This is a genomic window from Salegentibacter sediminis (genome assembly GCF_002078605.1).
Lineage (GTDB): Bacteria > Bacteroidota > Bacteroidia > Flavobacteriales > Flavobacteriaceae > Salegentibacter > Salegentibacter sediminis.
In genome coordinates, this window is sequence record NZ_MSJR01000006.1 from 173,015 (window position 1) to 214,053 (window position 41,039).

A 41,039-nucleotide genomic window follows, 5' to 3' on the forward strand; every position below is an offset into this window, starting at 1 on the left:
TGATAATTGGTGGTAGCTATGGAAAAATAGGCAGTATTGTACTTTCAGCAACTGCAGCACTTAAAACCGGCGCCGGCTTATGCAGTGTTTTTAGTCCTGAATGTGGTTATGAAATTATTCAAACGGCTTTGCCAGAAGCTATGGTGATTACCGATAAACAGAAAAAACATCTAAGCGAAATAAAAATAGATTTTGAACCTGATGTTCTTTGCTTCGGAATGGGGGCGGGGACTGGCGATGAAGCGAGTAGTGCGTTTCAAAAATTACTTAAAGAGACCAAAAAGCCTATGCTAATTGATGCCGATGGTTTAAATATGCTGGCAAAAAATAAAGAACTTCTGGACCTTGTGCCAGAAAGATCTGTGCTCACCCCACATCCTAAAGAATTAGAACGTCTTATCGGCAAGTGGGATGATGACCTTCATAAAATTAAAAAGGTCCAAAAGTTTATAAAAAAATATAATGTAATTCTTGTTTTAAAGGGAGCTCATAGCTTCTGTTTCAGCAAGGAGGAGATTTTTATAAATAACTCCGGAAATCCAGGAATGGCGACGGCTGGTGCTGGGGATGTACTGTCGGGAGTAATTTCCGGTCTGATGTCGCAAAAATACGATCCTGTTATTGCTGTGGTTCTTGGGGTTTATCTTCATGGCTTAGCGGGCGATCTTGCTGCAGAAAAAATGGGATATGAGGCTATTACTGCCCGGGAGATCATCAATAATTTGGGGGGTGCTTTTTTTGAATTATTCACAGAGGAAGAGGACCTTCATTTTGATTGAAACTTTATGCTTAAATCGTGAAGCAGGTAATTAAATGATAAATTTCAGCTAAGTTTATTTGGAATACTTTAACAGATGTTAGATTTTTGAGCTTTCAATTATAAATTTAAAAATTCATGCAAACTCATCATTATATTAGTTCCGCCGTATTAGACCTTGCCACGATTCAGGATATACTGGAAACTAATAAAAAACTGGTCTTAAGCGATGAGTCTGTTCTAAATATCAAAAAGTCCAGAGCCTATCTCGATAAAAAAATCCAGGAAAGTAATACTCCTGTTTACGGTATTAATACAGGCTTCGGAGCCTTATGTAATGTAAAGATCACTTCTGAAAAACTCACTGAATTACAGGAAAACCTTGTAAAATCTCATGCTTGTGGTACAGGAGAGAGAGTAGGGAAGCCAATTATTAAACTAATGTTACTTCTCAAAATACAGTCTTTAAGTTACGGACATTCAGGGGTAGCACTAGAAACAGTAACGCGCCTTTTGGATTTTTATAATGAGGATATCCTGCCAGTGATTTTCGAACAAGGGTCTTTGGGAGCCTCTGGTGACCTTGCACCCCTGGCACATCTCGCTTTGCCACTAATAGGAGAGGGTGAAGTTTATTATAAGGGGCAGGAAATTACTGCTGCAGAAATGTTGCAGAAAATGGAGTGGAAGCCTTTAAAACTGCAGTCCAAAGAAGGACTTGCTCTTTTAAACGGCACCCAGTTTATGAGCGCCCATGCCGTATATGGCTTACTTCAGGCTTTTAAATTGTCTTACCTGGCAGATAAGGTTAGTGCGGTGTCTATGGACGGTTTCAACTGTAATATGTCGCCTTTTGATGAGCTGGTTCATCTGGTAAGGCCTCATAGAGGACAGGTTAAAACCGCAGAAAGGATAAGATATTTTTTAGAAGGAAGTGAAATTGCCCGAAAAGAAAAAGACAATGTTCAGGATCCTTATTCTTTCAGGTGTGTGCCCCAGGTACATGGCGCTACAAAGGATACCCTGGGTTTTGTTCGGAAGATTGTAAAAACTGAGATTAATTCAGTTACCGATAATCCTAATATTTTTATTGAAGAGGATAAAATAATCTCTGGTGGTAATTTTCATGGACAACCTCTGGCACTTGGCCTGGATTATTTAGCTATTGCCATGGCCGAGTTAGCCAATATTTCTGAAAGAAGAACATATCAGCTGGTGTCTGGGTCACGTGGACTACCTCAATTTCTTGTGGAGAACCCGGGTCTCAATAGCGGTTTTATGATTCCTCAATATACAGCAGCCAGTATTGTGAGCCAGAATAAACAATTTGCAGTTCCTGCTTCGGTAGATTCAATTGTTTCATCAAACGGGCAGGAGGATCACGTTAGTATGGGGGCAAACAGTGCGACAAAAATGATTAGAATCATTGAAAATGTAAATTCGGTTCTCGCCATCGAACTTTTTAATGCTTCACAGGCACTTCATTTCCGGGAACCTGCGCTGACTTCAGAAATTCTCCAGGAATTCATTTCAGAATTCAGAAAAGAAGTGCCCATTGTAAAAGAGGATGTCACTATGGCGCCACATATTAAGAAAGCAAAGGAATTTTTGAATTCTTATAGAATTCTACCTGAAGTTCTTTTCGAATAAGACCTTAGAGTTATAAAAAACAAAAAGCCGCTTGAGAAGTCAAACGGCTTTTTGTTTTTAGCTTGTTTTTGTATTTTAAGATTCGGCTTCTTTAACCGGTTTTTCTACCTTAATGGTGAGTTCATTTTTCTTTTCATCCAGGTCCATAAAGATAATATCTCCTTCGGCTATTTTGGAAGTGATTATCTCTTCGGCAAGGGCATCTTCAATATACTTTTGAATTGCTCTGTTAAGTGGTCTTGCCCCATATTGTTTATCGAAGCCTTTTTCGGCAATAAAGTCTTTCGCTTTATCACTTAATTTAAGGTTATAGCCTAACCCTCCAATTCTGTCATATAATTTCACAAGCTCTATCTCGATGATTTTATGAATATCTTCTCTTTCAAGAGAATTGAAGATCACCACATCATCAATTCTGTTAAGGAATTCTGGCGCGAAGGCTTTTTTAAGGGCATTCTCAATAACACTTTTCGTATTTTCATCTGCCTGAGAACGCTGTGAAGCAGTTCCGAAACCAACTCCCTGACCGAAATCTTTCAATTTCCTTGCTCCAATATTAGAGGTCATTATAATAATGGTGTTTCTGAAATCTATCTTCCGACCTAAACTGTCGGTGAGGTAACCATCATCAAGTACCTGCAATAGCATATTGAAAACATCAGGATGTGCTTTTTCTACCTCATCGAGTAATATTACTGCATAAGGTTTACGTCTTACTTTCTCGGTAAGCTGGCCACCTTCTTCATAACCAACATATCCCGGAGGTGCACCTATCAATCGGGATACAGCGAATTTTTCCATGTACTCGCTCATATCAATTCTGATAAGGGCATCGTCGTTATCAAAAAGCTCCCGGGCAAGGACCTTTGCTAACTGGGTTTTCCCCACCCCGGTTTGCCCAAGAAATATAAATGACCCAATGGGTTTATTGGGATCCTTAAGACCCGCTCGATTACGCTGAATGGCTTTTACAACTTTGGCCACAGCTTCGTCCTGACCAATTACTTTTCCTTTTATCTTTTTAGGTAATTCTACCAGTTTATTACTTTCGGTTTGAGCGATTCTATTAACCGGAACTCCAGTAATCATAGAAACCACATCGGCAACATCATCTTCACTAACTGTCTCCTTGTGTTTTTTAGATTCTTCTTCCCAACGTTCCTGGGCTAGCTGAAGTTCTTTTTCAAGATTTTTTTCATCATCTCTTAATTTGGCAGCTTCTTCATATTTTTGCTTTTTCACTACTGAATTTTTCTTCTCTCTAACTTCTTCCAGCTTTCTCTCGAGGTCAAGAATCTGTTTTGGTACATCGATATTTGTGATATGAACCCGGGAGCCTGCTTCATCTAAAGCATCAATAGCCTTGTCTGGAAGAAACCTATCGGTCATATACCGGTTGGTTAATTTCACACAGGCATCAATAGCTTCTGGAGTATAAACCACATTGTGGTGGTCTTCATATTTATCTTTGATATTATTAAGGATTTCTATTGTTTCTTCTACAGAAGTGGGTTCTACGATCACTTTCTGAAAGCGTCGCTCCAATGCCCCATCTTTTTCGATGTATTGCCTGTACTCGTCTAAAGTGGTTGCACCAATACATTGTATTTCACCACGCGCTAAGGCAGGTTTAAACATATTGCTTGCATCTAGGCTACCTGTAGCTCCACCAGCACCAACAATGGTGTGAATCTCATCTATAAATAGAATGATATCGTCATTCTTTTCCAACTCGTTCATAACCGCCTTCATACGTTCTTCAAACTGACCGCGGTATTTTGTGCCCGCCACCAGGCTGGCAAGATCGAGAGTTACAACCCTTTTGTCGAATAATATTCTTGATACTTTCCTTTGGATAATTCTCAAAGCAAGCCCTTCAGCAATGGCTGATTTACCTACTCCAGGTTCCCCTATTAACAGCGGGTTATTTTTCTTTCTTCTGCTTAGAATTTGCGAAACTCTTTCGATTTCCTTTTCGCGTCCAACAACGGGATCTAATTTATCGGCTTCGGCAAGGGCAGTTAAATCTCTTCCGAAGTTATCAAGAACCGGGGTTTTTGACTTCTTAGAGGTTTTACCCGGCCCACCTGAGCCACTCCCGCTAAACGGATTGTCTTTGGTGGCATCATCGGCACCGCTGTCTTCATCAGAAAAAGCACTTGAAGGGCTATCTGTGAAATCATTTTCGTCACTGGCGATCATGTATTTAAACTGATCCTTCACCCCATCATAATCAATCTTTAATTTATTTAAAAGCTTAGTGGTGGGGTCGTTTTCATTTCTTAAAATGCAAAGTAGCAGGTGTGCTGTATTAATTGAAGAACTCTGGAAAAGTTTTGCCTCCAGAAAAGTTGTCTTCAAGGCTCTTTCTGCCTGTCGGGTTAAATGCAGATTCCGCTTGTCGTTAGATAGACTGCCTATGTTAGGATTGGCCGGACTAAGAATTTCGACTTTTCTTCTCAGGTGGCTAAGGTCTATATCCATCGCATTTAAAATATCTATGGCCTTACCGTCGCCATCACGAAGTAATCCCAGCATAAGATGCTCGGTTCCTATAAAATCATGCCCCAGCCTGAGAGCTTCCTCTTTGCTGTAAGCAATTACGTCTTTTACTCTTGGGGAAAAATTATCATCCATCTTTATCTTCCTTTCTCTCTGTTATTTCAACTAAAACTTTCAAAAATCATACCTTTTGGAGAGTCTTAAGCTAATTGACAAAATAACTTCCAATTATCAAAATGGAAAGTAAGGAACTTATTAACGAAACTCCACTAAAAATTTGTTAATAAAATATGGGTAATATCGGGCTGAAGGAGCCGTTCAACAGAGATAAAATATGTAAATTGGCTCGTTAGATTTTAGAACTAAAATAAACTTAGAATATGGCTGAAGGAGAAAAGTTAATTCCTATCAACATTGAAGACGAAATGAAGTCGGCTTACATTGATTATTCAATGTCGGTCATTGTGTCACGTGCTCTTCCCGATGTACGTGATGGTTTAAAACCGGTACACCGCCGGGTTTTATTCGGGATGCACGAACTTGGTGTACTTTCAAACCGTGCTTATAAAAAATCTGCAAGGATTGTAGGGGAAGTTTTAGGTAAATATCACCCTCACGGAGACTCCTCAGTTTATGATACCATGGTTAGGATGGCTCAGCACTGGAGCATGCGCTATATGTTAGTAGATGGCCAGGGTAACTTTGGTTCGGTAGATGGTGATAGCCCTGCCGCCATGCGTTATACCGAAGCCCGAATGCGGAAGATAAGTGAAGATATGCTTATCGATATTGATAAAAATACGGTTGATACCCAACTGAATTTTGATGATTCTCTTTCCGAGCCAGTAGTTCTTCCTACAAGAATTCCCAATCTTTTAGTCAATGGAGCAAGTGGAATTGCTGTAGGTATGGCGACAAATATGGCTCCACATAATTTATCTGAAGTTATAGATGGTACCATAGCTTATATCGATAACCACGATATAGAAATAGATGAACTAATAGAACATATTAAAGCCCCTGATTTTCCAACAGGAGGAACCATTTATGGTTACGATGGTGTTAGAGAAGCTTTTAAAACAGGAAAGGGACGGGTAGTTCTCCGGGCTAAATCTTCGCTGGAAGAAATTAACGGGAGAGAGTTTATTGTGGTTACCGAAATTCCTTACCAGGTAAACAAGGCGGATATGATCAAGAAAACCGCTGACCTGGTAAATGAAAAGAAAATAGAAGGTATTTCGCTCATAAGAGACGAATCAGACCGTAATGGAATGCGCATAGTATACCAATTAAAAAGAGATGCCATTCCAAATATTGTTTTAAATACCTTATATAAGCATACTGCACTTCAGTCCTCCTTTAGCGTAAATAATATTGCGCTGGTAAATGGCCGTCCTGAGTTGCTTAACTTAAAAGACATTATTTACCATTTTGTGGAGCACCGCCATGTGGTAGTGGTGAGAAGAACTGAATTTGAGCTGAAAAAAGCTGAAGATCGTGCTCACATCCTTGAAGGTCTTATTATAGCTTCAGATAATATTGATGAGGTTATCGCACTTATCAGGGCTTCCGGAAATGCCGAGGAAGCAAGGGAGAAATTAATGGATAAGTTTGAATTAACCGAAATTCAGGCCAGAGCTATCGTAGAAATGCGATTAAGACAACTTACCGGACTCGAGCAAGACAAATTACGTGCAGAATATGAAGAAATCCTTAAAACCATAGAAGATCTTAAAGACATTTTGGCACGTAAAGAACGCAGAATGCAGGTTATTAAGGATGAACTTCTGGAAGTAAAAGAGAAATATGGTGACGAACGTCGTTCTACTATAGAATATTCCGGAGGAGATTTAAGCATAGAAGATATGATTCCGGATGAGCAGGTGGTAATTACCATTTCACACGCCGGTTATATTAAAAGAACTTCTCTTAATGAATATAAAACCCAAAATAGAGGAGGAGTAGGCCAGAAAGGTTCTACCACCCGAAATGAGGATTTTCTGGAATATCTTTTTGCAGGAACCAATCACCAATATATGCTCTTCTTTACTCAAAAAGGAAAATGTTACTGGATGCGGGTTTATGAAATTCCGGAAGGTAGTAAGGCCTCAAAAGGTAGAGCAATTCAAAATTTAATCAATATCGATCCAGATGATAGGGTTAAAGCCTTTATCAATACTCAGGACCTCAAAGATGAGGAATATGTAAACAGCCATTATGTGATTATGGCAACCAAAAAGGGACAGGTGAAAAAAACTTCCCTGGAGCAGTATTCCCGTCCAAGAACTAATGGAATTAATGCCATTACCATTAGAGAAGATGATGAATTGCTGGAGGCTAAACTTACCAATGGCGAAAGTCAGGTAATGCTTGCCATAAAAAGCGGAAAAGCCATAAGGTTTGAAGAAAGCAAAACCCGTCCTATGGGAAGAAACGCATCAGGGGTAAGAGGTATCACACTTGCCGATAAGGATGATGAAGTTGTAGGGATGGTTTCGGTAGAAGACTTTAATTCTGATATCCTGGTAGTTTCCGAAAATGGTTACGGAAAACGTTCAAGTCTTGATGACTATAGAATTACAAATCGTGGAGGGAAAGGAGTAAAGACCATTTCTATTACCGAAAAAACCGGAAATTTAGTCGCGATTAAAAATGTTTCGGATGAAGACGATGTTATGATTATTAATAAATCCGGAATAGTAATAAGAATGGAGGTTGCTAATTTAAGGGTCATGGGACGTGCAACTCAGGGAGTTAGGCTTATCAATTTAAAAGGTAATGATTCTATTGCTGCGGTAGCCAAGGTGCTTCATGATGAAGATGATGTAGAGCATATGGAAGACGCCATAACACCTGAACCTACTAAGCCCGATGCCAATGGCACAACTATTGCTGAGGATAGTGAAGAATAAATTAAATATAAAACCAAATCAAAATGAAAATTAATATTTTAACAGTAGCTCTGTCATTTTTCACCCTGGCAGCAGTTGCTCAAAAAAGTGAAATTAGAAATGCCGGAGACGCGGTGGAAGATGGTAACTACACCGAAGCCAAAGCTGAAATAGAAAAAGCAGAGCCCATGTTAGCCGATGCTAATGATAAATGGAAGGAAAGATTTTACCTTTATAAGGGGCAGGCATATCTTGGAAGTGGCGAAAATGTGACAGTGGAGGATATGCTAACCGCATCTGAAGCTTTCCAAAAAGCGGCTGAGATGGGAAGTACTGAAGCTCAGGATGGATTATTAAATGTAAGAAACAGCCTGGTACAAAGTGCAGTGGATGATCAAAATGCTGAGAATTATAAAAGCGCTTCAGAAAAACTTCTTACAAGTTATAAGTTAAACCCAAAGGATACCCTTTATCTTTATTACGCTGCGGCAAATTCTCTGAATGCTCAGGACTATGATACAGCCCTGGAATATTATAAAGAACTTAGAGATTTAGGTTTTGACGGTGCTGAGATAGAATACCTCGCTACCAATGTCGAGACCGGAGAACAGGAAGCTATGCCAAAGGAACAACGTGACCTTATGGTAAAAACCGATGAGTATACAGATCCTGAAGACAGAAAATCTCCTTCTAAAAAAGGTGAAATCGCTAAGAATATTGCTCTTATATATATCAACCAGGAGAAAATGGATGAGGCTGTTGAAGCCATGGAAGATGCCAAACGCGAGAATCCTGATAATGTGATGCTAATTCAAGCTGAGGCTGATATGTATTACCGAATGGGCGATAAAGAGAAGTATAATGAGTTAATGAAACAGGTTCTTGAGAAAAGCCCTGATGATCCTACTATCTATTACAATCTTGGTGTAACTACAGCCGAATTAGGAGATACCGAAGGAGCTATTGAATACTATGAGAAAGCTTTGGAACTTGACCCTGATATGTCAGAAGCAAGAATGAATATTGTTGTAGCAATTCTTGCTCAAGAAAGAGAGATCATTGATCAAATGAATCAATTGGGAATGAGCAAAGAAGACAATAAGCGTTATGAGGAGCTTGAGGAAGAGCGTTTAGAAGTATATCAAGAAGTAATTCCTTACCTTGAAGATGCTATTGAGCATGATCCTGAGAATGTTGAAATTATCAGGACTGCAATGAATATTTTTAGTGCTCTTGACCAGGAGGAAAAAGCTCAGGTAATGAGAAAGAAATTAGAAGAATTACAACAGTAATTATTCGGGTAAAATTAATATAAAAAAGACCGCTGGAAAACAGCGGTCTTTTTTATATAATCTTTTTAATAACTCTTAATTGGTGGGTATGTCGCCGAAGTTCTGAGTTAAAAATTCCCGAGTGGTCCAGCCGATCTATTCTTACCTTCCCATCGGCGTGAATTATATAATTGTCGGTCATAATAATGCCCACATGATTTATAAGTCCTTCTTTGTCATCAAAAAAGGCAAGGTCTCCAACTTCACTTTCTTCTATAAAGCTTAATGCTTCCCCCTGTTTAGCCTGTTCAGCAGCATCACGGAAAAGTTTATAACCATTTAACCTGTAGACCATTTGGGTAAAACCACTGGAATCTATTCCCAATGGGGATTTTCCGCCCCAGGTATACGGGCTGTTTAGATAGAGAAGTGCAGTCTCGATAAGGTGCGCTTTTGGTTTTTCACCGGTTTCTCTTTGTCCTTCGTAGACGTGTTGAAATAATGTTAGAGAATTTAAAACCGATCCCAATGGGATAGGCATTAAATGTCCTTTCTCATCGGTAATATAATTTATAACATCGGCCGAAAGCTCGGGTTTAGCTTTCTTTAGTTCTAGATACTGTTCCTCCTGGATTTTAAGAAATTGCTTATTGTTTATCCAGGCTTCATAATTATCGAATGCAACACGAATTCTGCTCCATTGGCTTCGTTCTTCTAAAATTTTAAAATATTCTCCATAAAGAATCTGAGATACCATTTCACTTTCATCTGAAGCTGAACTGCGAAGCGGTACTATGCTTAAGTGGCAAACTCCGTATTGCATTCAATATTTTTTTCTAAATCTTATCTTAAGCGTTTCTTTCGATAACCATTGCAGAGGCACCACCGCCACCGTTACAGATTGCTGCTGCACCAATTTTGGCATTATTCTGCTCCAGAACATTTAGTAGTGTAATAAGAATTCTTACACCACTGCAGCCTAATGGATGACCCAGTGAAACCGCCCCACCATTAACATTGGTTTTATCGGCACTAATATCTAAAATTTTCATATTAGCAAGCCCTACCACGGCGAATGCTTCATTGAATTCAAAATAATCAACATCATTTTTAGAAATTCCAGCTTTATCCAGGGCTATTGGTAAAGCTTTAGCTGGCGCGGTCGTAAACCATTTTGGTTCCTGTGCAGCATCAGCAAAAGATTTAATAGTCGCTAATACCTTTAATCCTAACTCCTCAGCTTTTTCACGGCTCATTAGAATCATCGCTCCGGCTCCATCATTAATGGTAGAGGCATTAGCAGCAGTTACAGTACCATCTTTACTAAAGGCGGGTCTAAGAGAGGATAATTTATCCATTCTTACATTCTTAAACTCCTCATCTTCTTTTACTATAATTGGATCTCCTTTGCGTTGTGGCACTTCCACAGGCACTACTTCATTATCAAATTTTCCTTCTGCCCAGGCTTTTGCAGAGCGTTCGTAAGATTGTCTGGCAAAATCATCCTGGTCTTCCCTGGAGAAATTATGTTCCTTAGCACAAAGGTCACCACAAACTCCCATCGCATTTTGATCGTAGGCATCTACCAATCCATCGCGTTGTAATCCGTCTACCATCGTGACAGGCCCGAATTTTTGCCCTTTACGCATAGGTACATAATGTGGAATTAAACTCATATTTTCCATTCCCCCTGCCACAATAATAGAGCTGTCTCCAAGCATAATAGACTGTGCTGCCTGCATTACGGCTTTCATTCCGCTGGCACAAACTTTATTCACTGTGGTGCAGGGTACGGTGTCGGGAATTCCGGCGCCAAGTGCGGCCTGTCTGGCTGGAGCCTGCCCAACATTAGCCTGTACAACATTTCCCATTAAAACCTCTTCCACCAGTTCTGGTTTAAGGTTAATTTTATCCATTGCACCTTTAATGGCAATAGATCCTAATTTGGTGGCCGGAATCGTAGATAGGCTGCCCAGAAAACTACCTATAGGCGTACGTGCGGCACTTACAATAACAACTTCTTTCATATTATGTTTTGTTTTAGTTTTTCCTTCTATGCGAATTTAGTGATTTTAATAGGAACTTGACCAACCACTCACCATTCACGCCTATTTTTTAGTACATTTGGACTATAGTACTTTTTGTATGACTAAATTCGTAAATGGCCTTTATAAAAATCAGGCTTTATTTTACAAAGTATTTTTATTTGCGCTTACCGCAATTTTAATTGTGTACCTCTTACCCAAAGGAGGTAAATTTAAATATGAGATTCCCAAAGGTAAGCCATGGCAATATGAAAATCTCTATGCTCCCTTCGATTTTGCTATTCTGAAGACCGAAGAGGAGATTCAGGCTGAACGCCAGGAAATCACCCGAAATCATACGCCCTATTTTCAGTTGGATGAATCCAAATTACCTGAAATAAAAGCACAGGCCCAGTCAGAAATCGAGCTAATCTTCACTGATAGTATTTTGAATATTTATCAAAATCAGATTGAAGATTTTGTAGATTCCAGTCTCGATGATTTATATGAGAATGGAATCCTACAAGAAAGTAATCGCCTGGATCCCGATCAACTGGTGTATCTACGACGAGGAAATGAAGCCTTTGAAATTCCATATAAAAGGATTCTCAAATTAAACCAGGTTAGAGATGCCCTCGCCATAAAAATTGAAAATTCAAATCTCAATTCCCTCAAAGATGGCCTATTGGAGGTTTTCTTTAACTCGGTTGAGCCTAATGTTGAATTTGATAATGAACTCACACAGCGGGAGCTGGAAAGTAAACTGAACAATATTTCCTACACCCGTGGAAATGTCGAACAGGGGAGTAGGGTTATCGCTAAAGGAGAAGTGGTTGAAGGCAATAAATATCATATTCTAAGATCTCTTAAAACCGAATATGAATCACAGGTATGGAGTGGTAGTAATTACGTCTGGATTATTGTAGGATATAGCACTCTGGTAGCTCTGGCCTTGCTCATGTTGCTACTTTTTATAAGAAAATATCGGTATGATATCTTTGAAAACAATGTGAAAGTCACTTTTATTTTCTTCAATATCCTGTTTATGGTGATGCTCACCACTTTGGTGGTAAGGTTTAATATCGATTACGTGTATGTTGTTCCTCTGGCGGTTTTACCACTTACCTTAAAGGCCTTTTTTGATTCACGGCTGGGACTCTTTACTCATGTGGTAACGGTACTTCTTCTGGGCTTCATCGTGCCGAACAGTTATGAATACATGTTCCTTCAAATTATTGCAGGAATTGTTACAATCCTCACAGTTTCGGAATTGTATAAACGGGCAAACCTGTTTATCTCAGTAGGAGAGATCACCCTGGTTTATATTATAAGTTACTTCGCCTTTACGATAATTCAGGAAGGAAGTATTGCTGAGATAGAAGCCGAAGTTTTTCTCACATTTTTATTGGGTGGGCTGGCTACGCTCTTTGTACAACCGCTAATCTATATTTACGAAAAAATCTTCGGATTGGTTTCCGATATGTCCTTACTGGAACTTTCAGACACCAATTCCAAATTGCTCAAAGAGATGGCAGAAAAAGCCCCGGGAACTTTTCATCATTCGCTTAATGTTGCCAATCTCGCTGAAGCTGCTGCCAATGAGATTAATGCTAATGCCATGCTCGTGCGGGTAGGTGCTCTTTATCACGATATTGGGAAAATGCATAATCCCACCTATTTTTCTGAAAATCAAACCAGTAATGTGAATACCCACGATGATCTTGATCCCCAGGAGAGTGCTCAAATCATAATTGAACACGTGATCAAAGGAATTGAAATAGGTAAAAAGAATAATTTACCAGACCGGGTGATTGACTTTATAAGAACGCATCACGGTACCAGTACCGTTTATTTTTTCTATAAAAAAGCAAAGGAGAAAGACGAAAATGTGCCGGCAGATGCTTTCCGTTATCCCGGGCCGATCCCATTTAGTAAGGAAACAGCAATTTTAATGATGTGTGACGGGGTGGAAGCCGCAAGTAAAAGTCTTAGAGAGCCTACCGCTGGGCTTATAGATAATTTCGTAGAGAAGATCGTGAATAAACAAATGGAAGAAGGGCAGTTCCTCAATGCTAATATTACCTTTAAAGAAATTCAACTTATCAAGAAGATTCTTAAACGAAAGCTTAAAAATATATATCATTTAAGGGTAGAGTACCCCGAATAAAAAAAGGTGCATTTAATGCACCTTTTTAATTTCTCTTTCTTTTTCTTTAAAACTGAACCTGTCTCCGGCTTTTTTGTCTTTCATCAATTCATAAATTGGAGCTTCTGTTGAAATGGAAAAAACTTTGCTGCCATCCTCAAGTTCTATCTCTCCTATGGGAACAGCTACAAAATATAGATCCTTATCGGTTTCTACCACACTGCCAAAATTAACGGTTTCACTATAATGATCCAGATCTATGGCTGCCAGTTTTTCTTTCATTTCCTGGGCCTGATTAAGGTATTCGGCATACTTTTCGAAATCTCCCAGTAACTGCCCCTTATTATCTTCGTCGTAATCGGTTTTTACATCATTGGCCTCCATGGATTCTTTGATCATATCCATTTCCTTTTCATACTTTTCAATTCGCCGGTTTACAGCTTCAAGGCTCTTGTAGTAAATTTCTTTTTTATTAATTGCCATTTTTTACTTTTTTGGTGTTTTTTTAAAATTAAGTATCGGAAATTCCTTAAAAGAACATTTAGCAAAAATTTAATATCAGAAAATCTTTCAAAACTCCTGGCACATAAGTATAATTCCTTAAAACAAAGTATTATAAGTTAATAGACTTATAAATATAAATTATAAGGTTATATGCTAATATTTTGTATATTTGAATTATGATAGCAGTCTTAACAGCAGATCTTATAGATTCTACAAATTATTCGGAAAGCCTTATGAGCCAGGTTATGGCTGTATTAAAGGAGGAGTTTGCCGATATAGAAAAGAAATATCCTTCTTCAGAGTTTAATATCTATCGAGGCGATAGTTTTCAGGGCATTCTAAAAAATCCTGCAGAGGCCCTGCTTGTAATGTTACAAATCAAAACAGCCATCTTAAGCATTTCTACAACAAAAAAAGGAAAATTAAGGGAGGCCGACCTTAGAATAGCTATTGGTGTTGGTAGCCTGGATTACCAGGGCAATAGCGTTGAAGAATCTAATGGGCAGGCTTTTCAGTTTTCAGGCCGATCTCTGGATGAAATGAAAGCTGAAGGCCGTAAAACCCGATTAAAAACTCCAAATGAAACTATAAACGGCGAGTTTGATGCGAGCCTTTTTCTTCTTGATGAAATTACCGATAGATGGAGTACCGCCTCGGCAGAAGTAATATATTTTCTTCTGAAAGGAGCTAAAGAGAAGGAAATTGCTCTGGAATTAGGCATCAGCCAGTCCGCAGTGAATCAACGCAAAAAAGCAGCCGGTTGGGAAGCAGTAAATGCACTTTTGGTACGTTACAATAATATAATTTCCAAAACTTTTATTGAATGAAAGAAGCAATAATTATTTTACTTCAGCTCTTACTGGCCCACGTATTGACAGATTTTGTACTGCAACCCACCAGGTTTATTAAACATAAACGCCGTTGGAAACAAAGGTCCTGGTTTCTGTATGTACATTCACTAATAGCAGGCCTTCTAAGTTTATTATTTCTTCAGGATCCCGGGTTTTGGTTGGTTGCAGTTTTTATTGGAGTCACCCATTTTTTTATTGATCTATGGAAACTTCAGCAGAGGAAGGATAATTTAAGGATCTTCCTCTTCGATCAGTTTCTTCATTTAGTGGTCATATTCCTGGCTTGGTTATATATTGTAAATGGTTTTGTTGAAATTCTTCCGACCTTGCAAAACCTGCTCATAAACACCTATTTTCTTGCCATCTTTATCGGGTATCTCCTTATAATTTTCCCAGCGGGATTTCTTATCGGTAAAGCCACTCAGCGCTGGCAGGAGGAAGTAGAAGTAGCTCATAAAAAGAATAGCCTTGAAGCGGCCGGGCGGTACATAGGTGTTTTTGAAAGAATTCTTGTGCTCACCTTTATTCTTACCGATAATTTTTCGGCTATAGGGTTTTTAATCGCTGCCAAATCAATTCTCCGCTTTAGCGATAAAAGTGAAACAGGGGCCCGTAAACAAACCGAATACGTGCTTATTGGTACGTTGATGAGTTTCGCGATTACGATTGTAATAGGTTTGCTAATACGCCAGTTCGCGCTCTAATAACTGAATTCTTCCCTGGAGGTTTTGTTTTACAATATTCATCATCCGTTTATTCAGCGCAGAAGAATTTAGAATATATTTTCTGTATTCTTCAAGGCTAAACTGGCCTATGATGATCCCCTTTAAACTGTTGCGAAACTTGATGTCTTTGTGAATAGCATTTTCGATATATTCGAATCTCTTTTCCAGGTTTAGTTCATAAAACGAATTTTTATGTTTTTCGATGTAATTTCTAAAAACTTCCAGGATAAGATCTTCCTGGAGTTTAGTAATGGGCCGCAGAGTTTGATTTTGAAAATACTCATCTGAACTCATTTTTTCTGAAACTTTCGCCGAAGGAATATCGGGTCGCATTTCAATCACTTGTAGATCTCGTAGGTTCATAACTAATAGAGTTTCTTAAATTTAAGGAATTAACAGCCAGATTTTTGATGAGCCTTCAAAGACTTGTAAACCACTTATAAACAACAGCATTTCCGTTAAAATCCTCTTAATCGCCCCAGTGGGCCGCTAACTTCTTTTTATCTTTAATTGAATCCATTCTATAATACGAACTATTTAAAATGATAATTTCCAAAAATCCTTACACTGGAGAAGAAATTTCCAGAATAAAGGAATTCACCAAAAACGATATCGAAAATGCCCTGGCTAATGCCGAAAAAAGATTTCATTCCTGGAAATCCACAAGTTTTGATAAGCGGGCAGAATTATTGCTAAATCTGGCTAAGGAACTTAAAGAAAATTCCAAAGAGTATGCTACAGATATTAGCCTGGAGATGGGGAAACCTATTTCCCAGAGTATTGCCGAAATTGAAAAATGTGCCTGGGTTTGTGAGTATTATGCCGAAAATGGTGAAAAACAACTTGCTAACGAGAAAATAAAAACAGATGCGGCCGAATCCTACGTAAGTTTTGAACCTCTCGGCGTAATTCTCGCCGTTATGCCCTGGAATTATCCTTTCTGGCAGGTATTCAGGTTTGCAGCTCCGGCATTAATGGCAGGGAATATAGCGGTACTCAAACATGCCAGCAATGTAATGAAATCTGCTGCGAGCATCCAAAAAGCTTTTGAAAGAGCCGGATTTCCAAAAGAGTGTTTTCAAAGCCTGGCCATAGGAAGTGATAAAGTAGAGGTTATAATCAGAGATCCAAGAGTAAAAGCAGTTACGCTTACCGGTAGTAATCCTGCCGGAAGTGCTGTTGCTTCTGTTGCCGGAGAAGAAATAAAGAAAACAGTTCTGGAATTGGGAGGTAGTAATGCGCTCGTTGTTTTTGAGGATGCTAAGCTTCCCGAGACGGTAAAAACCTGTGTGATGGCAAGATTTCAGAATACGGGACAAAGCTGCATTGCCGGGAAACGTCTTTTGTTACATAAAAACATTGCTGAGGAATTTCTGGAAGAATTCACAAAACAGGTTCGGGAACTTAAAAGTGGAAATCCTATGGATGAAGAAACCTTTATAGGAGTACTTGCACGGGAAGATTTGGCAAAGGACATTGAGGAACAGGTTCAGAAATCATTGAAAATGGGAGCAGAAATTATTTTAGGCGGAAATCGGGATTCGGCCTATTATGAGCCAAGTATTTTAATAAATGTAAAACCCGGTATGCCGGTATTTGATGAAGAAACATTTGGGCCGGTAATAGGAGTAACCATTTTCAAAGATGAAAAGGAAGCTATAGAACTTGCTAACCATTCTAAATTCGGCTTGGGCGTCTCGGTATTTACCGAAGACCTGGATTTCGCCAAAAAAATAATCCCTAAGTTTAATGATGGGGCAGTTTTTATTAATGACCTGGTAAAAAGTGATCCCCGGTTACCTTTTGGAGGTACTAAAAGTTCAGGTTATGGAAGGGAATTGTCAGAACACGGAATTAGAGAATTTGTTAATCGTAAAACAGTATATTTTAAATAAAAATTATGAAACAGGAGATAGCTGTAACAGTAGATATAGTTGCTTTTTGCAATGCAAATAGCAGAATAAATGTATTATTAATCAAACGAAAAAATGAGCCATTTAAAGGGCAATGGGCAATTCCCGGCGGTTTTGTTGATGAAAATGAAGACCTTGAAGATGCCGCCAAACGGGAGCTGGCCGAAGAAACCGGGGTAAAAGCCAAAACCCTTGAGCAGGTAAGAGCCTTTGGAACTCCAGGACGAGACCCGCGGGGACGCATAGTTTCCATAGGTTTTTTAGCCTGGATAGACTGCGAAGAAAATCCGGTAGCAGCTGATGATGCCGCAGAAGCCAAATGGTTTAAACTTGATGAGCTTCCGGAATTGGCCTTTGACCACGCCGAAATAATTAAAGCAGCTGAAAATTATTTGTAATGCGAATCCAAGAGTAAATCTGCGATAAAAATTTATTTTTTTGATTTTGACCCTGGAGAAAGACCGATTTTCGTAAAAATGAAGGCAGGTTTTTTCAGCCAGGGTTTAGTTTATTACTTTTAAAATAAAAAATGAGATTTCATACGAGAAAATGGGTAAAACCTCAGGATTTAAACCCCAACGGAACTCTGTTTGGAGGTAGACTTCTGGAGTGGATTGATGAAGAATGTGCTCTTTATAGTATCATTCAATTGGAAAATCCACGAACGGTGACCAAATATATAAGCGAAATCAATTTTCAGAATTCTGCACATCAAGGCGATATTGTAGAAATAGGCATTGATGTTCTGAAATTTGGAAATACTTCTTTGAATTTGCGCTGCGAGGTAAGAAATAAAATGACCCGGGCCGTCATAATTACCATTGAAAAAATAATTATGGTCACTCTTGATAAAGACGGCAAACCGACACCGCACGGAAAAACAAAAATAGAATATGTAAGAGACAGGCTTAATCAAAACGATTAATCTTCTTCTTCAGCTTCTTTTGCTTTTTCCTGATTTTCTTTTTCCTCTTCCTTTATTTGCTCGTTAGCTCTTTTTAACTGATTTTCATTGGGTTCTTCTGCGGTCTGTTCACTTGCTATTCCTGGTTCCAGACTAAGTATGGCATAGAAAGGAAAATGATCAGACCCGGTTTTCTCACCGGTTTTCACATCTTTTACTCTAAATTCTTCCGAAGTAAAAATATGGTCCAGCGGCCATCTTAGAAGCAGGTTTTCAGCATTAAAAGTGTTGTAGAACCCCCGGCCAACCCTTACATCCAAAAGCTTGCCTACACTCTGAAAAAGGGAGGTAGTTTCAGACCAGGCCACATCGTTAAAATCTCCAATTACAATTACCGGCAGTTCCCGTTCCAGGCTCATTTTTGCAACTTTCATCATTTCAGCATCCCGGTCTGAAGAACTGGGGTTATGTTGTGGCATAGGAGGAGTGGGATGGATGGCATGAAGCTGCACCAAATCTCCCCCAGGAAGTTTTATTCGGGTGTGAATGGATGGAATGCTGTCATCTACAAGATAGCGCACCTGAGGATTATTCAGTTCAAATTTTGAATAAAGCAGCATTCCGTAGGTGTTATCTAAAGGGACTTCAACTTTATAACGGTAGGAGGGATCCAGGTTTTTAGAAATTTCATTTTTCCAAATTGTATTGGTTTCAGTGAAGACCATAACATCGGGATCTATACGAGCCACTTCGCCTATTAATTTCTCGTATTTTTCATTCTTCTGAAGCACATTAGCCGTTAGGAGCTTTATTTGAGGAGCTTCTGGGTTTGTGCTCTCTCCAATTTCATATGTTGAAAAAGGGGTGTATGGATAAATCTTACCAAACTGAAAGGCAAAACATGCCAGAAGAACACCCATAAAAATATAGTCCTGGACCCATTTAATATCGAAGCGTATAAAATAGGCGGCAATGGCCGTGAGGGTTAAAAGAGTTAACTGGATATGCGGAAAATCAAAAATCCGAATCCACCAAAAATCGGCTGCGATTAGGGGAATTAAAGTCAAGACAACGGCAATTGCACCAAAGATTTGTAGAAAGCTTTTTAATTTCATTGGTTGAATTTATTTGCTAAATATAGCAGAATTAATCTTTGGACTCAGAAGCCTGCCGTAAATATTTAGTGATATCGTCCCCCGAGGGAGCTTCAAATAGCTGGAGCCCGAAGTAAGGAACCGCCGCAATTATGTGGTCGAAGATATCGGCAGAAATATATTCAAAATTTTCCCAGCGTTTGTCCCTGCTAAAACAAAGAATTTCTACCGGAATTCCCTGGGAAGTAGGTGCAAGATGTCTCACAATAATATAAAGTTCTTTATGCACCGCAGAATGATTTTGAAGATAGGTGTCTACATATTTTCGAAAAATGCCGAGGTTAGTTTGGTTTCGTCCATTGATGGGTAAGGAGCGGTCAATGTTTTGAGCCTCATTATAGGAATTAATTTCATTTTGACGGTTTTCCAGGTAGGGTTCAATAAGTTGGATCTTTTTGAGTTCTTCCAGGTTGGCATCGGTCATGAATTTAACCGAATTCTGCTTAATAAAAATCGCCCTTTTAATCCTTCTGCCCGGAGATTCCTGCATTCCCCGCCAGTTTTGAAAAGAATCGGAAATTAGGCTGTAAGTTGGAATTGTGGTAAAAGTATTGTCAAAATTCTGCACCCTTACGGTTGAAAGGTTGATCTCGGTAACAGTTCCATCAGCACCATATTTGCTGAAAGTGATCCAGTCACCAATCCTTACAATATCATTTACAGTTACCTGAATAGAAGCCACAAAACCTAAAATGGTATCTTTAAAGACCAATAACAAGATGGCGGAAGCCGCCCCCAGAGAGATTATAAATTTCACTACTGATTCTCCGGTGATTTCTGCAAAAATAAAAAGCAGGGCGATGATCCATACCACGATCATAACCACCTGAATATAACTTTCAACAGGTTTGTCTTTAAAAGATTCCTGGGTTTTGAGAAAAGCTTTCAGGGTTCGCATGAAACTGCGAAAAATCCAAACTACCAGGAAAATAACATAAATATTGAAAACGAATTCAAATACTTTAATTACTAATGGGAAGTCATTAAATATAAAGGGGAATAAATAGTAAAGGATAAAAAGAGGCACTACCCGGCCAATATATTTCGGAAATTTAGTTTTGATAAGAAAATCATCAAAGGTGGTTTTAGTTTTATTAGTGAAGGCTTTAAAACCCTCAATAACAAAAGTTTTGATAAGGTGATTAATCCCCAGAACAAGGAGGATCAGGACCAGGATATTAATCGTTAAATTGATATACTGGGCCGCTATGGGATCCAAACCATTCTCTATAAGCAGGTCTTCAACAAGACATACAAGATTTTTTAACCACCCATCAAATTCCATAGCTATAAATATTTTCTTTCAACATAAAAGGGGCCGAAAGGAACCAGCGAACATGCGAGAATTAGAGATAGTTCTTTGAAGTTCCAATTCATTGGTCTAAAAAGATAAATAGCACCTAAAACATATGCTATAAAAAGTAGCCCGTGAGCCATACCAATATTTTCAACCATTGCAGGTTTATCAAACATATATTTTAGAGGCATTGCTATAAACAACAATAGTAAAAAGGACAAACCTTCTAAAATACTCACCCATTTAAAAATTTTCTTCTTCTTTTCCACAATATTTAATTTAAACAGCGCAAAGATAGTTTTTATACGAGATTTATGCAGAGAGTAGAGCGCTATTTTTAAGAAGCCCGGAGGATAGATTAAATCAAATTAGCGTTTCGTTAACGAGCGCTTGTTTAACATTTTTCTTAATTTGCACAATCAACAAAAAATATTAAATGAATTCTAAAATATTGGTCACCGGTGGCCTCGGTTTTATCGGGTCGCATACCGTGGTGGCCCTGCAGGAAAAAGGTTTTGAAGTAGTAATTATAGATAATTTGTCTAATACCAGTATCGATGTATTGGGCGGGATTACCAAAATAAGTCAGAAAACCCCGGTTTTTGAAAACTTTGATCTAAGAGATAAGGCTAAAGTAAAGGAGTTTTTTGAAAAGCATCCCGACATTGATGGGGTGATACATTTTGCAGCTTCCAAAGCGGTAGGGGAAAGTGTGATAAATCCACTTTTATATTACGAAAATAACCTGGCCAGCCTAATCTATTTGCTTAAAGAACTCAATAAGAAAGAAAATCCAGGTTTTATTTTTAGTTCTTCCTGTACCGTTTATGGGCAGGCCAAAGACTTACCTATTACAGAGGATGCGCCAGTGAAGAAAGCTGAATCGCCTTATGGGAATACCAAACAGATTGGGGAGGAGATAATTGCAGATACCTGTAAGGCCAACCCTGGGTTTAGGGCAATTTCACTTCGCTATTTCAATCCTATTGGAGCCCATCCAAGTGCAGAGATTGGTGAGCTTCCAATAGGGACTCCGCAGAATCTTATTCCCTTTATCACACAAACGGCCATTGGGGAGCGGGAAGAATTATCGGTTTTTGGCGATGATTACCCAACTCCAGATGGGACCTGTATTAGGGATTATATTCACGTAATGGATCTTGCCCGGGCCCATGTGGTGGCTTTAGAACGACTTATGGAGAACAAGGAGGAGACCAATTACGAAGTCTTTAACCTCGGTACGGGGAAAGGGAATTCCGTTTTAGAAGTGATTAAGAGCTTTGAAAAAGTTAGCGGCGTGAAGTTGCCATATAAGATTACCGATAGAAGAGAAGGTGATATCACCGCGGCCTATGCCGATACGACCAAAGCAAATGATGAACTCAACTGGAAAGCAAATCTCAGTTTAGACGAAGCTTTAGATAGTGCCTGGAAATGGCAAAAGGAGGTTAAAAGAAGAACTGAAACCGAAAATTAATAATTTATCATTTATCCCAAAAAGCGCCCCGGTCTTTTAAGACCGGGGCGTTTTATTTTCTGAGAGTTTTACTTTTATCTTGTTCCATTTACCAGAAAAGCATGAATTACACCTGGAATCCATCCCAGGGCTGTAAGTATCAAGCTTATAACAAATGTTCCACTTAAGCCGTGTTTTAAAAAAACAGCGAGGGGTGGTAAAAGAATATTCAATATTACAGTTAATAAAGACATAATTGAAGTTTTAATTGATTAGTAATATGGAAGATAAATAATCTCTTAGGATTAAAATTCTCCTTTAAGATGGATTTCAGATAGTTTAACAGCGACTTAAGTTCTGAATTTTCTGTATTTAACCATCATAAAGACATAGATGGAATAGCAAATCATTCCTGCTGCTACAGTTCCCATCAACCAGGAACCCATGGGAGATTCACGTAAAAAAGCGAACGCATCTGTAGTGCTCTTTATGTCTGTAGTATTATGGGCTACCGCCGCTCGAACAAAGAAATAAGCAAGGATAGCGAAGATAATTCCACGGGCGATTAAACCTAGATATCCCGTATTTTTTATAGTCCTTCTACGCTTTTCTTCTGAAATTGATTTGTAATCAAATTTCTTCAGAAAATCTTTATAAAAGGCCTTTTTAAACTGAAAGAAACTGGTCGCTACAAGGCCTATTCCTATTGCTGTAAAAACATAAACTCCACTATCACCTGTTAAAAATGAGTTTATCATTCCATTTTGACCAGAACCCGACTGAGAAGTTGATCCGGCGTTTAGAAGTTTCATTACAGCATAACCCGCGATACTTAGGTAAAGTAGGCCACTTATGAAAAAGCCAAATCTTTTGGCCTTAGCTTTCATATCCTTTCCAATATTTTCCGGGTCCTTTATAGCTTGAAAAAACCGCCATCCAGAATAACAAAGTAAGCCAAGGGCAATTAAAGCCAATAAAACATTACCAAAAGTTTGTTTTTCCAGAAAGTCGATTACTTTAAGCTTACCCGCTGTTTGGCCTCCCATATTAAAAGCAGCCAATAAAGTTAGGATTCCAATTAATCCGTATACCACTGCTTTAGCGGCGTAACCAGTGCGCGCCACCTTCTTTAATTTAGAATTCATAAAATTGAGTTTTTGGTTGGTTTTTATTAAAACTAATTCAATTCTATGAAAGCGGAAGGACCGTTAGGAAAAATTTAGAATTTAGGAATATGCCAAGAAAGGGATTAAACCATCTCAAAAATGACCAGGGCATAAAGATAAAAACGCACAAACCGCAATAGTCCAAACATCAAAAAGCTAGGGAAGGGGAATTTAATTATTCCTGCTGCGATACTCGTCATTGCAAAAGGAATAGGGAGTAAGGCTCCTACAATAATTAAAAAACCACCCCATTTTCGGGTGTTTTTAATATGATCGGCCATTTTTACTTCAATATCCTCGTGTACCGCAGGAATTTTTGTGATAGCCCTACCTATATGATAAGAGATTACACCTCCAAGGTAAGAAGCAAGAGCGAGTAAAGAGAGATAAAGAATGGGGCTGGAAGATTTTCCAGACCAGGCGATAAACAGTTCGGGGGGAATTAATCCCAATAGAGATTCAGAAAGGAAAAATACCCCTAAAATCCCCAGAGGGGAATAGGTTTCTGTAACGGTAATCAACATCTGGTCGATATCCAGAACATATCGGTCTAATGCAAATATAGCAGCAAGGAATAATACTATTGGTATTATCGCTTTTTTTACGCTGCGCCATACAAATTGATAGAAACCTGTATAGCTATAATACTGGTGCAATAAACGTATGCGCGACTTCTTTTTTTTAGATTTCGCTTCTTTTTTCATTTAGAAAAAGTGTTTTAGCATTTTTGGTGGTAAGGGCACCAATAAAAGCGCAGCAATATCAAATTCCGGACCCAAAGAGAATCTTAACAGAATTAATTTTCTTCTGCATAAATATTTAGAGCATTTACATACTCTCTTAATTCTATTTTATTGACTTTATTCTCAGGGTCTGCCATTAAAGATAAAAGGTAATCAAGGCTTTCCTGTCCGGTTTCAGCGGGGTTTTCAGGCATTTCCTCACCTTCTTCCACCGGTTCGTCATCGGGAATAGCAATTTCAAAGCCTTCAAAATTCTCAATATGTTCATAGGTTAACCTTAATGCTTTTGCAAGCAGCGGGTTTCCCTCTTCGTCAACAATAATGCTTCTTAGTTCTTTGAGATCGTTTACCAGGGTATTGATGATAATGCCATTGCGCATAAGATCGCGTTGAATTTTATTGAGTAACTGCTGTGCCTTTATATTTTTCAAAAGAAAGATTTTATTCTGATTAGACTTTTAATACCCTTCTACGGCTATTATTTTTTGCAAAGTTACTTCTTTCAGTCTTTTCTGAAACATTTTAACACAGAATTATTGTCGCTTTTTAGCTTTAAAATTAACAATATCTTAGTCTCCTAAATTTTAATGAAACTGCGATCTTTAGTAGCTTTAGATTAAAATTTTAATAAAAAATTGAAAATGAAATCATTAGAAAACAAAGTAGCATTTATAACCGGGGGAAGTAAAGGAATAGGTTTTGGCGTGGCTAAATCGCTCCTGGATTTAGGGATGAGGGTGGCCATCACAAGTCGATCTCTTGAAAATGCTAAAAATGCCGCAGATAAGTTAGGTAGCAAAGACAAAGTAATGGCCCTGGAAGCCGATGTACGTGATTATGAAAGTCAACAAAAAGCGGTAGATTCATTGATGAAAGAATGGGGGCAGATGGATGTGCTCATTGCCAATGCAGGTATTGGCCATTTTGGGAATATCGATGAACTTTCAGTCAAACAATGGCAGGAAACTCTTGATACCAATTTGAGTGGGGTGTTTTATAGCATAAAATCTTCTCTGGAAGCTTTGAAAAAGTCTCAAGGTTATGTGATTACCATATCCAGCCTTGCAGGAACTAATTTCTTCTCTGGCGGGGCAGCTTATAATGCGAGTAAATTTGGAGTCACAGGATTTACCCAGGCCGTGATGCTGGATCTTAGAGATAAAGGCATAAAAGTGAGTACTATAATGCCGGGTTCTGTAGCAACTTATTTTAATGACCATACACCTACTGAAGAAGATGCCTGGAAGATACAACCCCAGGATATTGGAGAATTGGTAGTAGATCTATTAAAAATAAACCCAAGAACGCTGCCAAGTAAAATTGAGGTGCGACCTTCCCAACCTCCGAAGAAATAAGGAAACATTCAAAGAGAAAAGTATCTAAAGCAGTTCGTGATTCGGGCTGCTTTTTTCTTAAATTTTATTGAATATTTACATTATTGAGTACCAAATAATTTTACAATAAATTATAATTATAAAATAACATATTTACTTCAATTTCACTAACTTATACTATTAAATGCAGGGGTTATGAAGAAGAAAATTACTTTTATCGTATTTATATTTTTGTTTCCCCTTATTTCTTGCAATAAGCTGTCGGCACCGGGAAAGGATAAGCAATTTGAGGGTAAATCCTATGTAAGGTTATTTTTTAATTCAGAAGAAGAATGTATGGCTGCCCAACCTCCAGACTTTTTCATCAATTGTCATCAACAAATTGATTTTTTAAAAGATAACGAAGTAGAGATTATGCTTTCTGATATCATTTGGAGGGGTACATATAAAGTGATTAATAAGAAGATCATCATTTCTATGGAACCCAATTTTGAAGTCCCATCGGGAGAAATAATCTTCCTGGTGAAAAATAACACTCTTCTTATTAAATCTGACGACAAGACAGAATGGAGAAAGATGAAAGGGAATTCTATCTGGAATTAAACTTCTACGACCATTTTACCCTTGTTCTTTCCTTCAAAAAGATCCAGGAAAGCCTGGGGAGTCTTTTCGAATCCCTTTATTACCGTTTCCTCGTATTTTAATTTTCCTTCTCCCAGCCAGGTTGCGAGTTGATTTATGGCAGGGCCAAAATCCTTTACATGGTTTCTTACCAGAAATCCCTGCATTAATGCACTTTTCTTTATAAGAATACCTTCCACACGCGGGCCGGTGGGCATTTCTTCTTTATTGTAGAGTGAAATTGCTCCACAATTAATAATACGGGCAAAGTCATTTATATTTTGCATTACAGCGTCAAGTATTTCTCCTCCCACATTATCATAGTAAACATCAATGCCCTCAGGACAATTTTCGGCCAGGGCCTCGTTCATATTTGAAGTGGTTTTATAATTTATTCCTGCATCAAAACCAAACTTATCTGTAATTTGTCTGATTTTTTCATCGCTCCCGGCTATTCCTACCACTTTACAGCCTTTGATTTTTCCTATCTGTCCAACCACACTTCCTACAGCACCCGCAGCCCCGGAAACAACCATTGTTTCTCCGGCCTTTAAGTCGGCAATTTTATCCAATGCAATATATGCTGTAAGACCTGTTAGGCCAAGAATCCCCAAATATGCTGAAAGCGGTGCTTTCTCCTTATTTATTTTATTAAGTCCCTTTCCCGGGCTATTTTGAAACTCCTTCCATTGAAGCATTCCGCTTACAAAGTCTCCTTGCTGGAAATTAGCATTATTGGATTTTATAACTTCGGCAACTATCATTGACTCCAGTGGCTTGCCAACCTCAAAAGGAGGAATATACGATTCTTCATCGCGCATTCTTCCTCGTAAATAGGGGTCTACAGAGATATATTTTGATTTAAGCAATAATTCCCCCGGTCCCGGTTCGGGCTTTTGCTCTTCTGTAATCTGAAAATTTTCAAGGCTGGGAGTGCCTTTTGGTCTGGAATTTAAAAGTATAACTCGGTTCATAGGTACTATCAGTTAATCGGTGAAGCCTTAATTTACTACCTCTAAGAAATGTAAGCAAGCTTTATCTGCTAATTTAAACTTAAAAAATTGCTTGAGGAAATCCTGCAAAATCATGCCGCTTAAGTTTTAAATTGCTTGTACTTTTGTATGCTAATCAGCACCAACTTGGATAGAATAAACAACTATTTTGAGGATCTTCTTAAATTTTTCCGCAGTCCGGACTTTTCCAAGGCGGTGATACTTAGTATTGCAATTAGTTTACCTATTGTGATTTTTAGTTATATGGGAAATTATGAGATTGGGGCTGCTCTGGCCATTGGATGCCTCCTGAGTTCTCCAAGTGATATCCAGGGGAGTTTTAGCCATAAAATCATTGGTGTTTTTCTGGCCGCAATTCTGGCTGGCATTGTTTCTCTAATTTTTGGCTATGCCTCAGTGAAAATCTGGATATTGTTGCCGGTTTTGGCTCTTTTGGTTTTTGGAATCGCCTATTTGGCGGTCTTTGGCTTCAGGGCTTCCCTGGTTGCTTTTTCAGGACTGTTTGCTATTGTATTGAGTTTTGCCAATATTTCTACTGTTCTGGAAGTTTGGGAACGCGCGCTGTTAATTGTTTTAGGTGGTTTATGGTATTTATCATTAAGTGTACTCTGGCATTATTTAAATCCAAAAAGAGCTACCGAACAACTCCTGGCTCAGGCGATGGAACTTACTGCCTTGTATTTAAAAACCCGCGCACAATTATTAACTGAAACCGAGGAAAGGGTAAGCCTGCAAAAAGAACTTTTTAGAATACAGGGGGAACTAAATGAAAAACACGAAAGTTTAAGGGATATTCTTATAAGGTCAAGGTTAAATTTTGGAAATTCTAATTATGCTCGAAAAAGGCTGCTCATTTTCATTGAATTAGTAGATATTCTGGAACTGGCGATAGCCAATCCTGTAGATTACGATAAAATGGATGAGGTTTTTGGTAGTAAATCGATAATGCCTCAAAGGTTAAGTTCTCTTGTAGAAAGTCTTGCCCATGAATTAGACGATATCGCTATTTCCCTTCAAAAAACCTCTAATTACAATCAAAAGGAAGTGCGGGAGAATCTGGAGAAAATCCAAACTGCATTTAGTAGTTTTAGAACAAACCTTGATTCAGATGATAAAAAAGAGCATATGTTTTTGCTTCAGAATCTTTTCGATTACCTGGAGCGACAATCTCAAAAGATAAATACAATCATTAGAATCCTGTATAATCTTGAAGACAGAAAACGGGTTTTTCCGAAGAAAAAAGAGGTTCTGAAATTTATTACCCCTCAGGATTACGACCCCAAAATATTGCTTGAAAACCTAAATTTTGATTCCACAATTTTTAGACATTCCTTGCGACTGGCGGTAGTGGTTTTGGTAGGTTTTTCTATTGGAGCTTTTTTTTCACTGGATAATGCTTATTGGATTTTGTTAACTATTATTGTGATCATGAGACCTAATTATGGTCTTACCAAGGAACGTTCAAAACAAAGGATTATCGGCACGCTTATAGGGGGTGTAATTGCCATAGGGATCGTTTTTTTCTTTAAAAGCCAAATCCTTTATGCGATTTTAGGGCTGTTTTCTCTAACCCTTGCTTTTTCGCTGGTGCAAAGAAATTATAAAACCGCTGCGGTATTTATTACTCTAAGTATTGTCTTTATTTATTCCTTATTACAACCCGATGTTTACAATGTAATTCAATACAGAATAATTGATACCCTGGTAGGAGCGGGACTTGCCGCCTTTGGTAACCTGGTCTTATGGCCGGCCTGGGAAGTTAAAGGGATTAAGAATGTAATGCTTAAAAGTATAGAGGCAAATAAGGTTTATCTGGAAGAGATAGCGCTATTTTATAAGGAAAAGGGAAATTTGCCGATTTCTTATAAGCTGGCCAGAAAGAATGCTTTTCTTGAAACCGGAAATCTTAATACAGCCTTCCAACGCATGACCCAGGAGCCCAGGTCGAAACGGAAGGAAATAAGTGGGGTTTACGAAATAGTAGGGCTTAATCAAACTTTTTTGGGAGCTCTGGCTTCCCTGGGAACCTATATTAGAAACCATAAAACCACCAGTGCTTCTAAGCATTTTGAAATTTTGGTACAACACACACTTCAAAATCTAAGAAATACCGAAAATATCCTTTCCGAACAGAAAATTGAAAAACTTCCCAATCAGGAAAATACTCTTAGAGCAGAGAAAGCACTTAACCGGAATTTCAAAGATTTACTTCAGAGAAGCGAAGCAATAAAAGATGAAAATTCTCAAACGGGTGAAAATCTCCAGGCGCAGGTTCGGGAAGCACATTTGGTCATTAATCAGCTAAATTGGCTTTTAGATCTTTCAGAAAAACTGCAAAAGAATATTGCGAAAACACGACTTTACTAAGTATTGTTTTTTGGCCATGAGGAGTATTATAACTTTGCAACGAATGAAAAAATTACTCCTTTTTGTCTTTTTTATAACTACTTCTCAGACCTATTCCCAATTAGGATTCTGTGCAGGTAGTAAAGGTCATCCTATTTTTCATGAAGATTTCGATGGGGGAGGACCCCTGCTACCAGGAACCACCAGTTATACTTTTGTAGCCGGCCAGGATCCCCACGATGGAGAGTATACCGTATCTGATGAAATTGGGAATGATATAGGGGGTTGGTTTTCTTATCTTCCAAATGGTACAATTTCAGATGGGAATGCCCTTATTGTGAATGCCGATTATACTGCCGGACAGTTTTATGAATATAGTGTTTCCGGTCTTTGTGAGAATACCAGTTATGAGTTTTCGGCTTTTCTTTTAAATTAAGCCCGACCAGTTCCTGTCCAGAAGATACATCTCCTATTCCTATAAATGTAAAGTTCCAGATTTGGGATGAAACCAACACCGAATTACTGGCAGAAGGGAGTACCGGAGATATTCATACTAAGAATACCCCACAATGGGAAGAATATGCTCTTACCTTTAGGAGTGAACCGGGACAAGCTTCGGTTATCTTAAGAATGTATAATAATTCAGACGGTGGCTGCGGAAATGATTTGGCCATAGATGACATTATCTTTAGATCTTGTGGTGATTTAACTGAAATCTCTACACCCAGCATAGATGCTTCAGAATTGAACTTATGCGAAGAAAATGCCCCCATTAGTCTGGAGCTGACTGCAACACCCGATTTCTCATCTTATGACGAGCATTATTTTCAGTGGCAGGAAAGCATCGATAAGGAAGACTGGAATGATATTCCCGGCGAGACTACCGATGAATACACGACCCCATCCCTTAGTAGTTCCCGATATTACCGGGTAAAAGTAGCCGAAGATCCGGTGAATCTCGCAAATAATTTATGCAGTACAGTCTCTGAAGCTTTTTCAGTAAATATTATTAAAACCCCTAAAGCTCCGGTTAGCAACGGAGATAAGTCAATATGTGAAGGCGAAGAAATTCCCTCCCTTAGCGTGGAAAAGGAGGAAGATGAAACTGTGAATTGGTATGCATCAGAAACCGGTGCAGATCTATTGCTTAAAAATTCGGAATATTTCATTCCGGAAACACCGGGAGTTTATTATGCCGAGGCCGTTAAAACCGGTTTTGAGTGTGCTGCCAGCGAGCGAACTGCGGTAGAATTGAAAATTTATGAATTGCCGGTGGCAAAGGATGAAAAACTTCAGATCTGTGAGGAGGGAGAATTAGAACTCGATGCTGGTGTTGATGTTTCGGCCTATTTGTGGAGTACCGGGGAAACCACCAGAAAGATTAGCATTAATTCTCCCGGAATTTTTAAGGTGGAACTAATCAATTCGCATGGCTGTTCAACTATTAAAAATATAGAGGTTGCTCCCGTTGATATAGTAGGTATTGAAAATATAATTTCAGAAGAAAAAAAGCTGATTATTAAGCCGCTGGTAGATGGTGTTTTTGAATATTCTATTAACGGGAACAATTTCCAGGATTCTAATGAATTTAATGTTTCAGGGGGAGTTTATACAATTTATATGAGAGATAAAGCAGGCTGTAAAACAATTTCGCAGGACTTTCCCCACCTGGTTTTTCCGAAGTTTATCACTCCTAATGGCGATGGTTACAATGATGTTTTTAGGGTAAAAGGGCTTGAGTTTTTCAACAAGTCAAGGATAAGTATTTATAATCAATATGGAAAACTACTAAAATCGGGTGATGGGAAGAACTTTAGCTGGGGGGGAAAACGGGGTGGCCGGGAACTGCCCTCAACCGATTACTGGTATGAAATAAAGATCGAAAATTTTCCGGGGCAAAAGGGGCATTTCAGCCTTATCCGCCAATAGTTTTAATCCGCTGATTATTTAGCGCCACTAAAGTCATAATTCCGATAATCATTAGCATAATATAGCTAAAATCTATATTAAGATCTAAAAGGAAACCTACCAGAAGGGGCCCCAGGGCGGTGCTAATTACCATAAACATGGTAAAGACACTTCTGATAGCTCCCATTCTCTCTGTTCCATACATTTCAGCAATAAGAGAAGTTTGCACAGTACCCGACATACCCACTGTAATTCCCGCAAGGACAAGGAAAATAAAAGCCCCAATTATACTTTCCATAAACGCGAAGGGCACGAGGCCAATAATTATAGGAATTAAAAACCAGCGAAACATTTTCCTGGCGGTGAATTTATCAACCCACATTCCGCCGAATATGGAAAACAGCAATCTCGTGATCGCGTAAACCGTAAAGAAGCTGGCATAAAGTTGAACCGACCAGCCTTTATCCTCAACAAAAACATACTGGTAGAAAAAAATCGCGGTAATAGAAAAACTCAAAATAAAACTGGCGGGCATCATAATGCCAAATCGTTTTTCAAAAACAACACTCTTATAATCCTTGAGCAGGACCCAGGTTGAAGGTTTTCTTTGCGTAGAAAGTTGTTTGTCAAATTCGCTTAGATCGGTAGAATGTAATCGAAGGAGATAAAGCAACAGGGCTATTCCACTGGCAATGGCAGCTACACGCCAGTCGAACCAGGAAATCAACAAGGCGATGATAACCGGAAAGACAGCTTCCCCAATAGAATAGCCCAGAGAAGAAATGCTTAAAGCCTTACCACGATTTTTATCGAAGTACTTCGAAATTATGGTCATACTAATATGGCTAAGCAATCCTTGTCCCATTAGCCTTAACCCCATTAATGCTATAAAGAGTAAAAAGATGTTGAAAGAAAAACCTAAAAGTATTGCCGAAAGACCAAGCCCCAGAACTGTATATGCGGTAACTTTTTTGGCAGGTTTATGATCTACTGTATGACCTACGGTAAGCATAATTATAGAAGCGGCCACGGTACATCCGGCATAGATAGCCCCAAAGGAACCTTCGGTTAAACTGAAATCCTTAATAATCTCGGGAACGTAGAGGGATATTAGAAAGGTTTGTCCAAAACTTGAAAGGAAAGTTAGCAACCAACCAAAACTTACTTTTTTAAAATGTTCTTTTGCAAAATAGTAAAACTCCTTCAAATCCAGTATTTAATTTAGGTTAGGTCATCAAAGTTAAAGTCTTGAATTTAAAATTTATTAATAACTTCTATAATTCTAAAATAAAAAACCACCCTTGTGAGGTGGCCTGAGAATATTCTAAATGTTTTAAAACAGAGCCTATTTTTTGGGTTTAGCTTGTTTTGGTGGTTGTTTCTTTGGAGCAGCTTGCTTCTTGTGCCCTTTTTGCTCCTCTTCATGTTTTTTACTCTGTGCCATAATTTTGTTTTTAGAGAATTATACACTTAAAAATACTAATAAACCAAACTCTTAAAATGCTAATTCACACAACATTAACTATACTGTAAACCAGTATTTTATATTGGATGAGAACAATGTATTTTGCCTGATTTTCTATTGGTTTAAGTATTTAAGGAAAAATCAGGAAAATTTGTTTTTCTATTGATTACTTTTGAAATAGTACCAATAATCAATAATAGGTAGATGATAGAAAAAAAGGTAATTGCTGATATTCAAAAGCAAAAGCAGCTTCCAAATTTAAGGTTAAGTATAAAGGAAAAAACCGAGGCTTTTGTCGATAAGATTTTTTACACCCTTTTTGATGCCGATACCAAGGTGGAAGATAATATTGAGCAACTGGAAAAGGATTTTTCTGAACTGGCTGAACTTGTATGCTGGCAACCGGATAAATCCTGTCATGAGATCTGGTGTGGTTACCTGAGAATTCTTCCTGAAATCTTAACAAAATTGAATGAGGACGCCAATGCTATAGCCTTAAATGATCCTGCTGCGAATTCTGTTGAAGAGGTATATCTATCTTACCCGGGGTTCTTTGCCATTGCTATTTATAGGTTAAGCCATGAATTTTACAAGATTGGGTTCCCGTTGGTGCCAAGATTAATGACCGAATGTGCACACACCTTAACCGGGACCGACATTAACCCCGGAGCAGAAATTGGAGTTCCCTTTTTTATAGACCATGCAACAGGCGTTGTAATAGGGGAGACCGCCGTAATAAAAAATAATGTAAAGATCTATCAGGGGGTTACCCTTGGAGCTCTTTACGTAGACAGGAATTTAAGGGATACCAAACGACATCCTACTATAGAAGATAATGTAACAATTTACGCGAATGCTACCATTCTTGGAGGAGAGACCGTGGTTGGTGCCAATAGTATGATTGGAGGGAATGTATGGTTAACAAAATCGGTTCCTGAAAATTCTATAGTGACTCATAATCCGCAGATTAATATTAAAAACAGCACGAAATAATGAACGATTCTATTTTAGATCTAATTGGAAATACTCCACTGGTGAAAGCTCAGAGATTGGTAAAAAACCCCAATGTGCAGCTTTATTTTAAGCTGGAAGGCCAGAATCCCGGAGGAAGTGTGAAAGACAGAGCTGCTTACAATATGATAAAAAGTGCACTGGAAAGAGGGGATATTAACAAAGAAACCCGTTTAATTGAAGCTACTAGCGGGAATACCGGTATTGCCCTGGCAATGATCGCTGGAATATTTCATCTTAATTTAGAGTTGGTTATGCCCGAGAATTCAACCATAGAACGAGTCCAAACGATGAGGGCCTATGGAGCTACTGTAACCTTAACAGATGCAGAAGGAGGCATTGAAGGGGCTCGTGATTACGCTGAAGCTAAGTTAAAGGATGGAGATCATTTTATGTTCAACCAATTCGCCAACGACGATAATTGGAAAGCACATTATAACAGTACGGGTCCTGAAATTTGGAATGACACCCATTATAAGATAACTCATTTTGTTTCATCAATGGGGACTACAGGTACCATTATGGGCACATCCACTTATTTAAAAGAAAAAAATAAAGAAATTGAAATAGTTGGAGTGCAACCTACCGATGATTCTAGGATTCCTGGAATTCGAAAATGGAAAGAAGAATATCTCCCTAAAATATTTAAAAAAGAGAAGGTAGATCGTATTCTGGAAGTTAGTAAAGAAGAGGCAAAATTAACGACAATTAAACTTGCTCGTCAGGAAGGTATTTTTGCCGGAATGAGTAGTGGTGGGGCTGCTGCTGCTGCAATTAGATTATGTGAAGAACTGGAAAGCGGTTTAGTGGTAAGCATAATTTGCGATCGCGGAGACCGCTATTTATCATCTGATCTTTTTGACGCATAAAAACACGGCCCTTTTAAGGGCCGTGTTCTTTTTTAAAAACTACATGGCGGCAAGTTTACCCATACCCGATTTATCCAGGTCCACTCTAATATTCTTGCTTTTAGATCCGTTTCTGAGTTTAACCTTAAAGAACTCCTTATCCAGGGTCCAGCTATTCCTTGAGGATGCGATATGCTTATTCCCTACTATAGAGTAATTTGGGTTTTGTTTTAAAATACTTACAGCAGTTGCATAAGGCATTTTTACATCTTTAAAAACCTGGTAACTGGTTAAAAGATCACCTTTGTTATTAAACCTAACTTTTAGATCTCCTTTATTGGTTTTAAAGTAGACATCATAATGTTCATAATCTGCATCCCGGTTAGCAATGATAAACTTTTGGATATCAAAATTCTCGCGTACAAACCTTAAAGGGCTTTCATTAAAGTGCCCGGTGTATTTCTCGGGAAGATTCACAATTAAAGTTTGTGAGTCAGGATTCAATTTGAGTGCTTCAGAGCTTAGCTCCATTGTTACTTCATCCAATCGGATGACCTTTTGTGCATAGCTGGAGAATACGATCCCCATCAATACTATGCTGAAAATTAACTTTTTCATGACAGTATATTTTTTAGATTTAAGTAAAGATATATCAGCTAGAGCCAAACAAATACTACGTAAGTAGCATTGGATCAATATTGTATAATATTTAACGCTTGTTTCATTTAACCTGAAAAGTGATTTTTTTCGGCTTGTTTTAAAAGTAATTCCAGGTTAGTGATTTCTACTTTTTTCCTGCTAATTTTTAAAATACCATCTTTTTTAAATTGCTGAAGATGCCTGTTAACCACTGCACGGGTAGAACCAATAAGATTGGCCAGTTCGTCATTGGAGAGATCATTTATTAATTCGAGTTTCTTTGACTTCTTATTGATATTTGTCAATATTAATTTAGCCAAACGACTGGAGATATCAGACAGAACAACGTTTGAAGTGTACTCTTCGAGAATACGAATCTGTTTGCCCATATAGGGCAAAAGCGATTTATTTATCTGCGGATATTTCACGATCCACTCCCGCATAATTTTAATGGGAACAGATAAGAGGGTAGCTTCATCCAAAGTTTCATAAAAAACTTTGTGCTCACAGTTTTCGAGCAGACACAATACATCAAAAATATCATTCTTTTTGAGCAGAAACAAAGTAAATTCCCTGGCGCTTTCGGGGTCTACCCGGTAAATTTTCACTCTGCCCTCAGCGATAATATAGAATTTAAAGAGAGTTGGAGTTTTAGTGATGTTACAGGTATTTTTTGGCCAGATCTCTTCCTGAAATGCCGTTAAAAAACCAGCCAGCTTTTCCTCCTCCAAATCCTTAAATAGTATATTTTCCCTTAATAACGATATATAATTTTTCCCTATCATAAAATCTGGTGTATGTTATTTCAATTTCAGAAAACAACGAGGGGAGTGAGGAACTTTCAATTAGAGGTGAAAGAAGATATTTCTCTAAAAATAGGAAAAAGACAAAATTCAATTCTTTATTTCCTACATAAATATTTTCCCAAACTTAAGAAATCAGCTATTTTTGCAAAATTGGAGTTCTTAAAAGATATTATGGAGGTTGAAACATTCGGAATTGAAGACAAAAAAGTAGATAAGCAATTATATGATTATCAGCAGGAAGATATTAAAAAGATCTTCAAGGTAATCGATGAACACCCTGAACATTATAATTTGCTTTATCAGTTGCCTACCGGCGGGGGAAAGACCGTGATTTTCTCCCAAATGGTGCGGGAATACATTCAGCGTACCCAAAAGAAGGTGTTAATTCTTACTCACCGTATTGAATTGTGTAAGCAAACCTCAACAATGCTTACCGACTTTGGAGTGCGTAATAAGATAATTAACAGTAAGGTTAAGGAGCTACCCGATCAGGAAGATTATATGTGCTTTGTGGCGATGGTAGAAACTCTCAATAACCGTCTTAATGACGAAAAGCTCGAGATGGAAGATATCGGGATGGTTATTATCGATGAAGCCCATTACAATTCCTTCAGAAAACTATTCAAATTTTTTGAAAAATGCTTCATTCTTGGAGTTACGGCGACCCCGTTAAGTTCTAATATTAAATTACCTATGAAGGATAATTACCGGGAACTCATCGTTGGGGATTCCATTGCCTCCCTTATTGAAAAAGGCTTCCTTGCAAAAGCAAATACCTACAGCTATAATGTAGGGTTAACAAGCCTTAAGGTGGGAATGAACGGGGATTACACGGTTAAATCTTCAGAAGAGCTCTACACAAATTACAGCATGCAGGAGAAACTCCTTAATGCTTACTACGATAAATCAAAAGGTAAGAAAACCCTTATTTTCAATAACGGGATCAATACTTCTATTGAAGTTTACGAGACTTTTAAAAATGCCGGCTTGCCTATCCGGCACCTTGATAATACGACCGGGAAACAGGACCGAAAAGAAATTCTAAAATGGTTTAAACATACTCCCGGTGCTATAGTTACTTCGGTAAGTATATTAACCACGGGATTTGATGAACCTACCGTCGAAACAATTATTTTAAACAGGGCTACAAAATCACTTACTCTTTATTTTCAAATGATTGGTAGAGGCTCAAGAATACTTCCGGGGAAATCTGAATTTTCGGTTTTAGACCTGGGGAACAACCTTTCGCGGTTTGGGGAATGGAGTGCCCCGGTAGATTGGCGACAAATATTCAGAGCTCCCGATTTCTATTTTGAAAACCTGCTTAGTGATGAGGAGATTGAAAGAGAATTCAAATATGAAATGCCTCCGGAAATAAGAGAGAAATTCGCCAATACCGAGGATGTTGATTTTGATGTGGAAGCGGCCTATGACAAAGTGATTAAACAGGGACTAAGATCTAAAGCAGTCCTGGAGTGGTCAATGGAACAACATGTAAAAATGTGTGTGGAAAACAGCGAAGATGTATTCGATGCCAGGCTACTAATAAAGGAATTGAAGGATGATATATCGTCAAGGATTAAGCAGTATTCTTACTGCATAAGCAAGAGCACTCAAAATTACAGGGACTGGCTGGAAGAAGATTATTCCCGAAAACTAAGATTGGCTATCAATAAGGAGTTCTAGCGTTAAAAAGGTTAAAGACAGAGCCGGAAGGATGGATCATCTTTCCGGCTTTTTATTTATTCATTTTCGGCATCAGCCGATTTCAAGTCTTGCTCTACAAATTCTCTCTCCCGCACCGATCCACCGGCAACTATGGCCGCAGCGATTATTACCAGGTTTTTAATAATGTATTGCCCTTCAGTAGTAAGAACAAATGGAAAATCTTCAAAACAAACTTCGGGCAAAATGATTAGAGGCAGAAAGGTACCGGGCATTTGAAGAAACAATAAGATAACGGCGATTCTTATTGTTTTTCGGGAAAGCATTAACAAACCTATCAGCACTTCCCATACACCAAGAATGGGAATGAATATCTCAGGATCGAACCAGAAAACCGTGGCGGCAATTAGTTCCTGGGCAGGGCTGTCAAAAACAACCTTTAGGGCTCCAAACCAAATAAAAACAACAGCGATGGAGATCCTAAGCAAAGGTTTACCGTATTTATACATCCATCGGGTTACCTTGTAATCTATCTTTCCTAATTTCTGAGTTTTATCTACCTGCATTATATCACTTTAGTTGAATAACAAGTTGAAAATAAAATCCTGATCTGGAAAAATTTAGAATAAATTATAGGATTTTATTAACAAAGTAATTGAATTTCAGTAAATTAAATATCTGAAAGATGGATGTGTTTTAGGATGATTTTAAAATCAATTTTATATTAATTGTTTTTCTTTCCACCAAACAGTCTTTTAAAGAAACCTTTTTTCTCTTCTTTTTCCTCCTGTTTTTCAGCTTGGTTATTCACCTTTTTGTCATCATCTTTTTTTCCAAACAAACGTTTAAAGAAACCATCTCGTTTTTCTGGTTCACAGTCCAGCATCGCGATCACATCAGCCGAAACCGGGAAGCGCGACTGGGTAATTTCTTTAAATTGAGGCTCGGCATTCATTTTTTGCATCAGTTTTCCGAAGATCGGTAAGGCAGAATTTGCGCCCTGGCCAATATAGGTATTTTTAAATCCAATGCGGTGATCATCGCTTCCCACCCAGGTTACGGTAACCAGGTTGGGGGTCATCCCCACAAACCATCCGTCTTTATTATTTTGAGTGGTTCCGGTTTTTCCGGCTATGTCATTTCTTAGTCCGTAAGTACTTCTTAGGCGGTATGCTGTACCTTCATTAACAGTAGCTTTCATCATTTCTACCATTACCTGCCTGTTGGTTTCAGAAAGGGCAGGGGAAGTACCGTTCTTGGGTTTAAATTCGGCTAAAAGGTTTCCATTGCCATCCTCAATTTTGGTAATATAGAAAGGCTCACTATATCTCCCGTCATTAACAAAAGGGGTGAAGGCAGTAGTAAGTTCCGCCAGATTTAACGAAGCCGTACCAAGGGCAATTGATGGTACCGCCGGAATTTTTGACTCGACTCCCATTCTCCTGGCCTGATTGATGACATTACCAATCCCGGCTTCCATGAGAACCTTAACCGCGATGGTGTTCATAGACTTGCTCAGGGCCTCCTTCATATTATAATTCATATGAGGATCGTTATCATCACTTCCCGAATTAGATGGGGTCCATCCTTTTTTATAGGTTACTTCCCGGGCAGAGAAGTAGGTGCAGGGCTCAATACCTTGTTCCAGTGCTGCCGAGTATACGATAGGCTTAAAAGTTGAACCTACCTGGCGCTTGCTTTGAGATACGTGATCGTACTGAAAATAACGGTAATCAATGCCGCCAACCCACGCCTGAACAGCCCCGGTACTCGGTTCCACCGCCAGCATCCCGGAATTTAGAAACTTAAGATAATGCTCAATACTGTCTTTTATACTGGCTGTTTTAGTTACCGTTCCATCATAATCAAATAATTCCATCGGCCTGGTTTTATCAAGCTCAAGCATTATTTCATCTTCCGATAAGCCTTCCCTTTCAAGATTTTTATAGGGTTTGGAGTTTTTAATAGCATCTTCAAGGATTTTAGGGTTTCGTTTCCAGGGTGTTGCCTCGCCGTAAGATTTTTCGTGTTGGTCCTGTAAAGCGCCCATATGTTCCTTCATCGATTCCTCTGCTAACTCCTGCATTCTATAATTTAATGTAGTATGTACAATGAGTCCATCTCGGTAGATATTATATTTCTTTCCATCTTTATTTTTTAGAGTATCCAGGATCTTGCTTACGTCTTTGCGAACCTGCTCTCTAAAATATGGGGCCAGACCTTTGTCATGCCCGTAATTTTTATAATTCAATACCAATTCTGAATCCTGGGTAGCCTTTTCTTTCTCTTCTGAAATGAAACCATATTTTTCCATTTGTGAAAGCACCACATTTCGCCTTAATTTGCTTCGCTCTGGAAAGATACGCGGATTATAATAATGCGAAGCTTTGAGCATTCCCACCAACACTGCTGATTCTTCTATGTTTAATTCCGAAGTATGTTTTCCGAAGAACTTCATCGAAGCACTCTCAATACCAAAAGTATTATCACTAAAGGGAACGGTATTGAAGTACAGCCTAATGATATCTTCCTTATCATAAGTATTTTCCAGCCTTTTAGCGATCACAACTTCCTGGAATTTATTCACTACAATTCCCAGAACTCCATAATCTTTTCTTCCGTAGATATTCTTGGCAAGCTGAAGCGTGATAGTGCTCCCACCTCCTGCAGAATCGTCTTGCAATAAGATAGATTTAAAAAACACCCGCATTAAACTTCGGGTGTCAATCCCACTATGATTATAAAAGCGAACGTCTTCAGTAGCGATAAGAGCATCTATTAAATGCTGGGGGAATTCTTCAAATTTTACCGGCTGCCTGTCGTGAATAAAAAATTTTCCTATCAACTCCCCTTCAGAAGAAAGAACCTGGGTGGCCCGGCTTTGCTGAAGTTCGCTCAATTCTTTGGAGGAGGGAAGTTTGCCCCAGGCACCAAAATATATACTTGCAAAAAAAAGTATTCCAAGTGCAAATAAACTCCCGACAATAATTAATCCCCATTTTAGTTTGGGGGAATTTTTAATCTTTAATAACAATGACATAGGTTAAATTAACTGCTACAAATTAACGAAGACTTGCAAAAAATAGTTCACTATTTATGCCAACTTTAAGGTTTACGGGAGAATATAAAAAAAAGCCGGACACAAATTAATTTGTGCCGGCTAAATCAAGGCAAAGTTCATAAGCTTTGGTTTTTATGGTTCTATTGCAAAACTTTTGTGATGCTTCCAGGCTGATGCAAAATGGTTATTTTTTATTACACGGAAATGTTTCCGTCGTTTTAAGAACCCTGTTTTGCGCTCTCCAATTTCCATAATCATATTCTCCAGGGTTTTCATAATCTAAAATTAAAATGGTTTAATAATTAACTTAAATAACGTCTTTGGTTATCCCAGCTGCTTCGGCTGTTTTGTTTCTCGGTGTTTAAAAA

At 38.4% G+C, this 41,039-nt stretch carries 37 protein-coding genes (1 of these 37 cut by a window edge); 19 read left to right on the forward strand and 18 right to left on the reverse strand.

Annotation, left to right across the window (positions count from 1 at the left end):
• Nucleotides 1-779, forward strand: partial view of an NAD(P)H-hydrate dehydratase gene (locus BUW93_RS10640; protein ID WP_081211682.1) — the 3' portion only. It extends 754 nt beyond the left edge of the window; 779 of the gene's 1,533 nt are visible here — the last part of the coding sequence; its start codon lies beyond the left edge, outside the window; the stop codon is at nucleotides 777-779.
• Nucleotides 780-895: 116 nt separating this feature from the next.
• Complete coding sequence (hutH, locus tag BUW93_RS10645) at nucleotides 896-2,407, forward strand: histidine ammonia-lyase (protein WP_081211683.1); 1,512 nt, start codon at nucleotides 896-898, stop codon at nucleotides 2,405-2,407.
• A gap of 75 nt (nucleotides 2,408-2,482) precedes the next feature.
• On the opposite strand, the gene BUW93_RS10650 is transcribed toward hutH, so the two are convergent.
• Nucleotides 2,483-5,044, reverse strand: coding sequence for an ATP-dependent Clp protease ATP-binding subunit (locus BUW93_RS10650; RefSeq protein WP_081211684.1), 2,562 nt, complete (start codon nucleotides 5,042-5,044; stop codon nucleotides 2,483-2,485).
• Nucleotides 5,045-5,289: 245 nt separating this feature from the next.
• Between BUW93_RS10650 and gyrA the strand changes: the two genes are divergently transcribed.
• Both gyrA and BUW93_RS10660 read left to right on the forward strand, forming a co-directional pair.
• Entirely contained in the window at nucleotides 5,290-7,821 is a 2,532-nt protein-coding gene (gene gyrA, locus BUW93_RS10655) for a DNA gyrase subunit A (protein ID WP_081211685.1), read from the forward strand.
• Between the two features lie 23 nt (nucleotides 7,822-7,844).
• Nucleotides 7,845-9,092, forward strand: a complete 1,248-nt coding sequence (locus tag BUW93_RS10660) for a tetratricopeptide repeat protein (RefSeq protein WP_081211686.1) — start codon at nucleotides 7,845-7,847, stop codon at nucleotides 9,090-9,092.
• A 52-nt stretch (nucleotides 9,093-9,144) separates the two neighbouring features.
• On the opposite strand, the gene BUW93_RS10665 is transcribed toward BUW93_RS10660, so the two are convergent.
• Both BUW93_RS10665 and BUW93_RS10670 read right to left on the reverse strand, forming a co-directional pair.
• Nucleotides 9,145-9,894 (reverse strand): C40 family peptidase, encoded by a 750-nt coding sequence (locus tag BUW93_RS10665; RefSeq protein ID WP_081211687.1) that lies wholly within the window; start codon nucleotides 9,892-9,894, stop codon nucleotides 9,145-9,147.
• Nucleotides 9,895-9,919: 25 nt separating this feature from the next.
• Entirely contained in the window at nucleotides 9,920-11,098 is a 1,179-nt protein-coding gene (locus BUW93_RS10670) for an acetyl-CoA C-acyltransferase (protein WP_081211688.1), read from the reverse strand.
• 118 nt (nucleotides 11,099-11,216) lie between these two features.
• Between BUW93_RS10670 and BUW93_RS10675 the strand changes: the two genes are divergently transcribed.
• Entirely contained in the window at nucleotides 11,217-13,262 is a 2,046-nt protein-coding gene (locus tag BUW93_RS10675) for an HD family phosphohydrolase (RefSeq protein WP_081211689.1), read from the forward strand.
• A gap of 12 nt (nucleotides 13,263-13,274) precedes the next feature.
• Here BUW93_RS10675 and BUW93_RS10680 read toward each other — a convergent pair whose 3' ends face one another.
• The gene (locus tag BUW93_RS10680) at nucleotides 13,275-13,724 is read right to left on the reverse strand and encodes a transcription elongation factor (protein ID WP_081211690.1); all 450 of its coding nucleotides are present in this window, start codon (nucleotides 13,722-13,724) and stop codon (nucleotides 13,275-13,277) included.
• 197 nt (nucleotides 13,725-13,921) lie between these two features.
• Between BUW93_RS10680 and BUW93_RS10685 the strand changes: the two genes are divergently transcribed.
• Nucleotides 13,922-14,572: a SatD family protein gene (locus BUW93_RS10685; protein WP_081211691.1), complete on the forward strand. Its 651-nt coding sequence runs from the start codon at nucleotides 13,922-13,924 to the stop codon at nucleotides 14,570-14,572.
• On the forward strand, nucleotides 14,569-15,300 hold the full coding sequence (locus BUW93_RS10690) for a DUF3307 domain-containing protein (protein WP_081211692.1): 732 nt from the start codon (nucleotides 14,569-14,571) through the stop codon (nucleotides 15,298-15,300). The genes BUW93_RS10685 and BUW93_RS10690 overlap by 4 nt, the downstream gene beginning before the upstream one ends.
• Here BUW93_RS10690 and BUW93_RS10695 read toward each other — a convergent pair.
• Complete coding sequence (locus BUW93_RS10695) at nucleotides 15,277-15,684, reverse strand: glyoxalase (protein WP_081211693.1); 408 nt, start codon at nucleotides 15,682-15,684, stop codon at nucleotides 15,277-15,279. The two genes, BUW93_RS10690 and BUW93_RS10695, sit on opposite strands and share 24 nt — an antisense overlap.
• 179 nt (nucleotides 15,685-15,863) lie before the next feature.
• Here BUW93_RS10695 and BUW93_RS10700 point away from each other — a divergent pair, with 179 nt between their 5' ends.
• The 3 genes from BUW93_RS10700 (at nucleotide 15,864) to BUW93_RS10710 (ending at nucleotide 18,159) form a co-directional block, all read left to right on the forward strand.
• Nucleotides 15,864-17,216: an NAD-dependent succinate-semialdehyde dehydrogenase gene (locus BUW93_RS10700; protein ID WP_081211694.1), complete on the forward strand. Its 1,353-nt coding sequence runs from the start codon at nucleotides 15,864-15,866 to the stop codon at nucleotides 17,214-17,216.
• Nucleotides 17,217-17,221: 5 nt separating this feature from the next.
• Nucleotides 17,222-17,632 (forward strand): NUDIX domain-containing protein, encoded by a 411-nt coding sequence (locus BUW93_RS10705; protein WP_081211695.1) that lies wholly within the window; start codon nucleotides 17,222-17,224, stop codon nucleotides 17,630-17,632.
• 131 nt (nucleotides 17,633-17,763) lie between these two features.
• On the forward strand, nucleotides 17,764-18,159 hold the full coding sequence (locus BUW93_RS10710; protein ID WP_081211696.1) for an acyl-CoA thioesterase: 396 nt from the start codon (nucleotides 17,764-17,766) through the stop codon (nucleotides 18,157-18,159).
• Here BUW93_RS10710 and BUW93_RS10715 read toward each other — a convergent pair.
• Genes BUW93_RS10715 through BUW93_RS10725 form a run of 3 tightly spaced genes read right to left on the reverse strand, consistent with a single transcriptional unit; the run spans nucleotide 18,156 to nucleotide 20,858 of the window.
• Entirely contained in the window at nucleotides 18,156-19,253 is a 1,098-nt protein-coding gene (locus tag BUW93_RS10715) for an endonuclease/exonuclease/phosphatase family protein (RefSeq protein WP_081211697.1), read from the reverse strand. The two genes, BUW93_RS10710 and BUW93_RS10715, sit on opposite strands and share 4 nt — an antisense overlap.
• Before the next feature lie 31 nt (nucleotides 19,254-19,284).
• Nucleotides 19,285-20,577: a mechanosensitive ion channel family protein gene (locus BUW93_RS10720; protein ID WP_081211698.1), complete on the reverse strand. Its 1,293-nt coding sequence runs from the start codon at nucleotides 20,575-20,577 to the stop codon at nucleotides 19,285-19,287.
• 2 nt (nucleotides 20,578-20,579) lie between these two features.
• Nucleotides 20,580-20,858, reverse strand: a complete 279-nt coding sequence (locus BUW93_RS10725; RefSeq protein ID WP_081211699.1) for a DUF3817 domain-containing protein — start codon at nucleotides 20,856-20,858, stop codon at nucleotides 20,580-20,582.
• 167 nt (nucleotides 20,859-21,025) lie between these two features.
• Between BUW93_RS10725 and galE the strand changes: the two genes are divergently transcribed.
• Nucleotides 21,026-22,066 (forward strand): UDP-glucose 4-epimerase GalE, encoded by a 1,041-nt coding sequence (galE, locus tag BUW93_RS10730; RefSeq protein WP_081211700.1) that lies wholly within the window; start codon nucleotides 21,026-21,028, stop codon nucleotides 22,064-22,066.
• Nucleotides 22,067-22,140: 74 nt separating this feature from the next.
• On the opposite strand, the gene BUW93_RS10735 is transcribed toward galE, so the two are convergent.
• From BUW93_RS10735 to BUW93_RS10750, 4 genes are all read right to left on the reverse strand, one after another.
• The gene (locus tag BUW93_RS10735; protein ID WP_081211701.1) at nucleotides 22,141-22,299 is read right to left on the reverse strand and encodes a YqaE/Pmp3 family membrane protein; all 159 of its coding nucleotides are present in this window, start codon (nucleotides 22,297-22,299) and stop codon (nucleotides 22,141-22,143) included.
• Between the two features lie 96 nt (nucleotides 22,300-22,395).
• Nucleotides 22,396-23,190, reverse strand: a complete 795-nt coding sequence (locus BUW93_RS10740) for a DUF1206 domain-containing protein (protein ID WP_081211702.1) — start codon at nucleotides 23,188-23,190, stop codon at nucleotides 22,396-22,398.
• Between the two features lie 104 nt (nucleotides 23,191-23,294).
• Nucleotides 23,295-23,915 carry a YqaA family protein gene (locus tag BUW93_RS10745; RefSeq protein ID WP_081211703.1) on the reverse strand — a complete coding sequence of 207 codons (621 nt, stop codon included), beginning with the start codon at nucleotides 23,913-23,915 and terminating at the stop codon, nucleotides 23,295-23,297.
• 92 nt (nucleotides 23,916-24,007) lie between these two features.
• Complete coding sequence (locus BUW93_RS10750) at nucleotides 24,008-24,385, reverse strand: hypothetical protein (RefSeq protein WP_081211704.1); 378 nt, start codon at nucleotides 24,383-24,385, stop codon at nucleotides 24,008-24,010.
• A gap of 210 nt (nucleotides 24,386-24,595) precedes the next feature.
• Here BUW93_RS10750 and BUW93_RS10755 point away from each other — a divergent pair, with 210 nt between their 5' ends.
• Complete coding sequence (locus BUW93_RS10755; protein ID WP_081211705.1) at nucleotides 24,596-25,309, forward strand: SDR family oxidoreductase; 714 nt, start codon at nucleotides 24,596-24,598, stop codon at nucleotides 25,307-25,309.
• A 174-nt stretch (nucleotides 25,310-25,483) separates the two neighbouring features.
• On the forward strand, nucleotides 25,484-25,891 hold the full coding sequence (locus BUW93_RS10760; RefSeq protein ID WP_081211706.1) for a hypothetical protein: 408 nt from the start codon (nucleotides 25,484-25,486) through the stop codon (nucleotides 25,889-25,891).
• Here the strand turns inward: BUW93_RS10760 and BUW93_RS10765 are convergent.
• Nucleotides 25,888-26,883 carry an NADP-dependent oxidoreductase gene (locus BUW93_RS10765; protein WP_081211707.1) on the reverse strand — a complete coding sequence of 332 codons (996 nt, stop codon included), beginning with the start codon at nucleotides 26,881-26,883 and terminating at the stop codon, nucleotides 25,888-25,890. The genes BUW93_RS10760 and BUW93_RS10765 overlap by 4 nt on opposite strands.
• A gap of 165 nt (nucleotides 26,884-27,048) precedes the next feature.
• Here BUW93_RS10765 and BUW93_RS10770 point away from each other — a divergent pair, with 165 nt between their 5' ends.
• The 3 genes from BUW93_RS10770 (at nucleotide 27,049) to BUW93_RS10780 (ending at nucleotide 31,197) form a co-directional block, all read left to right on the forward strand.
• Nucleotides 27,049-29,289 (forward strand): FUSC family membrane protein, encoded by a 2,241-nt coding sequence (locus tag BUW93_RS10770; protein WP_232778345.1) that lies wholly within the window; start codon nucleotides 27,049-27,051, stop codon nucleotides 29,287-29,289.
• 43 nt (nucleotides 29,290-29,332) lie between these two features.
• A complete protein-coding gene (locus BUW93_RS10775) occupies nucleotides 29,333-29,704 on the forward strand; it encodes a hypothetical protein (RefSeq protein ID WP_081211709.1) in 372 nt (123 codons plus the stop codon).
• 194 nt (nucleotides 29,705-29,898) lie between these two features.
• Entirely contained in the window at nucleotides 29,899-31,197 is a 1,299-nt protein-coding gene (locus tag BUW93_RS10780; RefSeq protein ID WP_081211710.1) for a T9SS type B sorting domain-containing protein, read from the forward strand.
• Here BUW93_RS10780 and BUW93_RS10785 read toward each other — a convergent pair.
• A complete protein-coding gene (locus tag BUW93_RS10785) occupies nucleotides 31,184-32,383 on the reverse strand; it encodes an MFS transporter (RefSeq protein WP_081211711.1) in 1,200 nt (399 codons plus the stop codon). The two genes, BUW93_RS10780 and BUW93_RS10785, sit on opposite strands and share 14 nt — an antisense overlap.
• Before the next feature lie 462 nt (nucleotides 32,384-32,845).
• Here BUW93_RS10785 and epsC point away from each other — a divergent pair, with 462 nt between their 5' ends.
• Together epsC and cysM are read left to right on the forward strand one after the other, a co-directional pair.
• On the forward strand, nucleotides 32,846-33,634 hold the full coding sequence (gene epsC / locus BUW93_RS10790; protein ID WP_081211712.1) for a serine O-acetyltransferase EpsC: 789 nt from the start codon (nucleotides 32,846-32,848) through the stop codon (nucleotides 33,632-33,634).
• Nucleotides 33,634-34,521 carry a cysteine synthase CysM gene (gene cysM / locus BUW93_RS10795; protein ID WP_081211713.1) on the forward strand — a complete coding sequence of 296 codons (888 nt, stop codon included), beginning with the start codon at nucleotides 33,634-33,636 and terminating at the stop codon, nucleotides 34,519-34,521. Before epsC ends, cysM begins: the two co-directional genes overlap by 1 nt.
• Before the next feature lie 39 nt (nucleotides 34,522-34,560).
• Here the strand turns inward: cysM and BUW93_RS10800 are convergent, their stop codons facing one another.
• Both BUW93_RS10800 and BUW93_RS10805 read right to left on the reverse strand, forming a co-directional pair.
• The gene (locus BUW93_RS10800) at nucleotides 34,561-35,118 is read right to left on the reverse strand and encodes a hypothetical protein (protein WP_081211714.1); all 558 of its coding nucleotides are present in this window, start codon (nucleotides 35,116-35,118) and stop codon (nucleotides 34,561-34,563) included.
• Between the two features lie 107 nt (nucleotides 35,119-35,225).
• Nucleotides 35,226-35,924: a Crp/Fnr family transcriptional regulator gene (locus BUW93_RS10805; protein WP_081211715.1), complete on the reverse strand. Its 699-nt coding sequence runs from the start codon at nucleotides 35,922-35,924 to the stop codon at nucleotides 35,226-35,228.
• Between the two features lie 192 nt (nucleotides 35,925-36,116).
• Between BUW93_RS10805 and BUW93_RS10810 the strand changes: the two genes are divergently transcribed.
• Complete coding sequence (locus BUW93_RS10810) at nucleotides 36,117-37,631, forward strand: DEAD/DEAH box helicase (protein WP_081211724.1); 1,515 nt, start codon at nucleotides 36,117-36,119, stop codon at nucleotides 37,629-37,631.
• Nucleotides 37,632-37,687: 56 nt separating this feature from the next.
• Here the strand turns inward: BUW93_RS10810 and BUW93_RS10815 are convergent, their stop codons facing one another.
• Nucleotides 37,688-38,176 carry a hypothetical protein gene (locus BUW93_RS10815; protein WP_081211716.1) on the reverse strand — a complete coding sequence of 163 codons (489 nt, stop codon included), beginning with the start codon at nucleotides 38,174-38,176 and terminating at the stop codon, nucleotides 37,688-37,690.
• Between the two features lie 158 nt (nucleotides 38,177-38,334).
• Entirely contained in the window at nucleotides 38,335-40,650 is a 2,316-nt protein-coding gene (locus tag BUW93_RS10820) for a penicillin-binding protein 1A (RefSeq protein WP_232778346.1), read from the reverse strand.
• Nucleotides 40,651-41,039: the final 389 nt, after the last annotated feature.

Excerpts from the sequence above, each read along its gene's own strand:
- BUW93_RS10690 (WP_081211692.1), top strand. The coding sequence starts at position 14,569 with ATGAAAGAAGCAATAATTATTTTACTTCAGCTCTTACTGGCCCACGTA.
- BUW93_RS10715 (WP_081211697.1), bottom strand. The coding sequence starts at position 19,253 with ATGAAATTAAAAAGCTTTCTACAAATCTTTGGTGCAATTGCCGTTGTC.
- BUW93_RS10815 (WP_081211716.1), bottom strand. The coding sequence starts at position 38,176 with ATGCAGGTAGATAAAACTCAGAAATTAGGAAAGATAGATTACAAGGTA.
- BUW93_RS10800 (WP_081211714.1), bottom strand. The coding sequence starts at position 35,118 with ATGAAAAAGTTAATTTTCAGCATAGTATTGATGGGGATCGTATTCTCC.
- BUW93_RS10820 (WP_232778346.1), bottom strand. The coding sequence starts at position 40,650 with ATGTCATTGTTATTAAAGATTAAAAATTCCCCCAAACTAAAATGGGGA.
- BUW93_RS10765 (WP_081211707.1), bottom strand. The coding sequence starts at position 26,883 with ATGAACCGAGTTATACTTTTAAATTCCAGACCAAAAGGCACTCCCAGC.
- BUW93_RS10695 (WP_081211693.1), bottom strand. The coding sequence starts at position 15,684 with ATGAACCTACGAGATCTACAAGTGATTGAAATGCGACCCGATATTCCT.
- epsC (WP_081211712.1), top strand. The coding sequence starts at position 32,846 with ATGATAGAAAAAAAGGTAATTGCTGATATTCAAAAGCAAAAGCAGCTT.
- gyrA (WP_081211685.1), top strand. The coding sequence starts at position 5,290 with ATGGCTGAAGGAGAAAAGTTAATTCCTATCAACATTGAAGACGAAATG.
- BUW93_RS10650 (WP_081211684.1), bottom strand. The coding sequence starts at position 5,044 with ATGGATGATAATTTTTCCCCAAGAGTAAAAGACGTAATTGCTTACAGC.
- BUW93_RS10805 (WP_081211715.1), bottom strand. The coding sequence starts at position 35,924 with ATGATAGGGAAAAATTATATATCGTTATTAAGGGAAAATATACTATTT.
- BUW93_RS10735 (WP_081211701.1), bottom strand. The coding sequence starts at position 22,299 with ATGTCTTTATTAACTGTAATATTGAATATTCTTTTACCACCCCTCGCT.
- BUW93_RS10710 (WP_081211696.1), top strand. The coding sequence starts at position 17,764 with ATGAGATTTCATACGAGAAAATGGGTAAAACCTCAGGATTTAAACCCC.
- BUW93_RS10700 (WP_081211694.1), top strand. The coding sequence starts at position 15,864 with ATGATAATTTCCAAAAATCCTTACACTGGAGAAGAAATTTCCAGAATA.
- BUW93_RS10665 (WP_081211687.1), bottom strand. The coding sequence starts at position 9,894 with ATGCAATACGGAGTTTGCCACTTAAGCATAGTACCGCTTCGCAGTTCA.
- BUW93_RS10755 (WP_081211705.1), top strand. The coding sequence starts at position 24,596 with ATGAAATCATTAGAAAACAAAGTAGCATTTATAACCGGGGGAAGTAAA.
- BUW93_RS10660 (WP_081211686.1), top strand. The coding sequence starts at position 7,845 with ATGAAAATTAATATTTTAACAGTAGCTCTGTCATTTTTCACCCTGGCA.
- galE (WP_081211700.1), top strand. The coding sequence starts at position 21,026 with ATGAATTCTAAAATATTGGTCACCGGTGGCCTCGGTTTTATCGGGTCG.
- BUW93_RS10670 (WP_081211688.1), bottom strand. The coding sequence starts at position 11,098 with ATGAAAGAAGTTGTTATTGTAAGTGCCGCACGTACGCCTATAGGTAGT.
- BUW93_RS10760 (WP_081211706.1), top strand. The coding sequence starts at position 25,484 with ATGAAGAAGAAAATTACTTTTATCGTATTTATATTTTTGTTTCCCCTT.
- cysM (WP_081211713.1), top strand. The coding sequence starts at position 33,634 with ATGAACGATTCTATTTTAGATCTAATTGGAAATACTCCACTGGTGAAA.
- BUW93_RS10720 (WP_081211698.1), bottom strand. The coding sequence starts at position 20,577 with ATGGAATTTGATGGGTGGTTAAAAAATCTTGTATGTCTTGTTGAAGAC.
- BUW93_RS10810 (WP_081211724.1), top strand. The coding sequence starts at position 36,117 with ATGGAGGTTGAAACATTCGGAATTGAAGACAAAAAAGTAGATAAGCAA.
- BUW93_RS10780 (WP_081211710.1), top strand. The coding sequence starts at position 29,899 with ATGTATAATAATTCAGACGGTGGCTGCGGAAATGATTTGGCCATAGAT.
- BUW93_RS10705 (WP_081211695.1), top strand. The coding sequence starts at position 17,222 with ATGAAACAGGAGATAGCTGTAACAGTAGATATAGTTGCTTTTTGCAAT.
- BUW93_RS10675 (WP_081211689.1), top strand. The coding sequence starts at position 11,217 with ATGACTAAATTCGTAAATGGCCTTTATAAAAATCAGGCTTTATTTTAC.
- BUW93_RS10680 (WP_081211690.1), bottom strand. The coding sequence starts at position 13,724 with ATGGCAATTAATAAAAAAGAAATTTACTACAAGAGCCTTGAAGCTGTA.
- BUW93_RS10775 (WP_081211709.1), top strand. The coding sequence starts at position 29,333 with ATGAAAAAATTACTCCTTTTTGTCTTTTTTATAACTACTTCTCAGACC.
- BUW93_RS10745 (WP_081211703.1), bottom strand. The coding sequence starts at position 23,915 with ATGAAAAAAGAAGCGAAATCTAAAAAAAAGAAGTCGCGCATACGTTTA.
- BUW93_RS10685 (WP_081211691.1), top strand. The coding sequence starts at position 13,922 with ATGATAGCAGTCTTAACAGCAGATCTTATAGATTCTACAAATTATTCG.
- BUW93_RS10740 (WP_081211702.1), bottom strand. The coding sequence starts at position 23,190 with ATGAATTCTAAATTAAAGAAGGTGGCGCGCACTGGTTACGCCGCTAAA.
- hutH (WP_081211683.1), top strand. The coding sequence starts at position 896 with ATGCAAACTCATCATTATATTAGTTCCGCCGTATTAGACCTTGCCACG.